Below are 43453 nucleotides of genomic sequence, written 5' to 3'. Positions count from 1 at the left end.
CAATCAACCGAGCGCTTTTCCTGGAACGGTTAAATCTTGATCATTCTATCGAATAAATTGTGTTCAGTCACCCTCATTTTTAATGAACTTAACGTCTTGATGTTCCTCCAAACAGAAGCGTTGTTTAAATCCCATCAATCAGGAAGTAATTTATTGTTATTATCCTTGATTGCCCCACAGGGTTACCCACAGAATTTGTGGATAACTTTATGGAGCTATATTTGAAAGGTATTTATCATTGGGAACAGTGGAGGCTTTATATATAGAGATCACAAACTTAAGTGTTCCCCCAAAAATCCTTTGAACAAAGAGTTACATTACAAAAATGAAGACTATAGACTCTTAAATTCATTCTTATTGATGGATTAAAAATAACATATTGAATTAAATTTAAACGTTTATTTGTTAGGGGCGATGGGATTTTTGCCTATCTAAAGGCATTTTAGATTAAAATTACTTTAAAAATTTAAGCAAATACGGGAATATCTGGATTGTCTAGCGTGAAAAACCGCTTTATTTTCTTGAATGTTTCAATAAAAAATTCAGTGGTTGACGGCTCTTTTAGGCGGCAATTTGAGGTATCCAGAGGCGCTGAAATACCAGCAAGACCCTTAGCACGACGCATAATCAATGCATTTAACAGGTTAATGCGCTCAATATCCAGATGATAAAGTCCATGTTCGGCCTTCCCTACCCTCTTTTGTTTTAAACCCATTCTACCAAGTAACATAGAAAGGAAGCGTAAAGGGTCGCGTTGCAAAAGTTGCGCGGAGGGAACGGAGATGAGTCCTTGAAGAATGGTGCGATGTTCTTCTATCCAGGTTACAAAACCACTGTTAAGAATGCTGTCTTTGGTGTATTGATAATCGTTAAGCGCTAAGGTCTGATGGGTTGTGGTTAAATGCAGTGTTTCCAGCACTTTTTTATAAAGCAGTTGCAAGGTACTAAAATGCGTTAAATCCGCTGCAAATTGCGCCCCATCTTCAAGTTGGGCAACGAACCTTTTTTGCGCAAGGGCTGCATCGCCTAAAGCAAGCTCTAGAGCTAATACCTGTTTTTTAAAGCGTCCATCATTATCCATATTCGCCATGGCGGTAATGGATGCTTCATCTCGTTCTGACAGATTATAAAACTCAATAAGCTGCTGTTTTTTATACTGCCTGGATTCGCTCATTGTTTTGCGTGGTTTTTGAGCGAGAGCTACTAACTGAGCCGCGGTTAAGGGTAACTGCTCCTGGCTGATAAGGGAGGCATCTTGTTCAATGCACGCATTTTTAAATTGACGCAATTGTTGTTGGGTGGTTACATCAAGGGTGGTATCAAAATAGGTGAGCTTCATGCCATCATGCAATGCCAGCAGGGAGAATTGCTGGTAAAAATCATTAAAGCTTGCATGACGCGCCTGGGTCACTAAAAGAGTTAACTGTTCGTAATCAGGGTTTAGAATGATACGTTGTCCCTCTTTATCCAGATTCATAAGGCTTATATCATACTGATGTGTGTTTAACCACTTAGAGGCAATAACATCAGGATTTAATGATTTAAAGGCTTGTCGTTTATCACAAAAAACGTGCAAGGTTTTGTGGTTTCGGATTCGTCCTAAGGCTTGCATGCAATCATTGGCGGTATTGACCTGGGCGTTAAACACACCGCCTACAAAATCAAAATGTCCGTTATCAATAGAGACACCGGTACTCACCGATGGGGTGCATACCAGGTAATCGTAGCGTTTTGACACAACATTTACGTTATTAAAAAAAGCCTGATTTTCAGCATCGCCTGCATTATCGCTGGAAATATAAAGACCTTTCTTTTCAGGAAAGGCCATGTTCAGCGCTGAATAGGTTTTAAAGGCTTCCTTTTTGGAGTTAAAGGCGAGGTATACTTTTTGTTCTTGCTCTAAAGCCTGCATGGCGGTCATTTGCACGCTTTCTGGGCTGTCGTGAAACGCAATTTGGCGTGCGCTTCCTGGCTCAAAGCGGTTAAAATGAATGGTGACGGGTTGATTAGGGCAAAATCGTTGAACCATTTGTACTGTTGCTTGAGATAGATGTGCATCCAGGCAAATCAAACTTTTGGCATTTGTCATGACGTGTTGCAGTACAGAAAATATCAGGGGTTTTTGTTCAATATGGGAAGTCAGGCGTGCAAGAACCTGTTCGATTTCATCAATAATGACCACATCATAGTGTCTCAGTGAGCCTTCGGCTGTCAGTTTGCCTAAGGAATTGAGGCAAATGGCCAGGCGATGTTCGATTTGTAAGTCAAAATTATCACATTCATTATAACTGGTTAATCCTAATCGAGAAGCAGCACTTTCCACCAGTGAAATAAGATGGGTAGTAAATAAAATAGATTGTTTAGGGTTTTGTTTCACCAGGTGTTCTACGATGGCCGTTTTTCCTGTACCAATGGCAGAACGCACTAAATGTACGCCCTCTCGTTTAAATACATCACTGGGTAAATAACGACTGTTATAAGATAGCTTTACGCCATCTCTAAATTGACCAGGTGCCACCGCTCCATGGGCATGTTGGTTAAAATGTCGTAATTCATGCCATAAGCCTAAATGGATATCTGGTTTTTGGGGGATGGTTGAGACTAAGCGATTTAATCCGTCTAACCGATGTAAATCATTAAAGTCAGTAGCCTCTTTAATCAGTTCTGAATCGAATGTTGAAAAATCAGGCGTGCAGACCAAGGTGCCTCTTAGTTTAAAAGCAGTACGGTTAGCTTGAATGAGTCCGGTGTTGCCTAAAACCCTACCAAATTTGGTTTTAATATCGGCTTTTTGCCAGTCATTATCAGCCCAGATAATAATCTGTGTTTTAGGATAGTGGCGTTTTAATGATTTACATACAGGGAGTAAGTTAAAGGCATCAAGAGCTGCAAAGACAGGCTCACCAATCGCACGATGGATGCTGGCAGCAGTTGCCACCCCTTCGCATACATGAATAGTGCTTATTTTTTCAGGTAAGGAAGGACAACCTACGAGCGCAAAATGCCCTTTTTTAGATAACCCTTTTGTAAAGCGTTTTTGACCGTCATTAAAAATACGTTGCAGACCTAAAAAAGTATTATGGGTATCAATAATGGCCACTGCAATATGATGTTTGGCGTGTTTAATTCCTGGAATAATACCCTCGGATAACCCTTTTCGTTTGAGGTAGTGACTATTGTCCGTATCAGTCATGGATTGCCAGGATTCTTTATCACGAGCAATCCAGTCAATGGGATTGATTTCTGGCACGGGTTCTATACGGGGTTTAATTGCTGTCTTTGCGGGTGATGAAAAAAGCCCTACCCTCGCCTCTTGCCATAGTGCTTTAAGTACGGACTTGCTATCAAAGCGCTCAGAATGACCACCGTGTCGAAAGGTGTAATAGGTCAATGCGAGATAAGGGATCCCATCGCTGTTATATTCTATCGTTGCGCGATAGCTTTGTTTTTTAGCTGGTTTATCAATGTAATGCCATCGATTGTCTACGATTAGGCCGCTTACCGGTGTTCGCAGGTTTTCCCCATGAACATTGAGAAACGCAATTGCCTCATCAATCAAGCGAGCCTCGATGGATTGCTTGTTCTCCGTTGCCCATTGGGCAAAAGACTTACTACTCACTCGTTCTAACGAGTTGTTATTTTTATTAAAAAATCCCATTATACATGTCCCTTACACCAAAAAATCTTGATGTTTATAGGGAACAAAGCTAAACTAATCAGTGTGGTTGATCCAAAAATTTCAATTTCATTGATTATTTTTGGTGTTTAGCTTTGTTCCGAGCTAATTGTTATATTTTGTTGAGGAAGAGTTTGCAGACTTTTCCTCAATGCTCTTAATTCACTATATACCCTCTCATCATCTTATTGCCCTTAATTTGAATCATCTAACTTTCTCATTGTATTGGAAAAAGTCATATTTTTTATTATATCTAAAATCATATTATCCTAACAGAACTTATTGTGTCAATCATATTGATTTAGTTCCTAAATAGAACTAATATGGTTCTTTAGTACAGCCTTTTCATCAAATAAATGGTTTGGTTAATTCCTAATTGTTTATTAACTACACATATAATAGCGAGGAATCATGATGACAGAAGCAATTATAGATTTAGACGTTAATGACAGAATAAAAAAAATAAGAGACTCACATTTATTAAAGCAATCTGATATTTCTGAAATAACTGGGTATTCAGTAAATACCATAAAAAAATGGATGATGGGTAGGGATCAGAAACATTACACAAAAGCACCAGTACAGGCATTAAAGATATTAGAGAGTTGGGCTGATAATGAGGGTAACGTTGATGATCTTCATCATAAGATATCTAATAAAACCGCAGATGTTTGGAGCATTATTACAAATAAGGGTGGAGTAGGAAAAACTACGCAATCATTCAATTTCTCACTTATTTTGGCGAATACTCACAAGAAAAAAGTGCTAGCTATCGATTTGGATCCTCAGGGACATTTAAGTTTATCTTTAGTTAAATCGCCATCAAATATAGGATTATCTACAAGTGATCTTCTTCTCGGAAAAAATGGTACTCCTTTTAAATACAATGATCATCTTGATGTGATTGCTACGGGAAAGGAATTGCGAGGTGTTTTGGATGCAATTCCCCCACAAGATCTTTTGTTTAGATTAAAAGAGAAAATAGAAGTATATAGAACTATTTATGATGTAATAATTTGTGATGGGATACCCACAGATTCTCCTTGGTTTGATGCGATTTTAGCTGCAACAACTAAAGTTGTTATGCCTTTTACTATTGATTTATACGATAGCTGGGGTATGCAAGATGTGTTTGATAAAGTGGATGTTTTAAAAATGAGAAAAGTCGCAGATAATTTAAAAGTCGCTGCGATTGTAGGTAATTCTATGTCAAAACCCATGACGGTCTTTGATAGCGCAATTATCAATAGTTTAAAAGAAACCTATCCCAATGAATTTTGTCCTATTGTTATTTCTAAGAGTGTAAAAGTAAAGGAGTGTAAAAGCCCAGCCATCTCTAAATCGATTGTAGATTATGAGCCAACATCTAAGGTAGCTGTAGAATATCTTGGTGTAATTGATTTTATTTTAAAGGCATAAGGATAAAATGATGAAAATTGATATGAGAAAACAGGCTGTAACTGGCGCTCTGATTAAAGATAATACGGCAGATTGGAAAAATATTGCAAATAAAGAAATAGAAGAAAATAAAAATTTGAAGGAGCAGATCGACTCATTAGAGAAAGAATTAGCAAATAAAGATAATTTTAACATTATAGAAATTGATCCTAAAAAATGTCGAAATTGGAAGTATGCAGATAGAAATCGATTTGAACTAGGTAGTATTGAAGAGTTATCTGAAGATATAAAGCAAAATGGACAGTTGCAACCAGCTATAGTTAGAAAGATAGATTCTTTAGATTATTCATATGAAGTAATTGCAGGTGAACGAAGATGGCGAGCATGTTCCTTTTCCAATATAAATTTAAAAGCTGTTATAACAAATGAAGATGATGCTGGTTGTTTGGTAATTCAAACAAGTGAAAATAAGAAAAAAAGTTTATCTGCTTACTCTTTGGCTGTTGCTTATGAAAAATTAATGACTGATTTGAATATTAGTCAAAACGAGTTGTCTAGAAGATTGAATATACCAAAAACATCATTTAGTGAACTAATGTCTTTTAATAAGGTACCAAAAGAAGTTTGGGAAGCAGTAGAAGATATGACAAAAGTAAAGCCGAAGACAGCAGCTTTTTTATCCTTGATGTGTAGCAAAGGGGATGATTATTTGGCCGCTATTATTAACTTTGCTCCTAAAATTCGAGAGGGGCTTGGAACAGATAATCTTACCAAGCTGATAGAAAAGCATCTATCAAACATTAAGACGAATAGGAACTCTTCAAGAGTTTATGAAGGAAAAACAGGAGAGGTTTTATTTCGCATTACCAGTGAAGGAAGGATTTCATTGTCAAAAACCATGGTTAAAAAAATTGACATTAGCAATTTTACTGAGTATTTAGGTAAATATTTAGAAGAGTTAGTATAGTGTACGCGCCGCGTACACTAACGAAAAATAGCAAATAGCAAATAGCAAATAGCAAATAGCAAATAGCAAATAACTTATACCGTAGATTGAATAAGTTATAATTTAAACTCCTTAATGAGTATACCTATAGAATGTTAAAATTTAATGAAGATCAAATTAGAAAATATAAACAAAGTGCTATTGGAGGTACAGGATTTCTTGCATTTAGGGATATAGAAAAATTCGCCAAGAAGTATAATCTCGATCTAACCTACGTTTTAGATTTAGGATGTGGTTCTGGAAGATCTACCAATTATTTGAGCGGTTTTTGCAAAAAAGTTAATGGATGCGATATAGATCTAAATGCAATAGATAATGCAAGAAAAAATAGTAATAAAAAAAATTCCCTTTATTTTGAAAATGAACGTGAACAAGAACTATATCAGTATAGTAAATATACATCGATATTTTCGATATTGATGTTTTTTCATATGTCATCAAAAGAGGAAATTAAGACAGAGCTTATGAAATGTTATAACTCTCTGGAAAATTTTGGAAATTTAGTGATTATTAGTGGAACTAAAAATTTATATGTTCGCAACTATCTAACGGTGAAAAGTATCGGTGAACCGCCAAAATATGATGGGGATCTTGCTAAAATAAAATTGTTAAATATAGATTGTGAAATTGAAGATTTTTATTGGAGTGAAATCTGTATTAAGGAAATTGCAGAAGAGGTTGGTTTTGATCATTTAGAAACTTATTTACCTTTAGGAGATAAAAAAGATCAAATAAATTATATAGATGAAATAAAGTATCCACCCTATTATTACATTGCTTTAAGAAAAAAATGAACAAAAACAAGTATAAGTTAAATATTGATTTTATAAATGACAACTTACTTTATACCCCAATAGGTAGTGGCCACAAGAAGCCATCAAAATTGGATTATGATGATGTTGCTAAAAATCCTGACTTTATGAATAATTTTTCAGGGAAAGATGCGTATCTCATTGGGACAATTTTTGCATCTAAAAGCTTAAATAAACTTAGCTTGGCAAACTCACTATCAAGATATAAGTATCTTGTTTTAATATCAATATTATTTGTTACTGTAATATTACTTAGTAACATTCTCTCAACAAAGTTGATAAGTATAGGTGGATTTACGGTAACAGGCGCAATGCTTGTTTATCCATTTAGCTATATTTTTGATTATATAATAACGGATATCTATGGGTATCAAAATGCAAGAAGAATTTTATTGTCTTGTATAGCATCGTTAATACTATTCGATATTTGTATTTATTTGATTATAATTTTACCTCCATCACCATTTTGGAAGCTCCAGCACGATTTTGAATCAGTTTTCTCTGGAATGCTTAGAACTTATGTCGCTTCAACTATAGCATTTACAGTATCATTTTTTTTATCTTCCTTTATTTTTCAAAAATTAAAAATTAAGAACAAAGGTAGGTCATTATTTAAAAGAATTTTTCAATCTCTTCTTATCTCAGAAATTTCAGACACAATGCTGTTTTGTTTTTTATCTTTTTATGGGATATGGCCAATAGAACATATGATGAAGTTTATTTTGGTTTCCTATTTTACGAAGATAACTTATGAGATTGTCGTATATTCTATTATTACCAAACCATTGATAACGATCATTAAAAGAGAAGAAAAAAGCGATATTATTGATTGGGATACAGATTTTTCTCCAATTAAATGGGAAATAAATTATGATGAATCGAATAATGTTTATTCTAGGCAGGATGTAAATTAAATGATTTAGTAATAGAGCTGACAATATTTGATAAAGTATTAACATTGAATTTTTCTAAAATAGAAAGAACAGTGTGTTTGTCTTTAATATATTTTGTTTCTAAGCTTATAACCCGTCCTACAATAGAAGAGTCTTTTAAGTCAATTTTCATTACTAAATTATCTATTGGTTTAATGGAGCCTTGATGAATGGTTCCTATCATGTATTTTTTGTTAAAAAGAAAAAGGATAGTGTCTCCATCTATGTATGATAAGTTCTCATCTATTGATGAAATCACAATGCTATCGTTGTTCAATAATTTACAGTCAAAGGTTTTATCAACTTTAAATCCGAGGGTGTTTGTTTTCCAATTCATATTATTTTCAACAAAACCCAATATTTTTGTTTGCTCGTTCCCTAATAAGTTATTTGTGCTTATCACGGGGATATAATTGGAATCAACCTCAAGATTTTCATCGAGAATATCAACAACAAAATCTTCAATTTTATTTTCTAGAGCATGTGCAATAATTGTAGCCTGATATAAAGAAGGACAAACTTGCCCGTTTTTTATTCTATTAATGGCTGACTGACTTATTTCAGTAATTTTGCTTAGTTCATTCTCACTAATAGCTTTACCAGCCATAAGACGGCGCATATTTAATGAAAATCTATGTTTAAGCTGCTCTTCAGAAATAATAGACATAATTGCATATTACCCTTTACAGGGTACCCGGTAAAGGGTAATATAGTTAAATAATTATTTAAGTTTACATCAATTTTTAGATTAGTGCTTATTAATAAACATTTTTTTTAAATTTTTGGGTTAAATAAAAATCAATATAATAAGTAAATTTTCAGGACTATAGCTATATCTTATGGAGATGAAATTGGAATCAAATAACAATTACAGGAAAGTTCATATAACGATTCAGTTATCAAAAAGTGCGAATCGTCTTTTGTCAGAATCCTGTGGTCGATCAAATAGGAAAAAAATACAGGAAGCAACCTTACGTTTGGAAGATCATCTTAATAAATTTAGATCCATATCAGAATTAAATTATGCAATTCCTCTGGATGAGGTTGGTGAGTAGCAATGTCAGTACATTGCCTAGTATTTTAAAAAATACAACTCAGGAAAACAAGGATTAAGCATGAACGCAAATAAAAAAATGATTTCTAATGTCTTATTAGCTGGAACGATTGCGGTGTTAACCGGCTGTGCTGCAACACAGACGGCATTGGAGCACCGCACCCTGGAAGTCAGCACGAAACAAAGTGAGACGGTGTTTCTCGAACCTGTTTCCAAGGTTCAAAAAACGATTTACGTATCCATCAAAAATACATCGGATGAATCGATTGATATAACGCCACAATTAAAAACCGCTCTAGGTAATCAAGGGTATCGAGTGGTAAACCAGCCGAATCTTGCTCATTACCTTTTACAAGCCAACATTCTTAAAGTCGGTAAAATGAGTATTTCTGCCAGTAAATCTGCATTAGGTGGCGGTTATGGTTCAGCAGTTGCGGGTGCTGTTGCTGGAACTGCTGCGGGGAGTTTTACTCACTCCAGCACAGGAATGATTGCGGGTGGATTGGCAGGTGGAGTAATAGGATTGGCTGCTGATTCTCTGGTAAAAGCCGTGAATTACACCATGATTACCGACATACAAATCTCTGAAAGAGTAGGAAAGGGCGCAGTTCATGAGCAGTTTAATTCCACTCTTCAAAACGGTTCAGCTTCGGGTACTTACCAGACATCAAGCAAGCACAGTGATTACCAACGTTACCGCACAAGAGTTGTATCTAATGCCGATAAAGTCAATCTGCGTTTTGCAGAAGCACGACCGGCTTTAGAGCACGACTTAGTAAAAACATTAGCTGGAATTTTTTAATAAAAGGAGTAAGTCAATGAACAATACGCTAATTGCAGGATTTATCATGATCTTAATGGTATCCCAGGCCTCTTTTGCAAACGGAGACAATCAACATTTAGGCAGACAAAGCTTAAGGGTAGCCGAGCATTTAAACGAGATAGCTAAAGTACATGACAGTGATTTGTGTGCAGGTGATGTCAGGATTGCAGCAGCCTATGTGCAGTCCGCAGGTTATGCCTTGTCAAGAGATAAGGTTCAAAGTGCTTCTGTTTCATTGGTCTATGCCCAAAACGAATTAAAGGAAATAAGCTACAACAGAAGTTATTGTGCACTCCTGGCTTCAAACATCAAGCCATATCTTGCTGAGGTCATTCTGATTCAAGGCGAGCTGGATGCCAAAAATGTAGGGCAAGAACCAGATAACACATCAGATTAATGAAAGCGAACTGTTGATAGATACAAAGGCATTTAATTTAGATTTATTTAAAGGCAATCAGAAGGAGAGAACAATGAAAACAACAAAAGGAATCCTAATAGCAGTAAGCTTATTAGGTGCCTGTGCCTTAAATGCTACCCCTTTGGCAGTCAATTCTGATGCAGTGGGCAAATCATCCTTGCGCTTCTTAGAGCAGCTTGACGACCAAATGCCAGGTTTTGTCAGGGGATTAAGTTATCAAAAACCAACTGAGTTCAATGCATTGCAATTTGCAGCCATGCTCAATCAGTCCGCGAATATTGAGAAGAAACTGGATGTGTTAATTGCAGAAATGCGTGAAACCAATCGGTTGTTGAAAGCGAAAAAATAGATTGAGCTAAAGGTGTAGTCGCTCTTAATTTCACACTTAAAGATTAAAATTTGAGCCTTTTAGAGGCTTAAGGGATTTTTTTACTTAAAACCAGGGGAAAACAATGAATATGATAAAAAAAATAGCAATAAAAACAAAAGGAAAAGCATCAAACATCGCCTTAATGGCATCGATGTTTCTTCTTTCTACCGTTTCATCTATAGCAAATGCAACGGGTCAAAGTGGGGATATTGTTGAGACATTAATTGGCGGCTCTATTGGAAAAACGTTAAGTAAAGACGGAAAGGTTTGGACTGTTCTAGTGGCCGCATCCTTTTTAGTGGGTGGATTTTGGGCTGCCATGAAACATGATCCAAAAGCGTTTATCCCTGCATTTTTTGTGATGGCGATTATTTCAACCATTACTGGAATGTTTTTAACATTCTAGGGGACTGATATGGATAAGGAACTGTACCAAATATTGCGTCATTTAGATGAGCCAAAACGCTACATCGGATTAACTCTTGATGATCTCATCATTGGTGGATTGACGATTTTTTTAGTGATGGTGTCCTCTAACAAAATTTTAGTGGTGCTTGTGGGTTTTTGCGTGCGCTTCGGGGTTCGTAAGATGATAAAGGGCAATCCCCCAAGCTACCTGTTGATACTGATGTATTGGTACTTTCCCCATGCTGTAACCCAATATTTTATTAGAGATTTACCGCCATCCCATAAGCGGTATTGGATTAGTTAGGAGAGTCTCATGGACTATAAGGTAAAAGAAGGTAAGTTGTCTCGACTTTCAAGACGACTCAGTCTCATGGTGGTGCTTGTTTTAGGATTGATGATGAGCAACATTATATTGGTCTGCTTGACCTACTATTCATTAGGCCATCAAAAAAGAGAAGTAGTGCCATTTGGTAATACGAGTGGGTACGTTATTAGTGAGACGTCTGTTGATGAACATTACCTGAATTTAATGACCCAGAACTTCATCTATACCCGATTAAATGTAACCCCACAAAATGTAGAGCGAAATCATGGCACGCTTTTAAGTTACATTGATTCTTCTATTTATTCTCAGTTTAAGAAAAAGCTTAAGAAAGAAATGGATGTAATTAAAGATAAAAAAATGGCGAGCCACTTTGACATTATTGATGTGCAATCGGACAGCTCGCATTTGATCAGTAGGGTCAAAGGCCAATTGCAACGCTATGTAGGCTATCGTGCGCTTAAGCTTTCAGAAAAAACGTACCAAATTCAGTATCGCTACCAACTAGGTAAATTAACGATTGTTGGATTTGTAGAAGATAAAGGAGAGCATCATGCGTAACACATTCTTATTTTTAATTTTGGCATTCACGGCTTTGACCTCTAATGCTACAAAAGTCCATGGGTTTTCCGACAATGAAGACATTACCGTTGAATTGAGTAAAAACAATTACAATAGAGTATTTGTTGCCAACGACACGATTGTAAAAACTCATTTTCCGCAAGACACGTTACGAGTTCAAAGCGATGACAACAGCGTGTACCTGGATTTAGTAAGCACGGAGCCATTTACCGTATTTTTTACAACCGAAGCCGGACACCATTTCTCCTTAACTGTAAAACCTATTGATGGACTAGGTCAAACCATCCAATTATTGCCTAAAACAGCAAGCGTTAAAGCGCGCCAGTTTGAGGAGAAAACTCCTCGTGATGAAACAGTCACTAAAGTGATTCAGGCAATGATGAATAATCAAACGCCATTGGGTTATGGGGTTAAATCTGTTTTTTCAAGTTACAGGCCATTTAATAAAGAACTTACCTTTAAAGTATCGAAACAATTTATTGGGGAAGCTTATGCTGGTGAAATCATGACGATTTATAACCGTTCCAACAAGCCTGTTACTCTTGATGAGTCATGGTTTAAAGATACTGGGACTCGTGCCGTTGCCTTTAGCCAAAACATTATTGCACCTAAAGGGACGCAGCAGATTTATGTGGTAAAGGAGCAGCGTCATGCTTAATAAAATCAAATTAAATGGGTTACTCAAAAAACAACAAATTCTGAGATTTGCAGGAGTTGGATTGGGTGGTGTTTTATTGTTGGCACTTATCCTGATTGCTTCCAAAGGGGGGCATAAACCACGACACGTAGATAAACCATTGGATTTTACAGGCGCCATGGACGCTCAATTTAGCGAGGCGGATACTGAGAGTGCTATGACGAGCCAGCAGTTAGAGCTGGATAGTCTTAAAAAACAAATGGCAACGCTGGTTGATGGAATAAAAAATCTACAAAAGCAAAATGAGGAGCAAACCGCCAAATTAACCCAAACGATGACTCAAGAACTGGCGCGCGTAAAGATTGACGCTGAGCTTAAGAGTGCTGAACATACTACGAATCAGCCTGTATTGGCATCTAATAGCGTGTTACAAACTAATCCAACAGCTACTGATGCCTACTATCCAATGCCAGGCCAAATGGCTCGACTGAATAAGCCACAGCGTATTAATTCAGTGTCTTTTCAAAGCAAAAGGCTGAAGACCAGGAACCATTTTAAAAATCCGATGAACTATGTGCCAAGCGGAACCTTTGCAAAAGCAGTAGTTTTAGGTGGTGTTGATGCGGATGCCTCAGTGGATGCGCAGAACCAAAACCACGGTGTCATGTTATTTAAAATCATCAACCCAGGTACATTACCCAATGGGAAACACTCCCATTTAACCGGCTGTTTTGTTACGGGTAGTGCTTATGGGGATATCTCAAGCGAGAGAGCCTATGTGAAGCTCACTAAAATTTCTTGTGTTTATGATAACAGTCCTATTATCGATAAAGCAGTCACGGGATGGGCTTTTTTTGGTGGAAAGGTTGGCATTAAAGGCATTCCATTGATGCGTGATGGCAAGGTGGTTACCTGGGCTGGTATTAGCGGAGGTTTGGCAGGGGTTGCGCAAGCGGCTCAATATGCTCAATCCGTTCAAAATTTTGGGGCTTATGGTGGGGCGACTTCGATAGTTCCTTCTAGCAATATTGGTCCATTTGCAGCGCTGGGTGGGGCATCAAAAGCGGCAGATACCCTATCTCAATACTACATTAAACGAGCTGAGCAATATCATCCTGTCATTCAGGTAGGCAGTGGTAATCTTGTGGATATTGTTTTTCAGGACGGATTTTTTCTTCAGGACGAGCCAGAGCAAAATCCAGCGCAACGTCATCATGAACAGGCTGAAAATAAAGATCCTCTGGTTCCTGATGAAGTCCTGTCACAAATTAACCAAGCGCAGTTGGGTCAAGAATTAGCCTCATCAGGAGCATCTCAATGAATCAATTAATCCGAATTTTACTTTTAGCAACTGTAAGCATTCTTACCGGTTGCTCCAGCATGAACTCACAATTTAGTTGTAATAAGACAGCAGGGGATGGTTGTTTGTCGATGGAGGAGGTCAATGCAATGACAGAAGGGGGTTCAATCCAGGTAATTCGAAGAACACCACTAACCCCAGTGCCTTTACTTAAAGTAAAAACCAGACGTGTTTGGATTGCACCCTACGTTGACAACAACAAGGTAAAACATCAGGGCGAGTTAGTTTATGTACCTGAAATTCACGAGGGAGAAACTGCATGATGTCGCACATTCGGGATTTGGGAAGAAAAGCCTTTTATCAAATTGCAAAGGTTCTCGGAGAAGAGGTTGAGGCTCCAGAATCTTTAAACAGTAGGGCGCATGCCAATCAAAGCTTGTCATTAGATACGGCCATGTTTGAGCACCTGTTGCCCTATGATGCTGTTTTGGATGAGGACGTGTTTGTTAATAAAAAAACAATGGGCTTTGGGCTGTATCTTGCTCCTGGCTCTGGAGCTGATGTTGCTCGGGTTAAAGCACATGCTGAGTTGTTGAAGCATCGACTTCCTGATGGGGTTGATTTAACAGTGATGCTGTATAAGCATCATTATGTATCACAAGATTTGTTCCGAGGGTTTAAGGACATTTTAAAGCGCGGTGGAATTTATGAGTCCATTGCGCGCATGAGTCTTCGTTACCATTTAAATGCGGTTAAATCAGGTTATAAAAACAAGCGTAATATTCCGGCACAATTAGCCGATTATCGTTGTTATTTGTTTGTTTCAACAAAAAATCGTAAAGAGGCAGCGCATACATTATGTGAGTCCCGTCTTGATTTTGAATCAGAATTAACAGTGATGGGTTACCATCATGCACGCTTAGCTCGTGCTGATTTTAAAACGCTGCTTCGCGTGTTTACCTCACCTAATTTGGATGAAATTGCCTGGCCTGAGTGTGATGACAACCAGGGTATTTCTCTTTCAAGGGGGATGATTCGTCCAAACACTACTGTTGTTGTGAATGATGATTCAGTCGATTTCCAAGTGGTTGATTCTGACGGGGTGCCAAAACACTCTCGTGTGGTGAGTTTGATGGTTGAGAAGTGGCCAGAAACCTTTGCACTTTGGTCTCAACCTGATTTGTTTGCCAATATTTTTAATCCAGATAAAGGAATTCAATGTCCGTTTCTTATCAGTTTTACGATACGAGGAGCCAATCAAGACGCCGTTAAAAATGAAGCTAAAAGCAAGGTTGAATCGCTCACTAAAAGCAATAATGCCGTACAACGCATGTTAAACCCCAAGCTTTTAGATGAGCTGAAGGACTGGAAGTATTCCCATGATGAGATGAATAAAGGTAATTTAGCCTTAAATCCAACTTTTTATAATGTGATGTTGTTTACTGATAAGGAGCAAGAACGTAAGCATGTAGCACAAACCATCAGTGCGTACCGCGAGTTTGGGTTTGAGTTATCACAAAAGCCAATGGGTGCATGGCTTAGGTATCTTGCAAGTCTCCCATTTTTCTTAAGCGAGGGGATGTTTGAGCCTTTGGAATTAATGGCGCATACAAAACGATTAAATCATGGAGCTTGCGCCAATATGCTTCCTTTGATAGCTGACTTTAAGGGCTCACCTAAAGGGATGTTGTTGCCTACCTACCGTCATCAATTGGCTTACGTTGATACTTTTGATGGAAAGAATCTACCGATTAGTAATTATAACTTTGTGACCGTGGGTTCTCCTGGTTCCGGTAAATCCCTATTAAATCAGTGGCGCCTGCTTAATGGGTTGGCACAAGGTGAAAAGATATTTGTTATTGATTTGGGTGATTCCTACAAGCATATGTGTGAACTTGTGGGAGGAACTTATCTTAATGCATCCAATATTACGCTTAATCCGTTTACTTTGTTTGATTTTGATGGGGAAGTAGAAATCAACGGTAAGGTGATGAATAACTACACTCAAATTCGTGATTTATTGGCCATTATGGCAAGCCCTCATGAACCCATTTCAAGCATTCAAAATGATTATTTATTAGAAACCGTTCTTACGTGTTGGAAAAAATACGGTAATAAAACGTGCATGGACGATGTATTAAATGAATTACGGTTGATGCTGGAACAACCCGAATCTAATAACGACACCCGTATCAGCGACTTAATCGTTCATTTAAAAAAATTTGGGCGAGACGGCATTTATGGGCATATGTTCAATAGCGACACTCCATTTTTATCAAACCCAGATTTTGTGGTGCTTGAGATGGGGGAATTTGAAAATAATCCAGAACTCCTAACCATTATTATGTTTGTGATGATTGTGATCATCCAAGGGCAGTTCTATCACTCTGACCGAATGACAAGAAAACTATGTCTCATCGATGAAGCTTGGCGTTTCATTGCTAAAGGATCTAACCCGATTGCCGCACGTTTTATTGAACAAGGATTTCGAACTGCTCGAAAATACAATGGTGGATTTGGAGTTATCTTTCAGCAGTTGGCTGATATGACCGGTTCTATTCAAGGTCAAGCCGTTGCAGCATCCAGCGATACTAAATTTATATTGCGCCAGGGGAATTTTGAAGAATACGTACAAAAAAACCCACAAGCCTTTGATGAACAACAGCAGCGCCTCATCAAATCTTTTGGTGAAGCGGGATCTCAAGGTTTTTCAAACATTATGGTGCAATACGGTAACGCCTATACTTTTCATCGCTATTTCGCCGATCCCTTTACGCGCGTTCTGTTTTCATCCAATGCAGAGGAATTTGCAGCCATTGAGCGGTTAAGAGAGCAGGGGTTGACTCTTGATGCTGCGGTGTATCAAGTGGCTTCCCTTAATTACAAGGAAGAGCTATGCACGGAATAAAAGCCATTTACGGAATGTATGGGGCGGCTCTTCTAATGAGTTTATTGAGCGCTTGCGCCTTGCTTTATAGCATTCATCAAACACCTGTTGTGACTTTTGATAAAGAGGTGGTGCTGAAGCAATTTGTCACTCAATTGAGTCATCAAAACACAACAGAAAAAAAGACGAAACAACTGAGCAATCAATTTGCAATAGCCGTGAAAGAGTCGCTTGATGACTACGCAAAAGAACATCATGCCATAGTAATCAAAAAGGAGATGGCCTTGGCAACGTCTGCCGATGTTACTTCTGAGATTGCACAGCGTATTGTTAAAAAAATGCGAGGTGGTCGATGATCAGGTTCTTATTTTTTTCAACCTTTGTTTTTTTAAGCGGTGGCATTGAAGCGAAATCATTAGGAAGATTAGGTCAAACATTCCCAGTGATTGAAAAAAGCTTACTCACGTTGATTTATGAGCGATTAAATACCTTTGATCAAAATGGGCAATTAAACGCCATTGAAAATGCATGGGTAAAACAAGTAGATGAACAAGTGAAGCGCCCACGAGCGTTAGGGTTAGTAAGAACTGAGACTACACTGACCCACTACTATACCCCCGTTGTAACGCTTGAAAAAAATGTCGTTGATCAGAAAGGACGGGTAGTTTTGCAACGGGGCATGAGTGTGAATGCCTTAAATCAGCTGCCCTCCTACAATCCTGTTTGGGTGTTTCTTAATTATGATGATTTGGCGCAGCGAGCATTTGCAGAACAAATTCGCACGCACTATCCAGAAATTCAGTGGATTTTAACGGGTGGCAGTGTGGTTGATGCTGAGCGTGGCATCAATGAAACCATTTATTTCGATCAAGAAGCGCGCATTACGAAAAAGCTTAAAATTGAGCATGTTCCGGCTTTGGTAACAAGAGAAAATGATTCATTGAAAATCATGGAGTTTCGGATAGGGGAGGACGGTCATGCATTTTAGGCTGGTACTATTATTGGTTTTGCTTCACGGTGCTGCGTTTGGAAAAGAGTGTACTGGAACCTTTGTTAATCCTTTAAAGGTGTGCTGGAAGTGCCTTTTCCCATTAACTATTGGCGATTCACCTGTAGCACGCAGTAATGATTTAAAAGATACACCCAATCCAAAAAATCCGATTGGCCTATGTGGTAATCGAGTCGGGCTTAACATTGGATTTTGGGAGCCCTTTTCTTTAGTTGATGTCACAGACACGCCTTATTGTTTGGTCAATTTAGGCGGGCATAAATTAAATTTAGGCGTAAAGCAGGGTAGGGGTGGTAAACTTTCGGACGGTCAAGGCAGCTCACACGCCTTTTACCATGTGCATTGGTATAAATATCCATTGATTGCCTGGCTTAATCTCATTACTTCTGCGGGTTGTCTTCAGGGAGGTGATTTTGATGTGGCGTATATGACAGAGCTTGATCCAAGCTGGCGTAATTCAAGTATGAGTTTTGTATTGAATCCAGAGGCCATATTGTTTTCTAATCCTGTAGCTCAAGCGGCTTGTGCTGCCGACAGTATTTCGTCAAGTACTACGAAACATTCTTTAGATGCCTTGTTTTGGTGTGCAGGCGCACAAGGCAGTATGTTTCCTATGAATGGTCATATTAATGCGCCAAGTTCCCCTGCACAATCCGCTTTACTGCTTGCTGAACGCATGAATTTTAAATTACACCGTGAACTTCTTATAGAAGACTCAACCCCGATAAATGGCAATGTATGTTTCGCACACCCCGTCCCTGTTTTGCCAAAATCACGTTATCGCTATGAGCCAGTGAATCAAGTGATGGATGGTGCGCATTGCTATCCCTTTGGTTACAGCACACTAGGCTGGGAGGCAGGAAAAATAAAACCCCATACGCCACAACAGTACGGCTTTTTACTGTGGCGCAAACGCAACTGTACGTATCTTTGAGGTGGCTATGCGATTACTCACATTATTTTTGATAGGGGCTATAAGCCAAAGTGCATTAGCAAAAACCCAATATCAGGTTTTTGTAAGTTTTTCCATGCCTAATCGTTTGCTGGAAGAAACATTACGAGATGCAGCACATCATGGAATACCCGTCCTATTAAATGGATTTGTTAATGATTCCATGAGAGACACCGCAGTCAAAATTTTCGAGCTCACTAAAAAAGTCCCTAATTGTTCCATGCAAATTGATCCAACAGCATTTGAACGTTATGGAATTACACAGGTTCCAGCTTTTGTGGCAGTAAACCAAAAGAGCTTTGATGTGGTATTGGGTAACATCACCATGGAACGAGCAATGGATGAAGTGACACGATTTGGTGATACGGCAAGGGTGAATTCATGAATAAATGGTTGCTGTTAGCGGTACTATTGAATAGTAACAGTGCTATTGCTGATGATTACAGTGAAGGTCGTGCCCTTGCTTTAAATGCTGGAGTTAATGCCATGTCGGGTTTAGGTCAATTAGCTCCCGCTGAGTATTTAAATAATTTCACCGACCATCCCTCCGAGTCCAATCTTAATCAATCTCGATTGAAAGAAGAGGGGGCTAAGGCCTCAGAAACTAATGAAACAGCACAACACATTCTTGATGATAAACGAAAGCAAGACACAAATCCTGTGACTGTTGATTTTAATTCAGAGGAAATGATTCAGTCAGGACGTGTCATTGAGGATGCGGATGGCCAAGTATCAGAACATAAGCTGCCTTGTAACAATGGGGCGTGCCTACCCACCCCAGATACTAATGGAGATGATTTTGGTGAAGGGGTGTCGCAATTAGGCACACTGGCAGGTGCTTCAGATGATGTATCAGCCAAACAAATTGGCTCTGGGAATGCTTCAATTTTTACAGGTACTAATAATCAATGTCGTATTGCAGTCTTAGGGATTGGCAATTGTTGTGGTGGGCATGCTCGTTTTTTAAATTGTCGCCAGGAAGAAAAATCGCTTGCCAATTCAATCATTGATGGGCGGGCGCACTATGTTGGAACTTATTGTGCTCATTATAAAAAACTCACAGGATGTCTTGAACACAAACAATCCTGGTGTGTTTTCCCATCAAAACTAGCAAGTATTATTCAAGTTCAAGGCAGGCTTGGACAATTAGGGATTAATTTTGGTTGGGTAGGACGCAGAACGAATGGGGCTAATTGTCGAGGTATTACACCAGAGGAATTGGCGCGAATTTCTATTCAAAATCTCGATCTTTCAAGTCTTACTAAAGAATTTGAATCACGCGCCAAACCTAAAAATCCAACGCAAATGGAATCAAGAGCCTCTAAAGCAATTGAACAAATGGAACAGGAGGGGCGCGCTCATGATTAAACTTATTTTTATGGTTATGGGTTTGCTTCTTGCTCAGATTATTCATGCTGAAAAGCCACCAGGATTTCTGTGGTATAACCTGCCCAAATTGCCAGTGATTCAGAAAAAAACACAACCCCAAGGGCGGCCATTTTCTCAATTAAGTTATCAGCAAAAAGATGCGGTTATCGCTTATTACACACGTGAGGCATGGCATAAAGCAATGACTGCTCAGAACGTTGAAAACATGCGAAGCTACTTAGCGCTACAGGATTTTTGGAGCACTCGCGCAACAAATACATCAAGGCTTTTTGAAAAAACCATGTTGTATTACCCCGAATTTCGTTATGAAACCACACACCCTTCTAATAATTTGGGCGTTAAGGTTGCTGATGAGTTAAGGGCTAAAAAAGAGTCGTTACTTCTTAAACAATTAGCAAAAACTCATGGTCTTTTGTATTTTTATCGGGGCAGCAATCCTTACGATCAAAAAGAAAATGCCATTATTGATGATTTTTCGAAGCGCTATGGGATTAACCTGATTCCTGTAAGCGTTGATGGTGTTAAAGACCCTCGATTCCCCAATTCGCGCATGGATAGAGGACAAGTACATCAATTAAATATCCGTTTTTTCCCAGCATTAATTTTAGTGAACCCCAAAACCAAGCGAACACGTCCCGTGTCTTATGGCCTTGTAACCCAAGACATGTTGACACGACAATTTTATTTAGTAGCAACTGATTTCGCAAAAGGAGATTTATAATGAAAACGATAGTAATCCTATTGGTGTTGGCGTGTTCTCAATTGGGGTATGCTAAAGAGGTGGTGTTGAATCCTTTAAATCAACTCATGAACTCGCATTTTGATACAAAGAACGCGTCTCAAAATCCAAAACCTGTAACGAAGAATGCCTCTCAAAGCCAGCATGTTTTAGTGTTTTTTTTCTCGAATAAATGCCCTCATTGCGTCCAATTTTCCCCTGTAGTGAAAGACTTTGTCGATGCCAACCACTGGAACATTGAGGCCATTAGCTTAAATGGGGAGACGATACCTGAGTTTCCAAATGCATCGTTTGCAACTCAAGAGATGATTGATTTGGCCTACCAAGGAAAGCCTGTCGTATATCCCGCACTGTTTATTGCAAACCCTAACACTAAGGCACTGTACCCCGTAGCTTTTGGTGAGCTGGGTAAACAAGAGCTTTTGGAGCGGATGAAACTGATTATGACAAAAGTAGGTGAATACGAAGGGAGTCATTCATGATGAAGAGTTCATTTTTGGGTTTATTATTTTTACTGTCAGGACAATCTAATGCAGGGATTAATAATGATTTAGGCACATTTTTTAATAATTTGGGGTATATGTCCAATGCAACCAATCCTGGAGCTTACTATTCACAGGCAGCGGGATCGTACGCAGGTGGTTCGTTATTTGCCCGCAACCAAGTCAGACAATACCAACTGATACAACTGGACTTACCCAGTTATCGTGCAGGATGTGGCGGGATAGATTTGTACATGGGAAGTATGAGTTTTTTAAGTAAGGATAATATGGTCGCTTTGCAAAAATCCATTATGACTAATGGCACCTCATATGCCTTTGATTTGGCACTTGCAACGACTGTTCCTGAAATAAAGCACGTTACAGATACTTTGCGCAGTGTGGAACAATTTGCTAATAACAGCAGCATCAATTCGTGTGAATTATCACAAAATGCATTGGGTGGGATTTGGCCTAAAACCCAGGCATCACAAGATAAAATCTGTAAAGATCAGGGGACTATGGGGAAAGAGGGATTTTTCTCTGATTATGTTCAGGCACGTATGGAATGTTCAGGTCCCAAACATGATGCAGCGATGGAGGCAGCAAGCAAAGATCCGGTTAGGAAAAAACAAGTGGTTTATAACAAAAATATTGTTTGGACGCTTTTAAAATCCAAGTCCTTTTTATCCTCGGATGATGAGTTATGTGAATTGATCATGAGCCTTACAGGGACTGTAATTATCGATAAAAATGGTCATGTTCAAAACGTTCCTTCTTTGGCCAACAGTCGCAATCTCGTTAAGGCATTGATTGGACGAGATGATGGCGGTTTAGATAAAGCCAAAATTTGGGAATGTGGTGATAAGGACGGATGCATGACTGTGTCTTTGAAAGAAATAACCATCGCTAAAGACAATACTCTGCGTTTTAAGGTGAGCAGTTTAATTAACAAAATCAAAGAGGCTTTAAGACAGACTTCTCCCTCTGACCAAGAGGTTAATGAAATCGCATCCTTTGCTTCGATGGTTCATATACCTGTAGTTAAATTCACGGAGGTGATGCTCAGCACCGAATATGGTGATTCCATTGTTGATTTGTCAGAACTTTCCACTTTGATTGCACAGGATGTCTTACAACAATATCTTAATGAGCTCTTACAGGAAGTAAGCAATGTCACAGCAAGCAGTGAGTTTAATGAAGAGTTAATTAAGGACATTAGTAAACGTATAACAAAAGCACGAGCTGAAATTGCAAGGCTTGATCCTGAGATTGGAACTAAGTTGCAACAAAAATTTACTCTAATTAATAACGTACAACATATTGAACAACAAGTGGCAGCGCGAGTTGCGCAAGAACTGGGTTAAGGAGTAAGAAATGGATTTAACGATTTATGTATTAGATTGCGGCGATTTATTTTTCCAATTATTCAATATAATAGCCGCATTCATGGACAGTTCCAATTTCATGAACCTTCTGGGGATGGCAGCAGCTTTTGGTTTATTCGTTGCAGCGCTTCGGTTTTTTAAGTCTTACGATCCTAATACGATTGTAAGGTGGTTTGTGATGTACATGTTAGTGTTAAATATAGCAATTATTCCTAAAACAACTGTAGTCATTGTCGATGTATCTACTCAAAAAAACTACCCTGTAGCAAATGTCCCTTTAGTATTTGCTTTTGTGGCACAAGGTTTTACTTGTTTTGGTTATGGCTTGGCGCAAATTTTTGATAGTTTATTTTCAACGCTTAACGATGCACCAGCAAGCGTGCAGTATACTAAAACCGGATTTTTATTTGGTTCACGCCTCATTCAAGAATCACGTAATTTTCGTGTGACAAATCCTGTGTTAAAAGCTGATTTAACCATGTATTTTAAACGTTGTGTGGTAGGTGATGTCTATTTAAATCATGTGTTATCTCCTACAGAGCTTAAAGAAAGCACTAATATTTGGGAGTCCATTTCAGCATCTCCTTCTAAAATCAGAAGAACTTATGTTGCTAATGAGAATGGCGAGAGAGATAACAAAAGTTGTGCTGAGGCTACTCCAATTTTAAAGACTCGCCTTAATAAAGAGATAGAGCACGCTTACACGATTTTTGGTATTAATTTATTTGGAAAGCCTAAAGGGACTAATTACGAACAATTATTTGATACCCACCTAAACAATGCCTTTAATTACTATCAAGGCATTCAAACCACAGGGACTAATGCTTTTTTACAAGCGATGATGCTCAATGTGATTAAAGATGGCATTAGTGATTATCAATCTTATCTTAATTCAAGTGCTAGCATTATGAGCCATGAATTTACTAAATCGCAAGTACAACAGCGTTACGCCTGGGAGCTGGCTGGATTAAAGGCTGCCTGGATATGGCCTTTCTTTCATAGCGTGGTCATGATGTTATTAATGGCCTTATTCCCGCTCATCGTGTTATTCGCTATTGCCTATAATGGCATTAACGGATTAAAAAGTTACCTGATGTTCTTTTTGTCATTGCAACTATGGCCAGCATTGTTTGCAATTCTTAATTTTGCCATGGCCTTTTATGGAAGCAGTGTTACTTCCAACTATGGAGCCTTGAATCTTGCAAACTTAGATAATGTGGAGCAATTACATGGTGAGGTAGCAAGTGTTGCAGGTTATATGATGTTATTTATTCCCTGGCTTGCTAATGGTATTGTTAAGCGAATTGACGAAACGTTTAATTCCCTTTCACAATCGATGGTTTCAGGAGTCCAAAGCTCTTCAATGGCTGCGGCCAGTGAAGCGGCAAATGCCAGTTTTAGCCTTGGGCAAACGAGCTTTTACAATGCAACAGGTAATACCCTATCCGCCAATAAACATGACTCGAATTTTACATCCATGGCAGGAAATACCACGCGTATGCTCGACTCTGGGGCTACAGTAACCAGAACCCGTGATGGCAATGATGTGATTGATGCATCAAGCACCATATCGCGCGGTACACACTCTCTTAATTCAAATAAGGCCATTAATGGCATGTTAAGCGATGCGGCAGAAATGAATACCCAGGCCATTTCCTCCAAGTCGAAACAATTCAGTTCTTTGGTGTCGCAAGGTTTGAACCAATTAACCCAATTCTCCAATCTTTCGGGCAAGGATATTCGGTTAGGTGATGGTGTATCTGAAAGTGATACCTCACAGGTACAAAGTGCCGTATCAAACGTGCTTGGGATGGCAAGTAATGTAGCCCAAAGAACTGGAGTGAGTACTGAGCAGGCGCTTACGGGTATTGTCAGTGCAGGAGTTACAGCCCAGGCAGGTGTTAATTCTCAACACTCACTTATAGGTAAGGGCGTGAGTCTTCTTACTGGTGCGGATGGCAGCCTTTATGCTCGAGCCAATTATGAAAAGTCAGATTCAACCGCGCAACGCTCTAATGATGGGTATGAAAAAGTGCTTGATGCCAAACAAATGCAGGATTTTAGAAGTGATTACAGTTTCATGCAGAACTTTAGTCAGACTCATCACCTGGATAGCTCTCATTCAAAAGGTGCCAGCTTGTTATCGCAGGGTGCCTCTGATCTGCGACAAGCGCAAAATATATCGAGTAGTCTTGATGAGAATTATTCAAAAGCAGAGCGTATTGCCCATGCTAAAAGTGTTACTGAATCAGGCGGTGCGACCATTAATCAAAACATGGATCAAATGTTTCAAGAGTATGTTACCGATAAGGTGGGAAGAGAACAACGTAATTACCTGTACGGTCATTCAGGGGATCCTAATGCTCAGGCAACTTTATCAAACCTTGCTAATCAATTTGTTTCTGATGAAGGCATTCGTAATAAAATCATTGATACCTATGGCAATACAGGCCATCAAATTAACCCTGAAGCTCGCTTTGGTGCAGGAAGTAATGCCATCCAATCAAGGGACAAAGAGCTGTATTCCAACTACTCAAACAATAAAAACACTTTGGAGTCACAAAGCTCTAAACATGATGTGGGCTTTAATGAAGACAAAGCCCAAGCGTTACAAAACAAAGTACAAGCTGGGATTACATCACAAAAAAATGAGATAGGTGCGACAAAAGGGGCGATTGAACTCAATACAAAAATTCAGGCGAATGACACGGATTCAAAAATAATGAAGGGTCGCAACACATCACATGCAAAAAGCATTATTAAAGGAGAGTAAATAATGAATGCAATAGATTATAAAAAAGCAGTTCAAGAAGACGTACAGCGTCTTAAAACAATCACTATTGATGTACTTCCTACGATCCGATTTTACCGCAAAATTGCTCATATGATGGCGTGGTTATTCATCATTAGTGTTGCGTCCCCATGGGCTTTAAATCTGTTCATTAACAAAAATCACTATTCTTTAAGTTTTTATTTAACTGATTTGATTGCCTTATGTACATTATTTCTTTTTATAGCACTTTTGTTTCTACCCCAGGCTGCCCAATACGTTACCTTCAAAGAAACAATCAAGCCGCATTTGGTGCTTGGAGAGCTCATTGATAAACAGTTTAAACTGTATTTCAAGATTTTTACTGTTGTTTCTGTCCTATGGTCAACTTTATATACCGTGTGTTTTTTTAATTTGGATTTTTCGCTTTGGGGTGAGCGGCTGTTTACCTTAGGCCCGGGTGTGCTCATCGGTGTATTTATAGCTTCAATAGTATTTCAGATGGAGGTTGCACGGGTTGGGGCAAGTACTCTTTTTGAAATTATTGCAGGCTTCAAAAAAGACCAGAGGTACCACCTCAAAACATAGATTAATTCCAAATAATAATGACTTATATTTGCGCAACAATCGATTGCGCTAAGGTAAGTCACACCTCAAAATCAACAAAAGAGGCATGATGAATAACGATAAAGCAGCAAAACAATTTACCCGCGGTGGCCAGATAGCCTTCCACGATTTGCGTATGTTTTTTCAAATTAATAAAACGCTGATTAGAATTCATATCATGATGGTGTTTCTTTTAACGGCAGGTTTGATGTGGACTGATACCTCTACTGAACAACTTAAAGTAACTGCAGCGTATCATTACTCCAAATTTGTTTCAGATTTGGGAGCAACCAATAAAATTAATGTTCCGGTGCAAGGACGTACTTATACATTGCCCGTTAATGCCATTGCTAAACATCCGTATTTTCAAAATACAGCCCGGATATTCAATCAATATCTGCTTCAGTCGTTTTTAAAGTCATTGGCTTTAGCCCTGTTGATGAGTATTGGATTAGGATTTTATTTTGTCAGGAAAGGGCGTAAAAAAGCCAATGATGTCTTTATTCGAGGTGGCTCGTTAGCGGATGTAAAAACGGTTAAAAAACTGATTATTCAAAATAACGAGGCATCACCTTTAACACTGGATGGGTTGCCTTTAATTAATAATGCCGAAGTACAGCATTTTTTAGTTCATGGCACCATTGGGATGGGTAAAAGTCAGCTCATTATGAAATTGCTCGATCAGCTTCGTGCAAGAGGCGATAGGGTAATTATCTATGATAAGGGTTGTAGTTATACAAGCGTCTACTTTGATGAAACAAAGGATGTGCTATTAAATCCTTATGATGAACGGTGTGCTAATTGGAATTTGTGGCTTGAAGCACCAAAGGATTCCGATCTAGAGAATCAGGCCGAAAGTTTAATTCCAATCGAGGGGGAATCACAGCCCTTTTTTATTCATGCCGCACGTGCAGTATTTTCAGCAACCGCATCAAAAATGCGCCATGACAGCGATTGTTCTTTGAAAAAATTATTACAGTTTTTGTTAACGGGCGAATTTTCCCAGATGGAGCCATACCTTGCAGGCACCCCTGCGGCTACCTTGATGAGTGATAAAGTTGAGAAAATGGCAATTTCAGTGCGTTCCATGATTACAACCTATGTTCGCAGCTTACAATCTTTAAGGGGTCTTGAAGAGTCAGATAAAAAACCGTTTTGTATTCGAGACTACATCTTGAATGAAGAGACAGACGGCTGGCTTTTTATCTCATCAAACGGTGAAAAGCACAATTCACTAAAACCATTGATGTCCATGTGGCTGTCCATCGCATCACTTTCTCTTTTAAGCCTTCCAGAGAATTTAAATAGGCGAGTCTGGTTTATTTGTGATGAGCTACCCAGCCTGCACCAACTGCCTTTTTTAGGATCTACACTTGCGGAGGTCAGGAAATTTGGTGGCTGTTTTATTTTAGGGATGCAAAATTTTTTCCAACTGTCTCAGGTTTATGGGAATAGGGGGGCTGGTGCGATATTTGATTTACTCAATACCCGATTCTTTTTTAGAAGTCCAAGTGCCGAGATGGCAAAACAAGTATCCGTTGAATTGTGCAATGAAGAGCTTGAAGAAGTAAAAGAAAGTACCTCGTATGGTGCCAACAGCATTCGTGATGGGGTCTCTTTAAGCAGTAATCGCACATCGAGGCCACTCGTGGATTATTCCGAAATTATGAAACTAAAAATCTTATCCTGCTTTGCCCGGATGCCAGGCGACTACCCCATTACAAAACTGGATTTAAAACTGAATAAACGTCCTGAAAAAACACAAGGATTTATTGAACGCGAGTTGCCTACCGAGCCACAAAACAATGAATCGTTCTGTTTAATAAATAAGGGTAATGATTCATCAACGCGACAGGCTACCCAAAACCCACCAGAACTTCTAAAGAAGAACCTGCATGTAGAGTTTGATGTTTAATAAAGGAGTAATCATGTCATTGGCTTTAATCGAAAAATATACCCTGAGTAAAGATCATAAAAAACCAATTATTAAAATTAAATACATAGTGACTGAACAGGAGCGCACTTTACTGGTAAAGCTTTTTATACTCGATGACCTGTTAATGCGCGAAGAAAAAAAACAAATTCTGACCTTCTGCCGTAGTGTGCATGAACGTGATTTATGGATTCAATGTGATTGTGTGGCGGGCTTTTCAAAACCCGTATTTCGGTTTAATCGGGCATCGAGCGGCACCCTCTATTTACATCACATTACCTCACGAGGCGAACATGCAGAAGGCTGTGCTTTTAAAGAAAGGATTTGGACAACTTCCGAACTATCAAATCAACAGGAAAAACCACGATTTAAGGAAACAACACCTCTTAATTTAGTGTCGAAAAAATCCGTTGATGCCTTACCCAAAAATAATACTGAACCTTTAAGAGAAAGCACTTCATCGACAGGAAGTAGGCGGTCGAAATTATGCCGTGCACTGTATCGACTATTAGATGATGCTGGAGTCAATGTGATTAACCCCCAAACTAAAATCGTTCCTATAAAAGCCATAGAACTGGCGGCATCTTCTATTGAAATCCAACCTAAAAAAAGGATGCTGGATTATCTTTATACTAATCCATCGCTTCTTTTTAAAGCGGCATATGCACTTAGAGACGATACAACTCCATGGCAAAATGGGATTAGAAAACATGCTTTGATGCTGGTCAAAGCACATTCTTTCGATGAACAAATCATTGAAGCATTCCTACCTAATGGAACAACCCAGAAAATCAAAATATCTAATCGAATTTATTGTTCATCAGGTCGCTTTGGAAGTCGCTCGGCACCCTTCATGGCCTTGATACTCATCACGGATTCGGCTGAAAAGCCAAACTTCTTTGAGCCATTCAACGCATTTATTGTGCCTTGTTATTCAGAAAAAACATTCATTCCTGTTGACAGTCATTATGAGCGAGACGTTTTAAGACGACTGTTTGCATTGCAATTTGAGCGCACAAAACAAGGTTGTAGCCTTGAAATCATCAAGCCGTTGTTTGATATCAAAGTAAGCACGGGAACGCCTGAAGAAAAAGGTGTTTTGCCTGACTTTATATTAAAAACCAGAAATAAACAGCTCATCATTGAGATCAATGGCTCTCATGAACCTGAGTATCTTCAACGAAAAAATAGAGTACACCAATCCATGGGTGAGTTGGGACTGGTGTTATCACTGGATGTTTATGGTGCTGAAAAAGAAAACAGGCTTAATCAAAGTATGACTCAATTTATTGCTCAAATTAAAAGTCACCTGGATTAACAACTTAAATCGCAAAGGAATCAAATATGCTCAGTGTTCAACCATTAGAATCTGCTAAAGGGGCGGCTGATTACTATGCAGCAGCATTTAATTACTATGCTGGGGATGCTCAGGCCATGCGCTGGCTTGGAAAAGGTGCCCAACATTTAGGCTTAAGCGGTCTTGTAGAAAAAGAACAAATGCTCCAATTACTTCAAGGTAAATTACCTGATGGACAAATATTACAAAATAAAAAAGGGGAACATAGGCCAGGGTTTGATATGACTTTTTCTGCCCCCAAGAGTGTGTCCATTCTTGTAGGTCTTGGGGCAGATAAGGATCTTGAGCTATTTCATGATTTGGCGGTTGAGTTAACCATCAAACAACTGGAGGAAGAATTTTCTGAAACCCGTGTGGTTAAAGACGGGAAAGTACATTTTGAAAAAACCGATAATTTTATAATTGCTGCTTTTCGCCAACCCTCATCTCGTGCAAATGATCCGGCACTACATACTCATGGGGTTACCATGAACATTACTTTTGATAAAGACAATAAAGCACGTTCTCTTGCCAGTGACATTCATGCCAATCGAGGAGTGGTGGAGCAACTTCAACGAAATGTGACGTATTGCGGGTTGTTGTACCGCACCCATCTTGCCAACATGCTTAAAGAAAAAGGATATCAATTAACCGTAGCGGGGGATGGGCTGTTTGAAATAGAAGGGATGCCGGAGTCGATTTTAAAAGAATTTTCAACACGGCGAGAAGAGATTGAGCAGTATATGACTGAGCATGGGTGGACTGGGGCAAAAGCGGCAAGCGCTGCGACCTTAATTACCCGTGCTAATAAAGAAGAGCACGACATTAATGTGTTACATGCCGATTGGATGAAACGAGCGGATGCACTTGGCTTTGATGGCCAACAATTTGTTAAAGATGCATTAACTTATCAAAATAAAAAGGGATTATTTGAGTCGATTAAAGAGACTGTTTTTAGTCTATTCTATCAAAAAGGGGTTGCTGAATTAATACAAGAACGTGAAGCGATTGATTTAGAACAAGTAAAAGCGCGCGAAGCCGTCAATGTGGCTATTGAAGCCGTAAGCCAAAAAAGCTCTGTTTTTGAGTTGCGTCAATTAAAAGAATACGCCCTAAAACATACGTTAACTGGCAATGAAGTGGTAAGCATCAAGGCTATTGATGGTGTGATTAATGAGAAAATAAAAAATCAGTCACTTTATGTAGGACGAGAACCCTATACTCAGCAACCCATGTTAACCACTCCTTGGCTGTTAACATTAGAAGCAGAAAGTCTGGCACGTATTGAAACCAATAAAGGACAGGTGAAACCAATCACGACTAAAAAAGAGGTGATTGATTTTCAAAACAATTATGAGGCAAACGCCAAATACGCTTTAACCACCTCACAAAAACAAGCCATGATACAGTTTTTAACAACAAACGACCGTTATATGGCAATTCAAGGATATGCTGGGGTTGGTAAGACCACCATGCTCAAATTAACCAGGGAAGTTGCAGAGACAGCTGGGTTTAATGTGCGAGGAATAGCCGTGAATAGCAGTGCTGCGAATGAGTTGAAAAGTAAAGGAGGAATCAATGCGGATGTATTTCCTGTGGTTCACGGCGAATTATTAAGCGCTCCAAAAGATACACTTCAAAAAATAGTTTTTGTTGTTGATGAAGCATCTATGTTGTCCAGTCCTCAAGGCCATGAACTAATAAAGCTCATAGAACAAAAAGGCGCAAGGCTCTATATGGTAGGCGATGATGCACAGTTACCCAGCGTAAAAAATGGTCGAATTTTTGGATTGTCACAAGAATATGGCATTCAAACCTCTGAAATGGTTGATAATATCAGGCAGTTAAACCAACAACTTAAGGAATCCGTTCATCATGCGATTGATGGGGAAGTGTATGATGCAGTACAAAAAATCAATGAGGTTCGGGAGTTTAAAACACATGATGAGCGCGTAGCAGCAGTTGCCAACAGCTACCTTCAACTATCCCATCATGTGCGTGAAAACACATTGCTTTTTGCCCCAACACATGCCAATAGACGTGAAATTACCTTCATCATACGAGAAGGATTAAAACAAGAGGGGACGCTGAGTGACAATCAAACACTATTCACTGTTCTAAAGCCAAAAGCGCTGGAAGAGGCTCAATTGTATCATGCTCAATATTATTCAAAAGGGGATGTTATTCGCTTTAATCATCATTCCAAACGATACGGTATAGAAAGCGGGGATTACTTAACGGTTGACAGAGTGAGCCAGGAAAACAAGCGTGATAATGCGTTGAAGCTTATTCATAAAAACGGAAAAAAAGTTAATTTCAGACTCAATGAATTACCTGCGTATAAACCAACAAGGGCAGGATTTATCCGTCACATTGAAGTATATCAACAAGAAAAACTCGAACTGGCAGAGGGGGATAGGATACTTTGGACAAGAAATTTTAAAAAAGAAGGGATTGCCAACTCTGAGCGTGCTCTTGTTACTTCAATTACTGATGAACGTATTAATCTGGTTCTTGATAATGGCCAGATGAAAACACTCAACCGTGAACATGAAGCACTACAGCATCTTGATCATGGCTATGTATTCACCAACATTAAAGTACAGGGCAAAGATAAAATGTATGCTATTGGCCTGGTTGAATCATATAACAAGTTTGCCGCCACCTTAAAAAATTTCTATGTTCAAATCTCCCGAGGGATTCACAGCATGAAACTGGTTACTGATGATAAAAATAATTTAATTCGTGCTCTGGAAGAAAATGACGATACTAAAAAATCATCCATTGACTTTGTTTCAACAAAACAACTTAAGGAACATCAAAAGCAATTTTCACAATCAAAACACAGCATGAACATTGATGCCGTGATTGAAAAAAAAGGCATGAAAGAAGAGGTATATCATCAATTAGTCAGCCTCGTGGAGCAATACAGGCAAGCAAAAGGATTAGACAATAAGGCCAATACCGCAAAAATGGCACATGAAATGATATTGAATCATCAGTTGTTCCGACTTGCCAAAAACACGTTAGGCTATGGATATCAAGCTTATCGAGAAGATGCGCATCGCTATGCCACTTATAAATTAAGTAAGTCTTTATCCCATGAAGAAAAAAACCATTTAAACGTCGTCAGAGATTATGTTAGAGCGAGTCAGAAGACAAAAGCGGCCTGGAAACAGGCCATTGATATGAACCCAACGGCTACAAATAAAGCCCATGCATTCCATGAGGCGACACAAAGAAATGCCCTTGCCTTCAAAATTGCGGCTAATATTGAACAATATAAGCCCTATTTAAAACATTATTCGATTGGCGAGTTAAATCGTTTAGGTATCCCTCAGCACCATTATGAGAAGCAAGAAGAAAAAGCCATACTCAATTTAAAGCGATTAACCGAACACGCAAGCACTCACCAGCTACATACCAATATTCGTCAGTTTTTTTCAGAACCATCCTCATCAAAACCGATACTTGCCTCTGTTATTAAGGCTTATTCAAAAAATGCCCATCCTTATCTCATAAAGATGGCTGAAGAAAAACAAACTACTACTGATGCTCTATGGAAGGAAATCAATATTGAGGCAAAAGAACATGCTGATGCATTGTTTAAAAAAACACTTCCAGAACCACATCAAAAAGCATTCGATCAGATTAAACACTACAGATCGTTAGGATTTGAACTGGGTGCACTTTGGAAGGAGCATGTAGCGCTATTGGAAAACAATCAGAGCTTACCTTCGGTAATCAAAGACAAGATATCCAAAATCACAATGCTGCGTAATGAAATCGCTTCAATGGCCATAAGAGACAAAACATATCTGCCAGTACTTACTTATTTTAAAATCGATGAGAATAAAATTGCGTTACAGGCTGAGAAAAATCAACAGCGTAATAATGTTCTTGATTTTTTGAATTCAAAAAGCGATTTTAAAAACAAGTTAAGTGCCGCAGAGCGAATATCAGCTGATGTACTAAGTCATTATCCATTCATTAAAGAGTGTGGCATAGATACCCGACAATTAAATAAATACGTGCGTCTGGTGACTCGGCAACAATTGTTTACCTCACTAAGCGAGGCTGAACTCAATGATTATAAAACCGTATTAAATTACAAACATGAAAGTAAAAAATCAGCCTCATGCTGGAAAAACATATTTTTGTTGAAAGAGCAGAATCTAAAACCAAAACCAAACCAAATAAACCTCGCCTTAGAGTTAACCTCAAAGCGTGACTATTTAGCATCTAAGCTCATTAACCAACCTCAATACGCAGGCATCTTAAGTAAAGAAAAAGTCTCCCTTGAGAAGTTAAACAGTCAAAGTTCAAGTCATCTTGGTCGTACATCAGAAATTAATAAAATTAATGGGGAACGAATTGGATTACTCAATCGATTAGAGCAAAAAGAAGGCAGCATGACTGCAAAGGAATCTCAACATTGGCAACATTCATGGGGTTTGTTGAATCAACAAACGTCAAAGATTCTCTATTCAAAACAATTATACGGTGATGCGATAAAAGAGAGTCCTTTAATAGAGATGAAGTTATCTAAAAGCCAAATCGACTTGTTAGAAAAATACGATGTGAGCTTAAATTCACCACCTAAAAAAAGTGAGAGCAAGCATGTATCTCAATCCTATCAAAACATCGATATAACGCTTACCAATGAAACATTAATGGCGAATCCCGAGCAAACCTATAGTATGATTTTTGGTGACCCAAAAACAATCACATCAAGAGAAATGCGTTACTCTGGTGGACTTATTGTTTCATTAAAAGGGAGCAAATCAGGGCTTTGGTATGACTTTGGAAGTGGCGAAGGCGGCAGTCCTATTCAAGCAATTATGCGCGAAAAAGCTGTCGATTTTAAGGAGGCACTGACCATTGCTTCAGAAATGGCTGGAACTAAAAATATGGAGCACTCAAGTTTTATGAAGGCGGTTTTTAAAAGTGAACAGGGTGATGGAAGAAAAGAAATACAAAATAAGATTACGTCTGCAAAAAGCATTATGAAAGGAGCAATACCTATCAAAAATACACTTGCAGAAAAGTATCTTTCCGAACATCGTAGGATTGAAAATCCCAATAGGCTAAATGTGAAATTTTGGCCTAAAAATGTAACGTGGTTAACGTTAGATGATAAAGGAAATCTAACAGAAAAGACTAATAAAATTCCTGCACTTGTTATTGCGGCTCAAAATGAACAGGGGGAAATAACAGGGGTTCAGAGAGTCTATCTTGATGAGAAGACAGGCGCTAAAAATACGTTTATGGATAAAGCGAAAATCTCCAAAGGACATATCCAATCGAGCGCAGGAATCTTACAAAAAGGAGAGAAGTTCGGTACGGTTTATCTAGCTGAGGGACCGGAGACAGGGGCATCAATTGCTATGGCGGATCCTAAAGCTACCGTACTTGTATCATTTGGTTTATCCAACATGCAAAACTTAAGTAAAATAATAAAAAGTTTCTATCCAAATCAGGTGATTATTGGAGGCGATAACGACAAACAACCTAATTCAAAAACTCATGAGTTAACTCAAAAAGCTCAGGAGTTACTAAAAAAAGAAGGAATTAATTCATCAATACATTTCCCAAAACAAATCGAAAATCTTGAAAAAACGGACTGGAATGATGTTTTAAAACAGCAAGGTATTGGTGAGGTTAGGAAGCAACTTGGCATTGATTTCCTTAAAAATAATGAAATAACTTTCTCTCAAATTGACATGAATAATTCTTTTAATTTAGCGCAACATAATTCAGACGATCCACTTAAAAATATCAGCAAAAAATGGAACGAAACTCATTTGATCATCACAAAAGAACAAGACAGACTGATGTCACATGTCGACAAATCAATACAAGATACTATTGCACATTATACAAAAGATAAAAGCATTAGTAATACCTCTCATTCCATTGAAAGCCCTGTGATAAAAAAACAGGAATTAGGGTTGGAAATCTAACGGGGTATTACCCCGTTTTTATAATTCTTCTGGTTCAAAGCCAAGTAGCTCTTTATATTTATTAATCGATGCATCAGTGAGTTTCTTGAACTCATCAGACCCATATCCCAACTCTTTGGTAGCCAGATTTTTTATTAATGCATTCATTTGAATGGTGAGTTTAAAGCAGTGTTTCTCTATATCAGTAAATCGGTCTTCTGGGCTTTTATTTTTCTTTTGATTCTCTGTGATCATCAAACCTATTTCAGCCATTTTTGTAATGGTTGCTGATAAAGAATCATCATTAGCTTCGGCCATTTTAGTAAGTTTTTCATGGAGATCATTGGGGACATGGATTGTGACTCTTGGCATAAAATATCCTTAAATTATTGTTTTTAATTTTTTGGCCGTTAAGCTAAAGGTATGAACTGGTGTATGCTATATAGTATGCTACTACTTTCCTTTTATTCATTATACTTTACTCGATTTAGCATAACAATAGCATACATTCTTCCCAAGTATATTTGATTTAAAATTAATCAATAAGGTTGAATAGTACTTACCTCTACTAAGACGATTAGCCTTGTTTTTGATCAGCAGATTTTAAGCCGCGGCCGCTTACAAAAAAAGTGCTTTATTTAATATACAAATCAATGGGTTACGGCAAATGCATTCTAATGCGAAAGGTGTGCTTTTCTTGGTTTTTAGTTCCATACTTCTTCTTTATTCCTCTGTTTTATTTTCTTTATATTTTTTATTATTATTCAGCGCGTTGGTTTTAATGTTGCGTATTGTGACATTATTAATTCTTGAATTTGGCTCTTTGTGGTATTGTTATTTTTCTAATTTAGCGTGCACTTTATTATGGTATTTATATTCAATGGTGAATGATTTTAATTTGCTTATGCTAATACCTGATTACCTATATAAGTTCGCTTTATCTGAAATAATAAATTATATTGTATGTAGGCTTTTGTATATAAAAATAAAACGAGGCTCTAATGAATATTTTAGATAGACTAATTAAATGGATTTACCGTGTAGAATTACCCAGTTATTACTCTGAAGAGAGCATTATTATTCCAAATGTGAAATATCCAGAGTTTACTAAATATAATCCTGCAACTGGTTTACCAATGATTGGTGGATCAGATGTAATGGGAAATCTAATTGGCACAGATCGTCAATCAGACTATAGATATTATTCTAGGTAACCATTAATAAAGTCATGTGAGTTATTTTAATCAATAATTTGTAATGATAAAAAAAAATCACGTTTGATATATTATTAAAATAAATAAATAAATAAATAAATAAATAAATAAATAAATGGAGATTAAACCATGGCTTTAATTGCAGCAAAAAAGATAAAAGATAAAGAGAAAATTAAATTAGAAATTGATAAAGATATTTATTCTGAAATTCAGCAATATTGTTCATGGGCAGGAATTAACGAAATCGATTATTTCTTTGAAGAGGCGGCTCAATTAATTTTCTCTAAGGATAAGGATTGGAAAAATCACCAACGCCCCAGTAAGAATGTTAAAAAGAGAGAAACTATTTAATCAAATGAATATTAGATCCTTACAGATAAAAATGCATTCTTTAAGTCTGATTTTTATGTTAATTAAAAAAAAGATCTTATTCATCGTATTCTTGCTAGCGATTTTTAATTATAAACTGATTTATTCTTATTTATTTTCATTTAATTTATTTGTCAATAAATGTTTAGATAAAATAAATATGGATCATCAAATGCTGTATTTTTCCGCCATCTTGGCAATCAATATATTTGTTATTGTTAACGTATCGCTATCCTATAAATTGCGTAAAAATACATTAAGCGAAAAGGAGCTATTATGAACTTTTTAAGTTCATTGTTAAATGAACATAGTTCATCACTTTTGATTTTGTTTATATCAACTCCATTGCTGGCATATTTTCACTTTTATTCTAAACCCAATGAATACCATCGAATGGTTAAAAAATTTGAGTCTATGAGTGAACAACAGTTTCTAACTGCACGAAAAACATATGCCCGGTTAAGTAAGGAGTCATCACGAGCATATAATGATGTAGAACTTAAACGTATTATTAGAAATAACAATTTGAATGAACATGAAGTACATTTATGGCTGCGTGAATGTAAGGCATCCGAATAACAGTGCAACACTTGATAGGACTATTTTTGCTCTGTTGCAAAACCCCAGTAAGGTTATCCACTTCAGTTTTTTAGTTTAAAATTGTATTCATTGATGTTAAGCGAGGGGATACCTCGCTTAGAAGTCATAGACTATCTTTTCATCTCCATCATTTTTTCAGTTAATGTCCACAAGGCACGATTTAATTTCACATTTTGATCAATGGCTTTTACTTCTCTCGTTTTTGTTCGAGTGGTATAACCGTATTTATTTAAACGATAGCCACGGATACCACCTTTAATCAAATTTTCTTGTATGACATTAAACACCGTAAACAGATCACTATCTTTTTGATCAACATAACGTCTTGGTTGAAGTAAGCTTTGAGGTTTAACCATCATTGCCCCCTCTTCATCAGAAAACTTTAGTGCATGGGCGGCTTCAGCAAAAATCCCTTTTTCATCAGCGTTCAAATGAATTGAGGCCATATCATCAGAAACATCCAGCATCTGATTCGCTGTTTCAATCACTTTGTAAGTGCCTTCAATAACATTTCCAATAACATCACCCTGATGTTTAATTCTGATTTCGTTATACGCTTGCCCTGCAATCATTCCATTGCCACAAACGAGCCGAAAAAGACCCGCCATTAACCGATAGGAAGACAACCCATCATGTGAGTTGATAAGAACCAGCTCTGGGTAAAGCCCTTGATTATTTTGTAGGGCGTCATGACGTTGAAAACGAAGCATGTGTTTTGCAAATGCTTTAGATTCTTGACGTTGGCTCATGGTCTGAGTTGCCCATGTTGGGAAGAATCCTTCTGACATTAATTTATCAATGATTTGCTCTGTTGAGATGGGTGCGTACTTATTGCTTGTTTTATGAGAGCTGGCTTGTGTGAATATGGAAGGTGCCAATTTAAATAGTTTTTCTTTTGATAAGACTGGTAGCATGTTGTTCTCCTATGTTTTTTCTATTTGTTCTCAAGGAACAAGATCATTATCACATACTAATTAACAATAATCAACTTATTTTATAAACTTTATTTATAATAAGTTATTATAAAATTTGTTTACATTTAGCAAGTGCCTTGATATACTCTTTCTTGTCTTAAAGACAAAGTGTAAAAACATAGGAGAACACAATGACTATTCCAAAAATTATCCAACAGCAATTACTCCATACTAATAAAGCCATCGTATGGTCTTGGCGCGTATCCAAATGGTATGAAGTTTCAGCGACTACTCATTGCGAGTCCATGCGCGTTACTTAAATGGTTTTGTCTGTATTGAACTGGATGAGGGGCAAGACTTATATAATATTTCCTTTTTCCTTAATAAAAGTATTGAGGATATGCTAATACATCCGGTACTACCCTATAAAACGATGGAAGGCGTGTATTGTGATCAGCTGGCTGAATTTATTGATAAAGGAATAGACAAAATACCAGATTATAAATATTGATATCCTCCAACTCCCAGATGGTTCTGGAGGTTGGCAAACATCAGAGGGGATTTAATGAAAAAACTATCATTTGCTGTAAAAGCGAATATGAATAAACCACCCAGAGTGCATGTTCAGTCATCGGATAAAAAGACAACCTATGGAGCATTTCAGGCCAATGATTGCAGTGAATTTAATAGCTGGGAGAAGCTAAGCCCTGAAGAAACCATTGAATTAAAGCAATACATGAACAACCTGATAGCGATTGAGCACTACTTTTCAACACAGTCTCTTGGAGAACAAAAAGATTTCAGAATTCGATTACCAGACAGTTTTATTCACGCCATTTCAGAATTAAGCGTTATTTGCCTTGAAGAAGGTATTAATCTTGATGTCTATGATGCGATGATAAGTGCTGCAATTCAGCAACTTAAAATCAAAACATCTTCTCTTTCTGATGATAAAAAACAACGTGCCCTGGCCGTACTTAATAAAATTGGTTTAGCAGAAAACAGCAAGCCTGATGTTTCTCTGAAAATACAAGCAGTCTTCTCCGAACTGTTGTCTATCCATAATAAATCAGAGAAGCTGCACCAGAAAGCCATAGCATTATTTAACAAAGATAAAAGTATTGCCCCCAAGACCATCGAAGAAATTGCCAAAGGCGAACTATCAACATCTCGATGGCTGGTAACTTGTGCTATAGAGATTTTGCTGGAAGAAAAACCGGATATATTACAGAAGTCTTTGTCTGATGAAGATATTCTTTTTTTATGGGCTAATCCCTTATTGAAAAATAATATACCGAAAGAAGAGTTATTCAAGAAGCTGGAATCACTGACAAATTGTGAATCCTTAATAAAAAAACTGGGTTCAATGAGCAATTAGCGTTGAAAATTTTGCAAATATCACATTTATGCTATAATTAACTATGAAAGTAACATTTTATCAAAAACAATCGGGAAAAAATCCCGTGGCGGAATTCCTAAATGATTTGCCGTCAGATGAGATAGCACGTATTGCTGGATGCTTGAAAAATATAGAGGAACTTGGCTTTGATAGCCCACGAGTGCAATTTAGACAAATAAAAGGCTCGCTCTGGGAAATTAAGATCAAAACATCTCGCAGTGGCTATCGTTTTTTTTACGTTTGCATTCAAAAAGAAATTATTGTGCTTTTGCATGCATACAAGAAACAGTCGCAAAAAGCACCCAAGCAAGAGATTGAACTTGCTGAAAAACGCATGATGGAGGTATACGATAATGAAAGCACTTACCTTGAATGAATTTATTGACAATAAAATTCAACAGGATGATGAGTTTGCAAAGCATTATGAGCGCGAGCAGATTATTAACAACATTGCAGTGATGATCGCCAATGCGCGTAAAGAGCGTCACATGACTCAATCTGAACTGGCAAAAAAAATTGGCAGCAAACAGTCCGTTGTCTCTCGACTCGAAAGTGGCAGCAGCGCCTTTATTCCTTCGCTGGAAACATTGGTCAAAGTAGCTGATGCATTGAATATGCGGTTAACATTGCAACTTCAAGCCTAAGATTTAATTTCGGAACCGCAAAACAAAAAACAATTATCGACACAGTAAAATAAGGACTCAACCAATGAGTGAATTACCAAAAGAAATGAATAATGAAGAATATCAAAAAATGATAGAAAAACTAAACCAAGAATTGAAGAACAATCCTAACCCCACACCAATGGATGAGGCTTGGCAGTTCTTTCATCAACCCAAGGTAAAAGGCATCATTTTTCTGGAAGCCTGGAAACAGGGCATTAATAAGGTAGGAGCTGAATTTTTTGACATCAAAACAGATTCAGTCGAGGCGGCTACCGACAAATTACAGCTCCAACCCAATTTTAAGTTCATCAAAGAAGCGATTGGCGGTTACAGCCACGGTAAACAAGTCCTGCTTGGACTGATGTACTCTTTTTATAATCCCGAAGACGGTCAAAAATTGTTGGAACAATCAAATACCACTAACTTTGTTGATGCACTAAACGTGCTGGATGATGAAGGAAGAAAAATCATATCTCAATTGTGGTTGAATCATAGTGGCTGGTAGTAAGAACATAATCAGCCCTTTAATATGTTATAGGGCTGATTATGTTCTCAATGAGCAGATAAATTAGCCCTAGGTCAATTTATGTCTATTCCTAATCTTTTTACTCTGTCCTCATTCAAAAGAGACTTTTTTGCTATTTGCTGTAAAGAAAAGATTATTTTATCTGATATTATTCGGTAACTATCTTTAGAATTACCTGAAGACATAAATACCGCCAATGCCTTGTAATATTTATCAAGCTGTCCTCTTTTGAGAGAGTTGAAAAAAGCATAGTATTCTTCATTAGTACTTGAAGCCAAAGCATCCTCATGCTCAAGAGACCAACTATTATTGTATGCTATATACTCTATTGCCTGGGCAAGAGATATTTCAGGCCTAAGTTCATTATTTAACTTCTCTATAGCTTGCTTAAATTGATCATCTTTTAATTGATTAAAATAATAACAATTATTGCTGTTAATAATTATTTTTTCCCCGCTAATATATTCAATATAATCATTCATTATTTCTTCAGCGAGATCATTTTGCTGAATCTGCTTCAACAGTGAAATAATATTATCTACGTCATTAATTGAAATGAAGTGTCTATATTGAAAATATCCTGACTTTAAGTCCTGAATAACCTGCTGTTCATTATCATTAAAACCATCAAGATAAGAGTCCCATATTTTATAAGAAGCCTCTTTTTCGTTCTCTTTAATTATTTGACAGTTAACATTTTTTACTTCCGCAACCAGTTCTGATTCATTAAAAAATCCAGTTTTAACACCTTGAGCCATGATAAAATCAAGGTTTGTCATTCCATAAAAATTGTATTTATGAAGAAACTCTTTTTGCTCTTTAATATGTTCAATACCTGAATCGTTTGATGAGAATAATTTTGGCAGATTTTTTCCGTTTTCAATCAAAAAGTCCAGGGTTGGTATATGTTCATCAACAACGTACTGACAAAAACAAAACAAGCAAAGAGATTTAATAAGCTTATCCCATGTCTCACCCTCAATATCGAGAAATAGTGTCTGAAGAATTTCGGATAAATTATTAATGGTATTAATAACACGCATGTTCGTCAGATTAAGGTTAGAAACATAACTTTTAATTAATTCTTTATGGATGTTATTTTCAGAAATGATGGAGTTGCAACATTCCTCTGCGGTCATATTCAATTGTACACGCTTATCTATAACTTTTTCATTGAGTTCTTTGAAGTTATCATCATTCATCTTTTCAGAATTATAGATAACAATAATCTTGCAGTTTCTTTTTTCTTTTAAAAAATTTAAATAACCTAATATTTCATTAACAGTCAGGGAGCTTCCTCTTCTCTCAATATCATCAAAACATATTACTGAATCCTTAATAGCCATGCTCATTGCATGATCTAAAAGAGGGCTAAAATTTCTAATCCAAGGTAACGACTTCGCAATCGTAGGTGCTTTTTTATTCCAATACCCTTTTTTTCTTACCTCTATCGTGGATGATAAATTACTAATAAATGTGCTAAGCGATGGTTCTCCTTCGCCAATTAAATCGGTACTTATCATATTTTCAAAGATGGATGTTTTCAGGCTTTCTAGTGAATTAATGCCAAATAGGGACACGTAAGAGTATGATTTATAGCAACTTGGAATTCGAGTATATTTACTTTTGATTACTTCATTCCATATATATGTCTTTCCTACACCCCAGCCACCGTATACTGCAAGAATTTCTGAACTTTCTAATTCAAGAAAATTGCCTATATTATGTTCTATGATATCTCTTGACATAATTTTTATCTAACCCATAAGTATTATTTATGACTTTCCATGTAGCTAAGCGCTGCGTCTGCCAAAAAAGAAGACCGGTTTTTTATGGCATGATTTTTAGCATACAAATCAATCAGGCTTAAAACGCGCTCTGGCATAGTGATATTAATGCGTTTGGCCTTACCCGATATTTGGCTTAAATCAATATCTACGAATGCCCATACGCCACCTTGAAACTCTTCTTCATTAATCCAGTGATCGATTGTTGTGCATACTGGAATAGACTCATTATCAATCAGCAAACCTTCCAAATGACATTCAATCGCCTCAATAGCGTTAGTCAATGCCTCATCATAAGTACTACCAGCAGAATAACACCCAGAAATATCAGGGATACTTACACCAAAATCACTGTGCTCATCTTTATGTATCACTACAGGATATCTCATTTTATATCCTCCTTATTAATACCAGCCTGTTTAAAAATGCTAGCCACCGTTTTAATAGGTAAATCTTTTTTAGGATGGGGTACTGTAACCCTTCCTTTTTTAGTGGGATGCTTAAATTGACAATGACTCCCCTTTTGGTGACATTGCACCCAACCATCGCGTTCAATTATTTTTATTATTTCAGCGCTCTTCATATCTTTATATTATACACACTATACACACAAAATCAAGGAAGCTACCAACCTGGCAAAGGCTGATTACTTGAATTAACACCAAGAAATCTCTTACAAAAAAAACAGCATACCAGCCAATGCCTTAATAGTGCAGAGACGCTATACTGTTCTTGTTTGGCGCAGCTGGGATGTTGACAGGATGTTGAGACACTAGCGAGTTCAAGGATGAACTCAAATCAATGGCATTTA

The 43453-nt window shown here is 37.7% G+C and carries 43 protein-coding genes; 36 read left to right on the top strand and 7 right to left on the bottom strand.

Translation table 11 applies throughout. The features are described 5' to 3' along the window. Window positions 1-466: 466 nt before the first annotated feature. The gene (locus tag BGO44_RS15800; RefSeq protein ID WP_286823270.1) at window positions 467-3658 is read right to left on the bottom strand and encodes a plasmid replication protein, CyRepA1 family; all 3192 of its coding nucleotides are present in this window, start codon (window positions 3656-3658) and stop codon (window positions 467-469) included. 429 nt (window positions 3659-4087) lie between these two features. On the opposite strand from BGO44_RS15800, the gene BGO44_RS15795 reads away from it, so the two are divergent. The 4 genes from BGO44_RS15795 to BGO44_RS15780 all read left to right on the top strand — a co-directional run bounded on the left by BGO44_RS15795 (window position 4088) and on the right by BGO44_RS15780 (window position 7806). After that, window positions 4088-5095, top strand: a complete 1008-nt coding sequence (locus tag BGO44_RS15795) for an AAA family ATPase (RefSeq protein ID WP_286823269.1) — start codon at window positions 4088-4090, stop codon at window positions 5093-5095. A 7-nt stretch (window positions 5096-5102) separates the two neighbouring features. Continuing rightward, a complete protein-coding gene (locus BGO44_RS15790; protein WP_286823268.1) occupies window positions 5103-6041 on the top strand; it encodes a ParB/RepB/Spo0J family partition protein in 939 nt (312 codons plus the stop codon). 131 nt (window positions 6042-6172) lie between these two features. Then, complete coding sequence (locus tag BGO44_RS15785) at window positions 6173-6874, top strand: class I SAM-dependent methyltransferase (RefSeq protein ID WP_286823266.1); 702 nt, start codon at window positions 6173-6175, stop codon at window positions 6872-6874. Then, window positions 6871-7806, top strand: coding sequence for a queuosine precursor transporter (locus BGO44_RS15780; protein ID WP_286823264.1), 936 nt, complete (start codon window positions 6871-6873; stop codon window positions 7804-7806). Before BGO44_RS15785 ends, BGO44_RS15780 begins: the two co-directional genes overlap by 4 nt. Here BGO44_RS15780 and BGO44_RS15775 read toward each other — a convergent pair. Further along, entirely contained in the window at window positions 7787-8491 is a 705-nt protein-coding gene (locus BGO44_RS15775) for a helix-turn-helix transcriptional regulator (RefSeq protein WP_286823262.1), read from the bottom strand. The genes BGO44_RS15780 and BGO44_RS15775 overlap by 20 nt on opposite strands. 184 nt (window positions 8492-8675) lie before the next feature. Between BGO44_RS15775 and BGO44_RS15770 the strand changes: the two genes are divergently transcribed. The 24 genes from BGO44_RS15770 (at window position 8676) to mobF (ending at window position 35189) form a co-directional block, all read left to right on the top strand. Beyond that, window positions 8676-8879, top strand: a complete 204-nt coding sequence (locus BGO44_RS15770; protein ID WP_416338576.1) for a TraY domain-containing protein — start codon at window positions 8676-8678, stop codon at window positions 8877-8879. 60 nt (window positions 8880-8939) lie between these two features. Continuing rightward, complete coding sequence (locus BGO44_RS15765) at window positions 8940-9680, top strand: complement resistance protein TraT (RefSeq protein ID WP_286823261.1); 741 nt, start codon at window positions 8940-8942, stop codon at window positions 9678-9680. A 16-nt stretch (window positions 9681-9696) separates the two neighbouring features. After that, window positions 9697-10098, top strand: a complete 402-nt coding sequence (locus tag BGO44_RS15760) for a hypothetical protein (protein WP_286823259.1) — start codon at window positions 9697-9699, stop codon at window positions 10096-10098. A gap of 73 nt (window positions 10099-10171) precedes the next feature. Next, window positions 10172-10468, top strand: coding sequence for a hypothetical protein (locus BGO44_RS15755; protein ID WP_286823257.1), 297 nt, complete (start codon window positions 10172-10174; stop codon window positions 10466-10468). A 103-nt stretch (window positions 10469-10571) separates the two neighbouring features. After that, a complete protein-coding gene (locus tag BGO44_RS15750; protein ID WP_286823255.1) occupies window positions 10572-10895 on the top strand; it encodes a hypothetical protein in 324 nt (107 codons plus the stop codon). Between the two features lie 9 nt (window positions 10896-10904). Beyond that, on the top strand, window positions 10905-11201 hold the full coding sequence (gene traL / locus BGO44_RS15745) for a type IV conjugative transfer system protein TraL (RefSeq protein WP_286823253.1): 297 nt from the start codon (window positions 10905-10907) through the stop codon (window positions 11199-11201). 9 nt (window positions 11202-11210) lie between these two features. Beyond that, window positions 11211-11780, top strand: coding sequence for a type IV conjugative transfer system protein TraE (gene traE / locus BGO44_RS15740; protein WP_286823251.1), 570 nt, complete (start codon window positions 11211-11213; stop codon window positions 11778-11780). Next, window positions 11773-12459: a type-F conjugative transfer system secretin TraK gene (gene traK / locus BGO44_RS15735; protein WP_286823249.1), complete on the top strand. Its 687-nt coding sequence runs from the start codon at window positions 11773-11775 to the stop codon at window positions 12457-12459. The genes traE and traK overlap by 8 nt, the downstream gene beginning before the upstream one ends. After that, entirely contained in the window at window positions 12452-13759 is a 1308-nt protein-coding gene (locus tag BGO44_RS15730) for a TraB/VirB10 family protein (RefSeq protein ID WP_286823247.1), read from the top strand. Before traK ends, BGO44_RS15730 begins: the two co-directional genes overlap by 8 nt. After that, entirely contained in the window at window positions 13756-14061 is a 306-nt protein-coding gene (locus BGO44_RS15725) for a TraV family lipoprotein (protein ID WP_286823246.1), read from the top strand. Before BGO44_RS15730 ends, BGO44_RS15725 begins: the two co-directional genes overlap by 4 nt. Next, window positions 14058-16646 (top strand): type IV secretion system protein TraC, encoded by a 2589-nt coding sequence (gene traC, locus BGO44_RS15720; RefSeq protein ID WP_286823244.1) that lies wholly within the window; start codon window positions 14058-14060, stop codon window positions 16644-16646. The genes BGO44_RS15725 and traC overlap by 4 nt, the downstream gene beginning before the upstream one ends. Beyond that, window positions 16634-16981: a TrbI F-type domain-containing protein gene (locus tag BGO44_RS15715; RefSeq protein WP_286823242.1), complete on the top strand. Its 348-nt coding sequence runs from the start codon at window positions 16634-16636 to the stop codon at window positions 16979-16981. The genes traC and BGO44_RS15715 overlap by 13 nt, the downstream gene beginning before the upstream one ends. Then, window positions 16978-17613: a type-F conjugative transfer system protein TraW gene (traW, locus tag BGO44_RS15710; RefSeq protein WP_286823240.1), complete on the top strand. Its 636-nt coding sequence runs from the start codon at window positions 16978-16980 to the stop codon at window positions 17611-17613. Before BGO44_RS15715 ends, traW begins: the two co-directional genes overlap by 4 nt. After that, window positions 17603-18568: a conjugal transfer pilus assembly protein TraU gene (gene traU / locus BGO44_RS15705; RefSeq protein ID WP_286823238.1), complete on the top strand. Its 966-nt coding sequence runs from the start codon at window positions 17603-17605 to the stop codon at window positions 18566-18568. Before traW ends, traU begins: the two co-directional genes overlap by 11 nt. A gap of 7 nt (window positions 18569-18575) precedes the next feature. Beyond that, entirely contained in the window at window positions 18576-18971 is a 396-nt protein-coding gene (gene trbC, locus BGO44_RS15700; RefSeq protein WP_286823236.1) for a type-F conjugative transfer system pilin assembly protein TrbC, read from the top strand. Further along, complete coding sequence (gene traN / locus BGO44_RS15695) at window positions 18968-19954, top strand: conjugal transfer protein TraN (RefSeq protein ID WP_286823234.1); 987 nt, start codon at window positions 18968-18970, stop codon at window positions 19952-19954. The genes trbC and traN overlap by 4 nt, the downstream gene beginning before the upstream one ends. Further along, on the top strand, window positions 19947-20696 hold the full coding sequence (traF, locus tag BGO44_RS15690) for a type-F conjugative transfer system pilin assembly protein TraF (protein WP_286823232.1): 750 nt from the start codon (window positions 19947-19949) through the stop codon (window positions 20694-20696). Before traN ends, traF (BGO44_RS15690) begins: the two co-directional genes overlap by 8 nt. Then, the gene (gene traF / locus BGO44_RS15685; protein WP_286823231.1) at window positions 20696-21196 is read left to right on the top strand and encodes a conjugal transfer protein TraF; all 501 of its coding nucleotides are present in this window, start codon (window positions 20696-20698) and stop codon (window positions 21194-21196) included. The genes traF (BGO44_RS15690) and traF (BGO44_RS15685) overlap by 1 nt, the downstream gene beginning before the upstream one ends. Beyond that, window positions 21193-22560 carry a conjugal transfer protein TraH gene (locus tag BGO44_RS15680; RefSeq protein ID WP_286823229.1) on the top strand — a complete coding sequence of 456 codons (1368 nt, stop codon included), beginning with the start codon at window positions 21193-21195 and terminating at the stop codon, window positions 22558-22560. Before traF (BGO44_RS15685) ends, BGO44_RS15680 begins: the two co-directional genes overlap by 4 nt. 10 nt (window positions 22561-22570) lie before the next feature. Further along, on the top strand, window positions 22571-25354 hold the full coding sequence (traG, locus tag BGO44_RS15675; RefSeq protein ID WP_286823227.1) for a conjugal transfer mating-pair stabilization protein TraG: 2784 nt from the start codon (window positions 22571-22573) through the stop codon (window positions 25352-25354). Between the two features lie 3 nt (window positions 25355-25357). Next, window positions 25358-25939, top strand: coding sequence for a hypothetical protein (locus BGO44_RS15670; RefSeq protein ID WP_286823226.1), 582 nt, complete (start codon window positions 25358-25360; stop codon window positions 25937-25939). Between the two features lie 85 nt (window positions 25940-26024). Further along, window positions 26025-27872: a type IV conjugative transfer system coupling protein TraD gene (gene traD / locus BGO44_RS15665; RefSeq protein ID WP_286823225.1), complete on the top strand. Its 1848-nt coding sequence runs from the start codon at window positions 26025-26027 to the stop codon at window positions 27870-27872. A 13-nt stretch (window positions 27873-27885) separates the two neighbouring features. Next, window positions 27886-29208: a DUF8535 domain-containing protein gene (locus tag BGO44_RS15660; protein ID WP_286823224.1), complete on the top strand. Its 1323-nt coding sequence runs from the start codon at window positions 27886-27888 to the stop codon at window positions 29206-29208. Window positions 29209-29234: 26 nt separating this feature from the next. Continuing rightward, window positions 29235-35189, top strand: a complete 5955-nt coding sequence (gene mobF / locus BGO44_RS15655) for a MobF family relaxase (protein ID WP_286823223.1) — start codon at window positions 29235-29237, stop codon at window positions 35187-35189. An 18-nt stretch (window positions 35190-35207) separates the two neighbouring features. On the opposite strand, the gene BGO44_RS15650 is transcribed toward mobF, so the two are convergent. Next, window positions 35208-35540, bottom strand: coding sequence for a hypothetical protein (locus BGO44_RS15650; RefSeq protein ID WP_286823221.1), 333 nt, complete (start codon window positions 35538-35540; stop codon window positions 35208-35210). Window positions 35541-36169: 629 nt separating this feature from the next. Between BGO44_RS15650 and BGO44_RS15645 the strand changes: the two genes are divergently transcribed. The 3 genes from BGO44_RS15645 (at window position 36170) to BGO44_RS15635 (ending at window position 37330) form a co-directional block, all read left to right on the top strand. Next, the gene (locus BGO44_RS15645; RefSeq protein WP_286823219.1) at window positions 36170-36382 is read left to right on the top strand and encodes a hypothetical protein; all 213 of its coding nucleotides are present in this window, start codon (window positions 36170-36172) and stop codon (window positions 36380-36382) included. A gap of 129 nt (window positions 36383-36511) precedes the next feature. After that, window positions 36512-36733 carry a hypothetical protein gene (locus tag BGO44_RS15640; RefSeq protein WP_045097831.1) on the top strand — a complete coding sequence of 74 codons (222 nt, stop codon included), beginning with the start codon at window positions 36512-36514 and terminating at the stop codon, window positions 36731-36733. Window positions 36734-37027: 294 nt separating this feature from the next. After that, entirely contained in the window at window positions 37028-37330 is a 303-nt protein-coding gene (locus BGO44_RS15635) for a hypothetical protein (RefSeq protein WP_286823216.1), read from the top strand. Between the two features lie 131 nt (window positions 37331-37461). Here the strand turns inward: BGO44_RS15635 and BGO44_RS15630 are convergent, their stop codons facing one another. After that, window positions 37462-38265: a DUF932 domain-containing protein gene (locus tag BGO44_RS15630; RefSeq protein WP_286823215.1), complete on the bottom strand. Its 804-nt coding sequence runs from the start codon at window positions 38263-38265 to the stop codon at window positions 37462-37464. 191 nt (window positions 38266-38456) lie between these two features. Here BGO44_RS15630 and BGO44_RS15625 point away from each other — a divergent pair, with 191 nt between their 5' ends. From BGO44_RS15625 to BGO44_RS15605, 5 genes are all read left to right on the top strand, one after another. Beyond that, entirely contained in the window at window positions 38457-38585 is a 129-nt protein-coding gene (locus BGO44_RS15625) for a hypothetical protein (protein ID WP_286823213.1), read from the top strand. A 245-nt stretch (window positions 38586-38830) separates the two neighbouring features. After that, window positions 38831-39643, top strand: coding sequence for a hypothetical protein (locus tag BGO44_RS15620; RefSeq protein WP_286823212.1), 813 nt, complete (start codon window positions 38831-38833; stop codon window positions 39641-39643). A 43-nt stretch (window positions 39644-39686) separates the two neighbouring features. Next, window positions 39687-40040, top strand: coding sequence for a type II toxin-antitoxin system RelE/ParE family toxin (locus BGO44_RS15615; RefSeq protein WP_286823211.1), 354 nt, complete (start codon window positions 39687-39689; stop codon window positions 40038-40040). Next, window positions 40018-40308: a helix-turn-helix domain-containing protein gene (locus BGO44_RS15610; RefSeq protein WP_045097837.1), complete on the top strand. Its 291-nt coding sequence runs from the start codon at window positions 40018-40020 to the stop codon at window positions 40306-40308. Before BGO44_RS15615 ends, BGO44_RS15610 begins: the two co-directional genes overlap by 23 nt. 64 nt (window positions 40309-40372) lie before the next feature. Next, window positions 40373-40834, top strand: coding sequence for a hypothetical protein (locus BGO44_RS15605; protein ID WP_286823210.1), 462 nt, complete (start codon window positions 40373-40375; stop codon window positions 40832-40834). Between the two features lie 74 nt (window positions 40835-40908). Here the strand turns inward: BGO44_RS15605 and BGO44_RS15600 are convergent, their stop codons facing one another. From BGO44_RS15600 to BGO44_RS15590, 3 genes are read right to left on the bottom strand one after another with little or no spacing between them, the layout of a single operon-like run. After that, the gene (locus BGO44_RS15600; RefSeq protein ID WP_286823209.1) at window positions 40909-42603 is read right to left on the bottom strand and encodes a P-loop NTPase fold protein; all 1695 of its coding nucleotides are present in this window, start codon (window positions 42601-42603) and stop codon (window positions 40909-40911) included. Window positions 42604-42626: 23 nt separating this feature from the next. Then, window positions 42627-43031 carry a type II toxin-antitoxin system HicB family antitoxin gene (locus tag BGO44_RS15595; protein WP_286823208.1) on the bottom strand — a complete coding sequence of 135 codons (405 nt, stop codon included), beginning with the start codon at window positions 43029-43031 and terminating at the stop codon, window positions 42627-42629. Beyond that, window positions 43028-43225, bottom strand: a complete 198-nt coding sequence (locus tag BGO44_RS15590; protein ID WP_011212625.1) for a type II toxin-antitoxin system HicA family toxin — start codon at window positions 43223-43225, stop codon at window positions 43028-43030. The genes BGO44_RS15595 and BGO44_RS15590 overlap by 4 nt, the downstream gene beginning before the upstream one ends. Window positions 43226-43453 lie beyond the last annotated feature (228 nt).

Source organism: Legionella sp. 39-23, assembly GCF_001897665.1.
Classification (GTDB): Bacteria; Pseudomonadota; Gammaproteobacteria; order Legionellales; family Legionellaceae; genus Legionella; species Legionella steelei.
The sequence above is the reverse complement of the archived record's forward strand: the minus strand, read 5'-3'. Positions and strand labels throughout refer to the sequence as shown.

Coding starts and splice junctions, on each gene's coding strand:
- BGO44_RS15800 (WP_286823270.1), bottom strand. CDS start 3,658: ATGGGATTTTTTAATAAAAATAACAACTCGTTAGAACGAGTGAGTAGT.
- BGO44_RS15795 (WP_286823269.1), top strand. CDS start 4,088: ATGATGACAGAAGCAATTATAGATTTAGACGTTAATGACAGAATAAAA.
- BGO44_RS15790 (WP_286823268.1), top strand. CDS start 5,103: ATGATGAAAATTGATATGAGAAAACAGGCTGTAACTGGCGCTCTGATT.
- BGO44_RS15785 (WP_286823266.1), top strand. CDS start 6,173: ATGTTAAAATTTAATGAAGATCAAATTAGAAAATATAAACAAAGTGCT.
- BGO44_RS15780 (WP_286823264.1), top strand. CDS start 6,871: ATGAACAAAAACAAGTATAAGTTAAATATTGATTTTATAAATGACAAC.
- BGO44_RS15775 (WP_286823262.1), bottom strand. CDS start 8,491: ATGTCTATTATTTCTGAAGAGCAGCTTAAACATAGATTTTCATTAAAT.
- BGO44_RS15765 (WP_286823261.1), top strand. CDS start 8,940: ATGAACGCAAATAAAAAAATGATTTCTAATGTCTTATTAGCTGGAACG.
- BGO44_RS15760 (WP_286823259.1), top strand. CDS start 9,697: ATGAACAATACGCTAATTGCAGGATTTATCATGATCTTAATGGTATCC.
- BGO44_RS15755 (WP_286823257.1), top strand. CDS start 10,172: ATGAAAACAACAAAAGGAATCCTAATAGCAGTAAGCTTATTAGGTGCC.
- BGO44_RS15750 (WP_286823255.1), top strand. CDS start 10,572: ATGAATATGATAAAAAAAATAGCAATAAAAACAAAAGGAAAAGCATCA.
- traL (WP_286823253.1), top strand. CDS start 10,905: ATGGATAAGGAACTGTACCAAATATTGCGTCATTTAGATGAGCCAAAA.
- traE (WP_286823251.1), top strand. CDS start 11,211: ATGGACTATAAGGTAAAAGAAGGTAAGTTGTCTCGACTTTCAAGACGA.
- traK (WP_286823249.1), top strand. CDS start 11,773: ATGCGTAACACATTCTTATTTTTAATTTTGGCATTCACGGCTTTGACC.
- BGO44_RS15730 (WP_286823247.1), top strand. CDS start 12,452: ATGCTTAATAAAATCAAATTAAATGGGTTACTCAAAAAACAACAAATT.
- BGO44_RS15725 (WP_286823246.1), top strand. CDS start 13,756: ATGAATCAATTAATCCGAATTTTACTTTTAGCAACTGTAAGCATTCTT.
- traC (WP_286823244.1), top strand. CDS start 14,058: ATGATGTCGCACATTCGGGATTTGGGAAGAAAAGCCTTTTATCAAATT.
- BGO44_RS15715 (WP_286823242.1), top strand. CDS start 16,634: ATGCACGGAATAAAAGCCATTTACGGAATGTATGGGGCGGCTCTTCTA.
- traW (WP_286823240.1), top strand. CDS start 16,978: ATGATCAGGTTCTTATTTTTTTCAACCTTTGTTTTTTTAAGCGGTGGC.
- traU (WP_286823238.1), top strand. CDS start 17,603: ATGCATTTTAGGCTGGTACTATTATTGGTTTTGCTTCACGGTGCTGCG.
- trbC (WP_286823236.1), top strand. CDS start 18,576: ATGCGATTACTCACATTATTTTTGATAGGGGCTATAAGCCAAAGTGCA.
- traN (WP_286823234.1), top strand. CDS start 18,968: ATGAATAAATGGTTGCTGTTAGCGGTACTATTGAATAGTAACAGTGCT.
- traF (WP_286823232.1), top strand. CDS start 19,947: ATGATTAAACTTATTTTTATGGTTATGGGTTTGCTTCTTGCTCAGATT.
- traF (WP_286823231.1), top strand. CDS start 20,696: ATGAAAACGATAGTAATCCTATTGGTGTTGGCGTGTTCTCAATTGGGG.
- BGO44_RS15680 (WP_286823229.1), top strand. CDS start 21,193: ATGATGAAGAGTTCATTTTTGGGTTTATTATTTTTACTGTCAGGACAA.
- traG (WP_286823227.1), top strand. CDS start 22,571: ATGGATTTAACGATTTATGTATTAGATTGCGGCGATTTATTTTTCCAA.
- BGO44_RS15670 (WP_286823226.1), top strand. CDS start 25,358: ATGAATGCAATAGATTATAAAAAAGCAGTTCAAGAAGACGTACAGCGT.
- traD (WP_286823225.1), top strand. CDS start 26,025: ATGATGAATAACGATAAAGCAGCAAAACAATTTACCCGCGGTGGCCAG.
- BGO44_RS15660 (WP_286823224.1), top strand. CDS start 27,886: ATGTCATTGGCTTTAATCGAAAAATATACCCTGAGTAAAGATCATAAA.
- mobF (WP_286823223.1), top strand. CDS start 29,235: ATGCTCAGTGTTCAACCATTAGAATCTGCTAAAGGGGCGGCTGATTAC.
- BGO44_RS15650 (WP_286823221.1), bottom strand. CDS start 35,540: ATGCCAAGAGTCACAATCCATGTCCCCAATGATCTCCATGAAAAACTT.
- BGO44_RS15645 (WP_286823219.1), top strand. CDS start 36,170: ATGAATATTTTAGATAGACTAATTAAATGGATTTACCGTGTAGAATTA.
- BGO44_RS15640 (WP_045097831.1), top strand. CDS start 36,512: ATGGCTTTAATTGCAGCAAAAAAGATAAAAGATAAAGAGAAAATTAAA.
- BGO44_RS15635 (WP_286823216.1), top strand. CDS start 37,028: ATGAACTTTTTAAGTTCATTGTTAAATGAACATAGTTCATCACTTTTG.
- BGO44_RS15630 (WP_286823215.1), bottom strand. CDS start 38,265: ATGCTACCAGTCTTATCAAAAGAAAAACTATTTAAATTGGCACCTTCC.
- BGO44_RS15625 (WP_286823213.1), top strand. CDS start 38,457: ATGACTATTCCAAAAATTATCCAACAGCAATTACTCCATACTAATAAA.
- BGO44_RS15620 (WP_286823212.1), top strand. CDS start 38,831: ATGAAAAAACTATCATTTGCTGTAAAAGCGAATATGAATAAACCACCC.
- BGO44_RS15615 (WP_286823211.1), top strand. CDS start 39,687: ATGAAAGTAACATTTTATCAAAAACAATCGGGAAAAAATCCCGTGGCG.
- BGO44_RS15610 (WP_045097837.1), top strand. CDS start 40,018: ATGAAAGCACTTACCTTGAATGAATTTATTGACAATAAAATTCAACAG.
- BGO44_RS15605 (WP_286823210.1), top strand. CDS start 40,373: ATGAGTGAATTACCAAAAGAAATGAATAATGAAGAATATCAAAAAATG.
- BGO44_RS15600 (WP_286823209.1), bottom strand. CDS start 42,603: ATGTCAAGAGATATCATAGAACATAATATAGGCAATTTTCTTGAATTA.
- BGO44_RS15595 (WP_286823208.1), bottom strand. CDS start 43,031: ATGAGATATCCTGTAGTGATACATAAAGATGAGCACAGTGATTTTGGT.
- BGO44_RS15590 (WP_011212625.1), bottom strand. CDS start 43,225: ATGAAGAGCGCTGAAATAATAAAAATAATTGAACGCGATGGTTGGGTG.